Annotated in this window: 54 protein-coding genes (2 of these 54 cut by a window edge); 25 read left to right on the top strand and 29 right to left on the bottom strand. The window is 69.2% G+C overall.

Features of this window, described 5'->3' with window-relative positions; all coding sequences use genetic code 11:
* On the top strand, positions 1-1,006 hold the 3' portion of the coding sequence (gene glgB, locus DFR72_RS07155) for a 1,4-alpha-glucan branching protein GlgB (protein ID WP_090066551.1). Its footprint begins 1,169 nt before the window's first position; the window shows 1,006 of its 2,175 coding nt (coding positions 1,170-2,175); its start codon lies beyond the left edge, outside the window; the stop codon is at positions 1,004-1,006.
* On the opposite strand, the gene DFR72_RS07160 is transcribed toward glgB, so the two are convergent.
* Complete coding sequence (locus DFR72_RS07160) at positions 929-1,624, bottom strand: DUF7850 domain-containing protein (RefSeq protein WP_090066552.1); 696 nt, start codon at positions 1,622-1,624, stop codon at positions 929-931. The genes glgB and DFR72_RS07160 overlap by 78 nt on opposite strands.
* 133 nt (positions 1,625-1,757) lie before the next feature.
* Between DFR72_RS07160 and DFR72_RS07165 the strand changes: the two genes are divergently transcribed.
* The gene (locus DFR72_RS07165) at positions 1,758-3,128 is read left to right on the top strand and encodes a neutral zinc metallopeptidase (RefSeq protein ID WP_090066553.1); all 1,371 of its coding nucleotides are present in this window, start codon (positions 1,758-1,760) and stop codon (positions 3,126-3,128) included.
* A gap of 52 nt (positions 3,129-3,180) precedes the next feature.
* On the opposite strand, the gene DFR72_RS07170 is transcribed toward DFR72_RS07165, so the two are convergent.
* From DFR72_RS07170 to DFR72_RS07180, 3 genes are read right to left on the bottom strand one after another with little or no spacing between them, the layout of a single operon-like run.
* Positions 3,181-3,879: a hypothetical protein gene (locus tag DFR72_RS07170; protein WP_090066554.1), complete on the bottom strand. Its 699-nt coding sequence runs from the start codon at positions 3,877-3,879 to the stop codon at positions 3,181-3,183.
* Positions 3,879-4,298: a DUF6114 domain-containing protein gene (locus tag DFR72_RS07175; protein ID WP_090066555.1), complete on the bottom strand. Its 420-nt coding sequence runs from the start codon at positions 4,296-4,298 to the stop codon at positions 3,879-3,881. Before DFR72_RS07175 ends, DFR72_RS07170 begins: the two co-directional genes overlap by 1 nt.
* Positions 4,289-4,879: a DUF6230 family protein gene (locus DFR72_RS07180; protein ID WP_090066556.1), complete on the bottom strand. Its 591-nt coding sequence runs from the start codon at positions 4,877-4,879 to the stop codon at positions 4,289-4,291. Before DFR72_RS07180 ends, DFR72_RS07175 begins: the two co-directional genes overlap by 10 nt.
* A gap of 181 nt (positions 4,880-5,060) precedes the next feature.
* Here DFR72_RS07180 and DFR72_RS07185 point away from each other — a divergent pair, with 181 nt between their 5' ends.
* Positions 5,061-6,503, top strand: coding sequence for a neutral zinc metallopeptidase (locus DFR72_RS07185; protein WP_090066557.1), 1,443 nt, complete (start codon positions 5,061-5,063; stop codon positions 6,501-6,503).
* Positions 6,504-6,535: 32 nt separating this feature from the next.
* Positions 6,536-7,330 (top strand): helix-turn-helix domain-containing GNAT family N-acetyltransferase, encoded by a 795-nt coding sequence (locus DFR72_RS07190; RefSeq protein ID WP_090066558.1) that lies wholly within the window; start codon positions 6,536-6,538, stop codon positions 7,328-7,330.
* Positions 7,331-7,759: 429 nt separating this feature from the next.
* On the opposite strand, the gene DFR72_RS07195 is transcribed toward DFR72_RS07190, so the two are convergent.
* The 3 genes from DFR72_RS07195 to DFR72_RS07205 form a co-directional block, all read right to left on the bottom strand.
* Positions 7,760-8,734: a tetratricopeptide repeat protein gene (locus DFR72_RS07195; RefSeq protein ID WP_211335354.1), complete on the bottom strand. Its 975-nt coding sequence runs from the start codon at positions 8,732-8,734 to the stop codon at positions 7,760-7,762.
* Positions 8,731-9,555 carry an SCO6745 family protein gene (locus tag DFR72_RS07200; RefSeq protein ID WP_090066775.1) on the bottom strand — a complete coding sequence of 275 codons (825 nt, stop codon included), beginning with the start codon at positions 9,553-9,555 and terminating at the stop codon, positions 8,731-8,733. Before DFR72_RS07200 ends, DFR72_RS07195 begins: the two co-directional genes overlap by 4 nt.
* Positions 9,556-9,711: 156 nt before the next feature.
* Positions 9,712-10,017, bottom strand: a complete 306-nt coding sequence (locus DFR72_RS07205; RefSeq protein ID WP_090066776.1) for an MTH1187 family thiamine-binding protein — start codon at positions 10,015-10,017, stop codon at positions 9,712-9,714.
* A gap of 51 nt (positions 10,018-10,068) precedes the next feature.
* Here DFR72_RS07205 and DFR72_RS07210 point away from each other — a divergent pair, with 51 nt between their 5' ends.
* Genes DFR72_RS07210 through DFR72_RS07220 form a run of 3 tightly spaced genes read left to right on the top strand, consistent with a single transcriptional unit; the run spans position 10,069 to position 12,706 of the window.
* The gene (locus DFR72_RS07210; RefSeq protein WP_090008643.1) at positions 10,069-10,566 is read left to right on the top strand and encodes a MarR family winged helix-turn-helix transcriptional regulator; all 498 of its coding nucleotides are present in this window, start codon (positions 10,069-10,071) and stop codon (positions 10,564-10,566) included.
* Positions 10,567-10,607: 41 nt separating this feature from the next.
* A complete protein-coding gene (locus DFR72_RS07215) occupies positions 10,608-11,663 on the top strand; it encodes a phosphotransferase (RefSeq protein ID WP_090066560.1) in 1,056 nt (351 codons plus the stop codon).
* Positions 11,660-12,706 carry a phosphotransferase family protein gene (locus tag DFR72_RS07220; RefSeq protein WP_090066561.1) on the top strand — a complete coding sequence of 349 codons (1,047 nt, stop codon included), beginning with the start codon at positions 11,660-11,662 and terminating at the stop codon, positions 12,704-12,706. Before DFR72_RS07215 ends, DFR72_RS07220 begins: the two co-directional genes overlap by 4 nt.
* Positions 12,707-12,967: 261 nt before the next feature.
* Here the strand turns inward: DFR72_RS07220 and DFR72_RS07225 are convergent, their stop codons facing one another.
* From DFR72_RS07225 to DFR72_RS07255, 7 genes are all read right to left on the bottom strand, one after another.
* Positions 12,968-13,291 (bottom strand): DUF3817 domain-containing protein, encoded by a 324-nt coding sequence (locus DFR72_RS07225; RefSeq protein ID WP_090066562.1) that lies wholly within the window; start codon positions 13,289-13,291, stop codon positions 12,968-12,970.
* A 60-nt stretch (positions 13,292-13,351) separates the two neighbouring features.
* Positions 13,352-14,395, bottom strand: a complete 1,044-nt coding sequence (locus tag DFR72_RS07230; protein WP_090066563.1) for an ABC transporter permease — start codon at positions 14,393-14,395, stop codon at positions 13,352-13,354.
* Positions 14,392-15,303: an ABC transporter ATP-binding protein gene (locus DFR72_RS07235; RefSeq protein WP_090066564.1), complete on the bottom strand. Its 912-nt coding sequence runs from the start codon at positions 15,301-15,303 to the stop codon at positions 14,392-14,394. Before DFR72_RS07235 ends, DFR72_RS07230 begins: the two co-directional genes overlap by 4 nt.
* A 78-nt stretch (positions 15,304-15,381) precedes the next feature.
* Positions 15,382-16,176, bottom strand: coding sequence for a hypothetical protein (locus DFR72_RS07240; RefSeq protein WP_090066565.1), 795 nt, complete (start codon positions 16,174-16,176; stop codon positions 15,382-15,384).
* A gap of 91 nt (positions 16,177-16,267) precedes the next feature.
* Positions 16,268-18,487: a helix-turn-helix transcriptional regulator gene (locus DFR72_RS07245; RefSeq protein WP_090066566.1), complete on the bottom strand. Its 2,220-nt coding sequence runs from the start codon at positions 18,485-18,487 to the stop codon at positions 16,268-16,270.
* A 28-nt stretch (positions 18,488-18,515) separates the two neighbouring features.
* Positions 18,516-20,879 (bottom strand): GH92 family glycosyl hydrolase, encoded by a 2,364-nt coding sequence (locus DFR72_RS07250; protein ID WP_090066567.1) that lies wholly within the window; start codon positions 20,877-20,879, stop codon positions 18,516-18,518.
* Between the two features lie 76 nt (positions 20,880-20,955).
* Positions 20,956-21,888, bottom strand: coding sequence for a hypothetical protein (locus DFR72_RS07255; protein WP_143086742.1), 933 nt, complete (start codon positions 21,886-21,888; stop codon positions 20,956-20,958).
* Between the two features lie 352 nt (positions 21,889-22,240).
* Between DFR72_RS07255 and DFR72_RS07260 the strand changes: the two genes are divergently transcribed.
* From DFR72_RS07260 to DFR72_RS07300, 9 genes are all read left to right on the top strand, one after another.
* Complete coding sequence (locus tag DFR72_RS07260) at positions 22,241-22,954, top strand: AfsR/SARP family transcriptional regulator (protein WP_170176165.1); 714 nt, start codon at positions 22,241-22,243, stop codon at positions 22,952-22,954.
* A 145-nt stretch (positions 22,955-23,099) separates the two neighbouring features.
* Entirely contained in the window at positions 23,100-24,083 is a 984-nt protein-coding gene (locus DFR72_RS07265; protein WP_090066570.1) for a LacI family DNA-binding transcriptional regulator, read from the top strand.
* A 29-nt stretch (positions 24,084-24,112) separates the two neighbouring features.
* On the top strand, positions 24,113-25,111 hold the full coding sequence (locus DFR72_RS07270; RefSeq protein WP_245982622.1) for a class I mannose-6-phosphate isomerase: 999 nt from the start codon (positions 24,113-24,115) through the stop codon (positions 25,109-25,111).
* Positions 25,108-25,872, top strand: a complete 765-nt coding sequence (locus DFR72_RS07275) for an ATP-binding cassette domain-containing protein (RefSeq protein ID WP_090066572.1) — start codon at positions 25,108-25,110, stop codon at positions 25,870-25,872. The genes DFR72_RS07270 and DFR72_RS07275 overlap by 4 nt, the downstream gene beginning before the upstream one ends.
* Positions 25,873-25,892: 20 nt before the next feature.
* Entirely contained in the window at positions 25,893-26,906 is a 1,014-nt protein-coding gene (locus DFR72_RS07280) for an ABC transporter permease (RefSeq protein WP_245982625.1), read from the top strand.
* A gap of 15 nt (positions 26,907-26,921) precedes the next feature.
* Positions 26,922-27,896, top strand: coding sequence for an ABC transporter substrate-binding protein (locus DFR72_RS07285; RefSeq protein WP_090066574.1), 975 nt, complete (start codon positions 26,922-26,924; stop codon positions 27,894-27,896).
* Between the two features lie 186 nt (positions 27,897-28,082).
* Entirely contained in the window at positions 28,083-29,612 is a 1,530-nt protein-coding gene (locus DFR72_RS07290) for an alpha/beta hydrolase (protein WP_090066575.1), read from the top strand.
* Between the two features lie 13 nt (positions 29,613-29,625).
* Positions 29,626-31,140 (top strand): alpha/beta hydrolase, encoded by a 1,515-nt coding sequence (locus DFR72_RS07295; RefSeq protein WP_090066576.1) that lies wholly within the window; start codon positions 29,626-29,628, stop codon positions 31,138-31,140.
* Positions 31,141-31,154: 14 nt separating this feature from the next.
* Positions 31,155-32,669 carry an alpha/beta hydrolase gene (locus DFR72_RS07300; protein WP_090066577.1) on the top strand — a complete coding sequence of 505 codons (1,515 nt, stop codon included), beginning with the start codon at positions 31,155-31,157 and terminating at the stop codon, positions 32,667-32,669.
* Here the strand turns inward: DFR72_RS07300 and DFR72_RS07305 are convergent.
* The 3 genes from DFR72_RS07305 to wecB are packed head-to-tail and all read right to left on the bottom strand — an operon-like array spanning position 32,654 to position 36,318.
* A complete protein-coding gene (locus tag DFR72_RS07305; protein ID WP_090066578.1) occupies positions 32,654-33,268 on the bottom strand; it encodes a hypothetical protein in 615 nt (204 codons plus the stop codon). The two genes, DFR72_RS07300 and DFR72_RS07305, sit on opposite strands and share 16 nt — an antisense overlap.
* Before the next feature lie 12 nt (positions 33,269-33,280).
* Complete coding sequence (locus tag DFR72_RS07310; RefSeq protein ID WP_245982628.1) at positions 33,281-35,065, bottom strand: DUF2334 domain-containing protein; 1,785 nt, start codon at positions 35,063-35,065, stop codon at positions 33,281-33,283.
* Positions 35,062-36,318, bottom strand: coding sequence for a non-hydrolyzing UDP-N-acetylglucosamine 2-epimerase (wecB, locus tag DFR72_RS07315; RefSeq protein ID WP_090066579.1), 1,257 nt, complete (start codon positions 36,316-36,318; stop codon positions 35,062-35,064). The genes DFR72_RS07310 and wecB overlap by 4 nt, the downstream gene beginning before the upstream one ends.
* A gap of 341 nt (positions 36,319-36,659) precedes the next feature.
* On the opposite strand from wecB, the gene DFR72_RS07320 reads away from it, so the two are divergent.
* Positions 36,660-37,982, top strand: a complete 1,323-nt coding sequence (locus DFR72_RS07320) for a glycosyltransferase family 2 protein (RefSeq protein WP_090066580.1) — start codon at positions 36,660-36,662, stop codon at positions 37,980-37,982.
* Here DFR72_RS07320 and DFR72_RS07325 read toward each other — a convergent pair.
* From DFR72_RS07325 to DFR72_RS07345, 5 genes are all read right to left on the bottom strand, one after another.
* A complete protein-coding gene (locus DFR72_RS07325) occupies positions 37,979-38,632 on the bottom strand; it encodes a response regulator (protein WP_090066581.1) in 654 nt (217 codons plus the stop codon). The two genes, DFR72_RS07320 and DFR72_RS07325, sit on opposite strands and share 4 nt — an antisense overlap.
* Complete coding sequence (locus tag DFR72_RS07330) at positions 38,623-40,131, bottom strand: GAF domain-containing sensor histidine kinase (RefSeq protein WP_090066582.1); 1,509 nt, start codon at positions 40,129-40,131, stop codon at positions 38,623-38,625. The genes DFR72_RS07325 and DFR72_RS07330 overlap by 10 nt, the downstream gene beginning before the upstream one ends.
* 205 nt (positions 40,132-40,336) lie before the next feature.
* Positions 40,337-40,945 (bottom strand): hypothetical protein, encoded by a 609-nt coding sequence (locus DFR72_RS07335; protein WP_090066583.1) that lies wholly within the window; start codon positions 40,943-40,945, stop codon positions 40,337-40,339.
* Positions 40,942-41,892 (bottom strand): methylmalonyl Co-A mutase-associated GTPase MeaB, encoded by a 951-nt coding sequence (gene meaB / locus DFR72_RS07340; protein ID WP_090066778.1) that lies wholly within the window; start codon positions 41,890-41,892, stop codon positions 40,942-40,944. The genes DFR72_RS07335 and meaB overlap by 4 nt, the downstream gene beginning before the upstream one ends.
* A gap of 11 nt (positions 41,893-41,903) precedes the next feature.
* Positions 41,904-43,094: an acetyl-CoA C-acetyltransferase gene (locus tag DFR72_RS07345; RefSeq protein ID WP_090066584.1), complete on the bottom strand. Its 1,191-nt coding sequence runs from the start codon at positions 43,092-43,094 to the stop codon at positions 41,904-41,906.
* 125 nt (positions 43,095-43,219) lie between these two features.
* Here DFR72_RS07345 and mce point away from each other — a divergent pair, with 125 nt between their 5' ends.
* The 5 genes from mce (at position 43,220) to DFR72_RS07375 (ending at position 48,233) form a co-directional block, all read left to right on the top strand.
* On the top strand, positions 43,220-43,660 hold the full coding sequence (gene mce / locus DFR72_RS07350) for a methylmalonyl-CoA epimerase (protein ID WP_090066585.1): 441 nt from the start codon (positions 43,220-43,222) through the stop codon (positions 43,658-43,660).
* Between the two features lie 162 nt (positions 43,661-43,822).
* On the top strand, positions 43,823-45,136 hold the full coding sequence (gene ccrA, locus DFR72_RS07355; protein ID WP_090066586.1) for a crotonyl-CoA carboxylase/reductase: 1,314 nt from the start codon (positions 43,823-43,825) through the stop codon (positions 45,134-45,136).
* Positions 45,137-45,172: 36 nt separating this feature from the next.
* On the top strand, positions 45,173-46,645 hold the full coding sequence (locus DFR72_RS47685) for a coiled-coil domain-containing protein (protein ID WP_090066587.1): 1,473 nt from the start codon (positions 45,173-45,175) through the stop codon (positions 46,643-46,645).
* 350 nt (positions 46,646-46,995) lie between these two features.
* Positions 46,996-47,541, top strand: a complete 546-nt coding sequence (locus DFR72_RS07370; RefSeq protein ID WP_090066588.1) for a GNAT family N-acetyltransferase — start codon at positions 46,996-46,998, stop codon at positions 47,539-47,541.
* On the top strand, positions 47,541-48,233 hold the full coding sequence (locus DFR72_RS07375) for an alpha/beta fold hydrolase (RefSeq protein ID WP_090066779.1): 693 nt from the start codon (positions 47,541-47,543) through the stop codon (positions 48,231-48,233). Before DFR72_RS07370 ends, DFR72_RS07375 begins: the two co-directional genes overlap by 1 nt.
* A gap of 3 nt (positions 48,234-48,236) precedes the next feature.
* Here DFR72_RS07375 and DFR72_RS07380 read toward each other — a convergent pair whose 3' ends face one another.
* Positions 48,237-48,530: a hypothetical protein gene (locus tag DFR72_RS07380; RefSeq protein WP_090066589.1), complete on the bottom strand. Its 294-nt coding sequence runs from the start codon at positions 48,528-48,530 to the stop codon at positions 48,237-48,239.
* A 32-nt stretch (positions 48,531-48,562) separates the two neighbouring features.
* Between DFR72_RS07380 and DFR72_RS07385 the strand changes: the two genes are divergently transcribed.
* A complete protein-coding gene (locus DFR72_RS07385; protein ID WP_090066590.1) occupies positions 48,563-48,775 on the top strand; it encodes an FmdB family zinc ribbon protein in 213 nt (70 codons plus the stop codon).
* On the opposite strand, the gene DFR72_RS07390 is transcribed toward DFR72_RS07385, so the two are convergent.
* Positions 48,772-49,143 carry a hypothetical protein gene (locus tag DFR72_RS07390; RefSeq protein WP_090066591.1) on the bottom strand — a complete coding sequence of 124 codons (372 nt, stop codon included), beginning with the start codon at positions 49,141-49,143 and terminating at the stop codon, positions 48,772-48,774. The genes DFR72_RS07385 and DFR72_RS07390 overlap by 4 nt on opposite strands.
* Positions 49,144-49,188: 45 nt before the next feature.
* Here DFR72_RS07390 and sigJ point away from each other — a divergent pair, with 45 nt between their 5' ends.
* Entirely contained in the window at positions 49,189-50,085 is an 897-nt protein-coding gene (sigJ, locus tag DFR72_RS07395; protein WP_090066592.1) for an RNA polymerase sigma factor SigJ, read from the top strand.
* On the opposite strand, the gene DFR72_RS07400 is transcribed toward sigJ, so the two are convergent.
* The 5 genes from DFR72_RS07400 to dhaK all read right to left on the bottom strand — a co-directional run bounded on the left by DFR72_RS07400 (position 50,082) and on the right by dhaK (position 55,806).
* Entirely contained in the window at positions 50,082-50,675 is a 594-nt protein-coding gene (locus DFR72_RS07400) for a DUF3558 family protein (protein WP_170176166.1), read from the bottom strand. The genes sigJ and DFR72_RS07400 overlap by 4 nt on opposite strands.
* Positions 50,676-50,719: 44 nt before the next feature.
* Positions 50,720-52,495, bottom strand: a complete 1,776-nt coding sequence (locus DFR72_RS07405; RefSeq protein ID WP_090066594.1) for a 3-hydroxyacyl-CoA dehydrogenase family protein — start codon at positions 52,493-52,495, stop codon at positions 50,720-50,722.
* A gap of 986 nt (positions 52,496-53,481) precedes the next feature.
* Positions 53,482-54,171 (bottom strand): dihydroxyacetone kinase phosphoryl donor subunit DhaM, encoded by a 690-nt coding sequence (gene dhaM, locus DFR72_RS07415; protein WP_281273313.1) that lies wholly within the window; start codon positions 54,169-54,171, stop codon positions 53,482-53,484.
* Between the two features lie 14 nt (positions 54,172-54,185).
* On the bottom strand, positions 54,186-54,812 hold the full coding sequence (gene dhaL / locus DFR72_RS07420) for a dihydroxyacetone kinase subunit DhaL (protein WP_090066596.1): 627 nt from the start codon (positions 54,810-54,812) through the stop codon (positions 54,186-54,188).
* A gap of 1 nt (position 54,813) precedes the next feature.
* Positions 54,814-55,806 carry a dihydroxyacetone kinase subunit DhaK gene (gene dhaK, locus DFR72_RS07425; protein WP_090066597.1) on the bottom strand — a complete coding sequence of 331 codons (993 nt, stop codon included), beginning with the start codon at positions 55,804-55,806 and terminating at the stop codon, positions 54,814-54,816.
* A 144-nt stretch (positions 55,807-55,950) separates the two neighbouring features.
* On the opposite strand from dhaK, the gene DFR72_RS07430 reads away from it, so the two are divergent.
* Positions 55,951-56,940, top strand: the 5' portion of a protein-coding gene (locus tag DFR72_RS07430) for an ABC transporter substrate-binding protein (protein WP_090066598.1). The gene runs 3 nt beyond the window's last position; only the first 990 of its 993 coding nucleotides appear in the window; its start codon is at positions 55,951-55,953; its stop codon lies beyond the right edge, outside the window.

Raw genomic sequence — 56,940 nt, forward strand, 5'->3', positions numbered from 1 at the left:
CGACGGCCTGCGCGTGGACGCCGTCGCGTCGATGCTCTACCTCGACTACTCGCGGCCGGCGGACCAGTGGCTGCCCAACGAGTTCGGCGGCCGGGAGAACCTCGACGCGGTGCGGTTCCTGCAGGAGCTGAACGCGACCGTCTACAAGCGGCACCCCGGCGTGGTCATGATCGCCGAGGAGTCGACGGCGTGGCCGGGCGTCACGCGGCCGACGCACCTGGGCGGGCTCGGGTTCGGCTTCAAGTGGAACATGGGCTGGATGCACGACACGCTGCACTACCTGTCGCGTGAGCCGGTGCACCGCTCGTTCCACCACAACGAGATGACGTTCTCGCTGGTGTACGCGTGGAGCGAGAACTTCGTGCTGCCGCTCTCGCACGACGAGGTGGTGCACGGCAAGGGTTCGCTGTGGACCCGGATGCCGGGCGACGACTGGAACAAGGCCGCCGGCGTGCGGTCGCTGCTGGCGTTCATGTGGGCACATCCGGGCAAGCAGCTGCTGTTCATGGGCGGCGAGTTCGGGCAGCGGCAGGAGTGGTCGGAGTCGCGGTCGCTCGACTGGCACCTCGTCGAGCAGGAGCCGCTGCACCAGGGCATCCAGTCGCTGACGCGCGACCTGAACTCGGTGTACAAGACCGCCGCGGCGTTGTTCTCGAACGACGTCACGCCGGAGGGGTTCCAGTGGATCGACGCGAACGACTCGGGCGGCAACGTCCTGTCGTTCCTGCGGATCGGTGAGGACGGCTCGACGCTCGCCTGCGTGGCGAACTTCTCCGGGTCGCCGCACCACGACTACCGCGTCGGCCTGCCGTCGTCCGGGCGCTGGAAGGAGCTCGTGAACACCGACGCCGCGCACTACGGCGGTTCGGGCGTGGGCAACCTCGGTGGCGTCGAGGCCGAGGCCAGGCCGTGGCACGGGCGGCCGTACTCAGCCATCCTGCAGCTGCCGCCGTCCGGCGTGCTGTGGCTGGTCCCCGATCCGGTGACCGAGATCGAGACTCTCTGAGACGTCCGGCAGCGCTCCGTTCCAGTAGAGCGCACCGGACACCTGCGCGGGACCGGTGCCCGCGCAGGTGCGGACGACCTGGTCCTCCAGGTCGAACGGCGGGAAGTCCGCGCAGCCGGTGACGGCGAGCTTCAGACCGGTCAGCGGTTCGCTGCCGGTGTTGGTGACGGTGATCTTCAGGGTGTCCTGCCCGGCTTCGAGCGCGACGTCGTAGGCGGACACCCTGAGGAACACGCAGTCCCAGTGGACCTCGGTGCTCGTGGTGGCGAAGAACCGGACGGTGGCGGCGTCACGCGGTGCGACCATGCCGTAACTGTTCTGGCGCTTCGTCTCGCGGCCCGGCCGGAGCGCGTAGGTGCGTCCGGTCTGGACGCCGTCGCGGTCGTGGAACCGCAGCCCGGTCGCCGTCGCGGGTCCGGGCGCCCGGCTGCCTGCCCAGACCGACAGGTCGTAGACACCTCCCGGCACCACGGCCAGCACCGACTGGGCGGTGCCGGACCCGATGAGCACGCCCGCGCGCGGCTCCGGCGCGATTCCGCCGGTGCAACCGGGCATGGTCGGATCGGCCCCCGGCGGAGGGCCCAGGAGCAGCAACACGGCGCACAACACTTCGCGCACGAATGGAAATGTAAGTCGATCGGGCGACTCCGGCCCGGTGAACCTGATCAGTCCGCCGCACGTTGCCCCTTGTATGCGCCTGACTTGGACGACTAGGACGCCCCGGGAGCCGGCCGGCAGGCACAATGGTTCCATGCGGCACCGGAGCATCGCGCTGATCGTCGTCACCGCCCTGCTTGCCGCAGGGTGCACAGCCCAGATCCCAGGGACGCCCCGCGCCGCCAAGGTGGTGAAGAAGGAGGCGTCCACCACCACCGTCCAGGTGCGCGGCTCGGACAACGGCCCGATCGACAAGCTGGCCGCCACCGCGCTCACGGACATCGAGGAGTTCTGGACCGAGTCGTTCCAGACGACCTTCAACAAGCCGTGGAAGCCGCTGGGCGGCGGTTACTTCTCGGTCGACACGGCCGACGCCACCGCGAAGCCGCCGCCGTGCACGCAGAAGGCCGCGGACGTGGAGGGCAACGCGTTCTACTGCCCGGCCGCCGACGCCATCGCCTGGGACCGCGCGTCCCTGCTGCCGGTGCTGCAGGACCGCTTCGGCGAGGCGGCCGTGGTCGTCGTCCTCGCGCACGAGATCGGCCACGCCGTGCAGAACCGCATGGGCATCACGCCCGAGGCCGAGCGCCGCGAGCCGGAGAAGTACCCGACGATCCTCACCGAGGCCCAGGCCGACTGCTTCGCGGGCGCGTTCGTGCGCAACGTGGCGGACGGCAAGTCGCAGCGCCTCGACATCAACGCCGACGCCCTGGACAAGGCGCTGGGCGCCCTGATCACGTTCCGCGACCCGGTCGGCACCTCCCCGGAGGACGAGCAGGCGCACGGCAGCGCGTTCGACCGCGTGGCGGCCTTCCAGGACGGCTACGAGCAGGGCACGAAGTTCTGCGGCGCGATGACGGTCCAGAACCGCCAGTTCACGCAGCGCGCGTTCACCAGCGTCAAGGACCGCGCGAACGGCGGCAACCTGCCGTTCGACGACATGCTCGAAGCCGTCACGCCCGACCTCGACGGTTTCTTCAAGAACCTCGCCACGACCGCGGGCAAGACCTGGCCCTCGCCGCGCGCGGAGGCCTCCCAGACCGAGCCGGACTGCTCCGGTGACCAGGGCCCCGTCGCGTACTGCCCGGCGGACAAGACCATCAAGATCGACACCAAGGACGAGCTACCGGCCCTGCACAAGGAGTTCGGCGACTACGCGACGGGCACGCTGATCGCGACCAGGTACGCGATGGCCGAGCTGGCCGTGCTCGGCAAGCCGACCGAAGGTGAGGGCGCCTCCGCGGCGGCGTTGTGCCTGGCCGGCGCGTACACGGGTGCGGTGTTCCAGCGGCAGGACGGGTTCGGCCTCTCGCCGGGCGACTTCGACGAGGCCGTGACGGTGCTGCTGCAGTTCGACTACGCGGCCCGCGACACCAAGGGCTCGAACCCCGTGGATCCCGGGTTCGAGCGGGTGAAGAAGTTCCGCGAGGGCGTGTTCGAGGGCGCGAAGAAGTGCGGCGTCTGAGGACCTGAGAAGAAGCGGAAGCCCGCACCGGCTCGAGGGCCTGGTGCGGGCTTCAGCGTCGGGCGACCGGAGCCTGGTCGGACACCACGGAGATCCGCGCGCCCGGGATCTTCAGCGTTCCGCCGATCAGGTCCGTGTTGCGCACCGTGACCTCGGTGAAGGTCACGAACGGCACGTTCAGCGGCGGTGGGTGTGCCGCGGTGTAGTCCACCGGGATCTTGATCCCGAGGATGTCCAGGTTGCCCTTGAGCTGCACGGTGAACAGCTCGATCCGGCCTGGCGAGACCGTGGACGTGCTGCCGGGCCGTGCGGCCGTGATCAGCTTGACGCCCGGTGAGACCTCGGCGGTCTGCACCAGGTCCTTGATCTTCATGTCCGACGCGGTGAACTTCAGGACCTTGACGACCTGCCCGTTCAGCAGCGTGTCGACGATCCCGACGAAGTTGAGGCCACCCAGGTCGAGCCTGGACGCCGTCAACGTCCACTCCCGCCCTCCCGCCGCCACCGGTGCAGGGGCCGGTGGCGGGGGCGGCGGCGGGTCCGCACTGGGCGGCGGCGTCGGCGCGGTGGACGACACCGGCGGCGGGGTGGTGCTGGTGCTCGACACGGGCGGTGGTTCCGACGTCGTGGTGCTGGTCGGGGCCGGGGAACTGCTGCCGGGGTCCGACGACGGTGGTGGCTCGGTGCTCGATGGCGGTTGCAGCGCCAGCACCGCGACCATCGTGACGGCGGCGAGCGACTGCGCCCGCATCATGTGGGCTGAACCCCCTGGGTCGTCTCCGGTTCCTTCGCCTTCTTCGGTTTCTTCGGCTCGTCCGTCCACGCCAGGGCGAGCGCACCGCCGAGCAGGCTCGAGAGGGTGCCGATGATGAAGCCGCCGAAGTTGGTCACGACGACGGCGACCAGCGACAGCAGCACCGTGACGATGCCCGACGCCAGCCGGAACCTCGGCTGCGCCCACAGCGCGACCGCGCACATCCCCAGCAACGTCCCGATCAGCAGCGCGGACACGCCACCGAGCGTCTGCATCGAGATCATCAGGTCGCCGAACTTCAGCCCGGCGAACGGCGGGAACAGGATGAGGAGCGCGCCCACGGCCACGAAGAGACCGGCCCAGAAGGGCCGGCCGCGTCGCCACGCCGTGAACCGGCGCCAGGTCGTCAGAAGCACTCTTGCTTCCCCTGGCGGATGGTCAGGTTCATGCCCTTGAACCTGATGGTCTGGGCGGTGGTGGCCCAGGCGGTCTGCTGCAACGACGTGATGTTGGCCGAGTCGGCCTGCAGGCCGAACGAGCCCGGCAAGCCGCGGAGGTTCTGCGGTCCCTTGGTCACCTTGTTGGCGTCGATGCCGATCTCGGGGTTGCCGAGGACGAGGTCGCCGTTGAGGTCGGTGAGGTTGACGACGAGGTTCTCCGCCGACATGCCGCCCACGCCGTCCGCGGTGATGCGCATCGTGACGTCCCCGACGATCGGCATGTTGGCGACGAACACCGACTGGCAGAACTTGTCCAGCCTCGCCGTCTTGAAGCCGCTGACCGCGACCACGTGGGTCTTGCCCGCACCCGCGTCGACACCGCCGAACTGGACGAATCCCTGGCCCGTCAAGTTGTCGGCGGAGACCTTGAAATTGGTGCCGGACACCGCGAACGAGGCGGCCAGCGCTCCCTGGGACATGCCGAACAGGAGGGCACCGGCACCCACGGCACCGATACCCAGCACCCCGGCGAACCGTGCCCAGCGCGTTCTACCCATACCCCGAAACTCCTTCCACGCTGAAGGCTTGCGGAAGGGACTGTGCGCCCCCAAACGTCAGCCGTACAACGAAAACGAGTCCGCGCAGTCTTGAAATCACCCCGAGGGGTGAGGAGTTTTCACGTTTGGCCGAAGGTACGTGCCGAATGGCCTCAGAACGCGCTTAGTAGTGTCTGACCTCATGGGATTCGGACGAATCGCCGTCGCGCTGGCCGTGACCGCCGCCTTGACCGCCTGCGCTTCCGTGGTCGACGGCGAACCGAAGGGCGAGCGCCCCGACCCCACGAAGGTCGCGGGCCTGGAGATCTCCAACGGCCCGTCCGGCCCGAAGAAGGGTGTGCCGGACGCGGACCTGAGCGTGGAGAACGGCGACGGCGGCGACATGGACCGCCTGGCCATCAACACCCTCGCCGACGTGCAGGAGTTCTGGAAGGCGGAGTTCCCCGCCTCGTTCGCGGGCAAGGCGTTCGAGCCGGTGAAGCGCTTCATCTCCTACGACTCCAACGGCAAGGGCGTCGAGGTCTGCAAGCTCGACACCACCGGCATCGCGAACGCGTTCTACTGCGCCCTCGACGACAGCATCACCTGGGACCGCGGCGAGCTCCTGCCGATGCTCAAGGACTCCTTCGGCCCGATGGCCGTCGTCACGGTCCTGGCCCACGAGATGGGCCACGCCGTGCAGTACAAGCTCGGCCCGGCCTCCAACATCGGCGCCAACACCCCGTCGATCGTCAAGGAGCAGCAGGCCGACTGCTACACGGGCGTCTTCATGCGCTGGATCGCCGAGAACAAGTCGAAGCACTTCGAACTCTCCACCGGCGAGGGCCTCAACCAGGTCCTGCAGACGATGTTCTTCATCCGCGACAGCGCCGGCACGTCCTTCGAGAAGCAGGGAGCCCACGGCAGCGCGTTCGACCGCGTCTCCGCCTTCCAGTTCGGCTTCACCCGAGGCGCCGCCCGCTGCGCGGAGATCAACGAGGCCGAGATCGGCAAGCGCATCACCGAGCGCCCGTTCGACCTCTCCGACACCGACCAGGGCCAGGGCCGCGGCAACGCCCAGGTGAACGAGGACAAGTACCTCAGGGCCCTGGAGGAGTCACTCCGCGACGCCTACAAGTCGAGCGGCGCGGCCTTCCCCGCCTTCGACAAGGCGGGCATCAAGTCCTGCGCCAACGCCCAGACCACGTCCCCTGCCTCCTACTGCCCGGCGGTCAACCAGCTGCAGCTGGACCTCCCGCAACTGGTCAAGATCGGCACGCCCCCGAAGAAGGGTTCGAAGGGCGGCATCGGCGACTTCGCCGCGTTCGCGGTCATCGCCTCCCGCTTCTCCCTCTCCATCCAGCACGCGACGGGCTTCAAACTCGACGACGACGCGGCAGGCCAGCGCACCGCCTGCCTGACAGGAGCCTGGGCGGGCCTCACCAACCGCCCCAACGCGGCAGCGGGCCTGCGCCTCTCCCCAGGCGACCTGGACGAGGCAGTGGCAGAACTCCTGGCAGACGACAGCCTCATCGCGGCAGACGTCAACGGCAAAGCAGTCCCCTCGGGCTTCGCCCGCGTGGAAGCGTTCGGCGACGGCTTCTTCCGAGGCCTCTCGTTCTGCGTGAAGAAGTACTCGGTTTGACCCTTTAATCGACCAATGTCGATACTTGTCCCGTGCTGACCGACGAAGCCACGACCTACGCCTCCTGGTTCGCGACGCTCTCCGACCCCACGAGAGTCCGCCTGCTCCACCACGTGGCCTCGTCCCCGACCCCGGTCACCGTGGGCGAACTGACCACCCTGCTGGGCGTGAGCCAGTCCACCTGCTCCCACCACGTCCGCAAACTGGCGGAGGTCGGCTTCCTCCACATCCAGCGCGAGGGCACGACCACCCTCGTCACGGTCAACCCGGCCTGCTGCACGGGCCTCCCCCACGCAGCAGACGCGGTGATGGGCGCCCTCTCCACAGGCACCGTGAACCCAGTACCAGGCGTCACGATCCGCACCATGACGGCAGCAGACTGGCCAGACGTCCGCCGCATCTACGGCGAAGGCATAGCCTCGGGCAACGCCACGTTCGAAACCGAAGTCCCATCCCGCAGAACCCTGGAATCCAAGTGGCTGCCAGACCACCGCTGGATAGCCGTGGTGGACGGCAAAACCGCAGGCTGGGCAGCAGCCACCCCAGTCTCACCCCGCGAGTGCTACGCCGGAGTGGTGGAGACCTCGATCTACGTGGCCGACGCCTCCCAGGGCAGGGGCGTGGGCAAAACCCTGCTGCACCACCAGGTCACAGCCGCAGACGCCGACGACATGTGGACCCTGCAAGCAGTCATCTTCCCGGAGAACCGAGCCAGCATCGCCCTGCACCACAAAGCGGGCTTCCGCACAGTGGGCCTACGCGAACGAATCGCCAAGCACCACGGCGAATGGCGAGACACAGTCCTTTTGGAACGCAGACGCCCTTAGTAGCCACCCACCCGCGAAGCCGAAGGCGAGCCGTCCCTCGCCCGCGAAGCCGAAGGCGAGCCGTCTCCCGCACGCGATGCCGCAGGCGAGCCGTCCTTACCGCAAGGCAAGGGCGGTGGGGTCCCGTCACGAGTCGCGCCACAGCTCTTGCTGCATGCAGGTAGGGGTGTCAAGCGGACACGCTTTTCGTCCGCTTGACACCCCTACCTGCATGTGGCCCGCTCTTGGCGTGGCTCGTGACGGGACCCCACCGCCACAACGCACCCTCAACGCAACCGGCGGCCGCCCAACGCAACAGGCGTGCCATCAACCCACCCACGGCGCCACCTCCCGATCAGATTGCCGGGGGTCTGGGGGCAGAGCCCCCAGGAAAACGCACGCAACCGCAAGCCCGCCGCCCGCAAGGTGACCACCCACCCGGTAGCGACCTCAGTACAAAGCAGAAGCCAGCTTCCGCCGAGCCGCAGCAACCCGAGGATCATCAGCCGGGAACAACTCGAACAGCCCAACCAAGTGCTGCCGAACCCGATCCCGATCCTCCCCAAAAACTCGCCGAACAGTCTCAACCAACCGAGAAAACGCCTCATCAACCATCTGCCCGGCAACCTGAGCATCAGCAGCAGCAAGCTGGGCGTCGATGTCCTCAGGCGCCGAATCAGCCTTGGCGATCACAGCAGGATCAACAGCCTCGGCCCGCTCAGCGAACCGAGCCTGCGCAAGACCTTCCTTGGCCAACTCGTTCCCAGGCTCAGAGGCGAGGATCTCCGAGTAGAACCCCTGAGCAGCAACATAATCGCCCCGCTCAAAGGCTTCCTCGGCAGCAACGATCCGAGGATCCTCGACAACCTCTTCCTCAACCACAGGAACAGACCCGGCCCGAGCCTCACCGGCCCGAATCCCGGGCAACCGCTCCCGCAAGGCGTCCAGCAACCGAGCGATCCACTGCGACAACTCGGCGTCCGCGATGGGCCCGGCAAAAGCATCGATGGGCTGACCGGCAGCAACGGCGATCGTCGTCGGCACGGACTGCACCCCGAACGCCTGCCCGATCCGGGGCGAGGCCTCCAGGTCGACCCTGGCGAGGATCCAGGCCCCGCCGGAAGCCGTGGCGAAGCGGGTCAGCGAAGCAGCGAGCTGCTGCGACTCGGGGCTGTAGGAGGCACCCAGCAGCACCACGACGGGCACCTGCAGGGACTGCTCGACCACGGCCTGGAAGGAGGCCTCGGTGACGTCCACGATCCACGGCGCGGAACCGTTGTCGGGTGCGGGGGCACCACCGGCGGGGGCCGGCGTGGCAGCGGCGGTGCGGGCAGCGTCGGCTCGGGCCCTCAGGGCGCCCAGGTCGACGGCGCCGGAGAGTGCGGCGGACAGTGCGGCGGTCTTGCGAGGATCAGGCCTTGTCACGTGTTCCATCCTGGCACGGCTAGTTCCCGGACCGGGTCCAGGGCCATCGGGTTGACGCGCATCGCCTCGTTCGCTGAGGCGATCCGTAGAGCGAGCGGTGTCATCAGGTCGATGAACCGCTTTGTACCAACTGCACCCAGCGCTTCCCACGGTGCGAGAGCGGCCATGTCGGTCGCCCGCTCGACTGCGGCAAGATCGCCGGGCAGATCAGAAACTGCTTCCCATTCTTCGACAGTCCAACCACGCGCGGTGCGCATGTATGCCGCATCGAGGGAATGCTCACGCGCGTAGAGCGCAAGCGCTTGGCACGGGCCTATGCCCGCGGCGACGAGGGCTGCGATGTGGCCGTCCCCGCGTGCCTCGCGCAAGATCGTGCAGGCGTGCCACAGGGCGAGATGAGGCTCGATGGGCCACGGCAGCGAACGGTTCGCGGCGGCCAGCGGACGCCCGGCGATGGGAGCGGCCAGAGCCGCCCTCCTGGCCAGCGACGCCGCCTCGGCGATCTCGGCCGTGTCGACCGAGCCCAGCAGGCGCCGCAACGCCCCGTCCGCACCTTCCAGGCGCACCCGCAGGTACGTGGAGGGTGAGGCGACAGCCCACGCGTCCGGCAGCGCGCGGGAGACCATGCGCGGTGCGAAGTTGTAGAAGACCGCCGTCACCAGTTCCGGCGACGCGGCGCCCAGCGGTGCGGCGCGCATGCCGAAGTAGCCCATCCAGCCGCCCTTGCAGCCCAGCGCGTCCGTCGCCGCGCGGGATTCGGGCGTGAAGTACGTGACGTCGTGGTAGGGCTCGAACCTCAACCACAGCTGCCTCGCGTCCACGACCGACACGCTAACCCAGTGAACGGCGGCGCACGGGTGCACTCACCGTCACGGCGTAGAGCGTTCGGCCATCCGAGGAGACGCCCGAAGCCTCCCGGTCACACACGCCTCCCGGCCCGCCGACCGCGAACCACGAACGGTGCCCCGCGCGCCGGCTCACGGGGTGCCGGAGAGGTGCTCCTCGACGCGTTCGACCTTGGCCCTCAGTTGACCGGAGTAGCCGGGCCGGATGTCCGCCTTGAGCACGAGCGACACGCGTGAGGCACTGGCCTGCACGGCTTCCGTCGCGCGCTTGACCACGTCCATCACCTCGTCCCACTCCCCCTCGACCAAGGTGAACATCGCATTCGTCTCGTTGGGCAGGCCGGACTCCCGCACGATCCGGACCGCCTCAGCGACCGCTTTCGCGACGCTTCCTGATTCGTCCGAACCGGACGGAGCAACGCTGAACGCGACAAGCACACGTGCCTCCTGCTGATCCACGAGTGGTACTGACTGGTAGCTTCCGTGCCCATGACACCGCTGCCGTTCGATCCGATCGCCCGCGCGGCCGAACTGTGGGACGACCGGGTGGGTTCCGCCACGGCGATGGCCGCCGTCACAAGCGTCATGCGTGTCCAGCAAATCATCCAGTCCGCGGTGGACGCAGCCCTCAAGCCGCACGGGCTCACGTTCGCGCGCTACGAGGCGTTGGTGCTGCTCTACTTCTCCCGCAAGGGCGCGCTGCCGATGCGGGTCATGGGCGAGCGCCTGCAGCTGCACCCGACGAGCGTCACCAACATCGTCGACCGGCTGGAGAGCGACGGCCTCGTCCGCCGCACGCCGCACCCGACCGACCGCCGCACCACGCTGGTCGAGATCACCGACGCCGGCCTGCAGCGCCGTGAGAGCGCGACCGCGGCCGTCGTCGACGTCAACCTGGGCCTCAAGGGCCTCACCGACCGCCAGACCGAGCAGCTCACGGACCTGCTCGCGAAGGTCCGCCGGGCCAGCGGCGACTTCGAGGATTAATTCGGTTGGGCGGTCTGGCCGGCCTGTGGCCTGATGGACCCATGTGGGATCGACCGGACCGCTCCATCGTCGCGCTCGTCAGCACCCCCAGCGGGTTCACCGGGAGAACGCCGACGATCCCGGTCGAGACACCGAACTGGAACCACGTCGAGCCGGTCAACACGGCCCTGCGCGACCTGCTCGGCGTGGAGACCAGCGTGCTGCGCCTGATCTCGGTCGAGGGCGGCGAGGTGCCGTTCGGCGGGGTCGTCACGTACCACGTCGAGGCGCACGGCGAACCCGATCGAACCCACCTCGAACCCGCCGACGCGCCTGAACCGGACGCCGAGCACAGGCTGCCGTGGGCACGGCTCGGCGGACCGTCCGAACTCGTCGCGTGGGCGGACTCGATGATCACCCGCACCGGTCCGGCGGTCCAGGGGCGGACGTGGAACCTCTCCAGCGTGCACCGGCTTCCCACCACGCGGGGGCCGGTCTGGCTCAAGGCCGTGCCGCCGTTCTTCGCCGACGAGGGCACGGTGATCAAGATGGTCGCCGCCCACGACCCCACACTGGTGCCCGAGGTGCTGGCCAGCGCACCGAACCGCGTGCTGCTCAGCCAGGCCGAGGGCGCCAACTGCTGGAGGGTGACCCCTGAGCAGATCGAGGACGTCGTACCGCGCTGGGTCGCCGTCCAGCACGCACTGGCGGGTAAGGCGCAGCTGCGGCCGTCCGCCGTGCCGATGCCGGACTTCGGCCTGCCCGACACGCTCACGCACGGCGACTTCCACCCCGGCAACTGGCGCAGCAGCGGAGTCGTCATCGACTGGTCCGACGCGGTCTGGGGCCACCCGGCGCTCGACGCGTGCCGGCTCATGGAGTACGCCAAGCCCGAACTGCACGACCTGATCCGCCGCGTGTGGAGCGAGGCGTGGCTCTCGCACCGCCCCGACAGCCGGCCACTGGAAGCCCTGAAGGTGGCACCTCGCGCATCTCGGCTGCACAACGCGGTGAAGTGCCAGCAGTTCCTCGACAACATCGAGGCCTCCGAACGGATCTACCACGAGGGCGACCCGCAGACCGAGCTCCGCGAGGCCCTGCGCCTGGTGACGCCGTGAGCGAACGGTCGATCATCGCCCTGGTCAGCGCCCCGGACGGGTTCGCGGGCCGGACGGACGCGATCGAGGTCGCGTCGCGCTGGTGGGCGGACGTCGAACCCGTCAACGAGGTGCTGGAACAGCTGCTGGGCGTCCGGACGAGCGTGCTCAGGCTGGTCTCGGTGGAGGGCGGCGCCTCACCGGGCGGCGGCGTGGTCACCTACCACGTCGAGGCGCACGGCGAGCCCGACCGAACGCACCTCCACCCAGCGGAGGAACCCGCCGCGAACGCTCCCCACAGGCTGCCGTGGGCACGGCCGGGCGGTCCGTCCGACCTGGTCGCCTGGGCCGACGAGCACGTCGAACGCACCGGCCCGCCCGTCCAGGTGAAGTCGTGGAACCTGTCGAGCGTCCACCGCCTGCCCACCGCGCACGGCTCCGCGTGGCTGAAGGCCGTCCCCCCGTTCTTCGCGAACGAGGGCGAGGTGATCGAGATGGTCGCCGCCCACGACCCCGGCCTGGTGCCTGAAGTGCTCGCCAGCGCACCGTTGCGCGTCCTGCTCGGCGAGGCGCCCGGCGAGGACTGCTGGGACACGAAACCCGAGCACATCGAGGAGATCGTGCCGCGCTGGGTCGCGGTGCAGCACGCGCTGGCGGGTGAGCCCCGAGCACGGCCCTGCGTCGTGCCGATGCCGTCGTTCGGACTGCCGGACACGGTGGTGCACGGCGACTTCCACCCCGGCAACTGGTTCAGCAGCGGCGTGATCATCGACTGGTCCGACGTGGTGTGGGGCCATCCCGCGCTGGACGCGGGAAGGCTCATCGAGTTCTGCCGCCCCGAACTGCACGACGTGATCCGCCGCGTGTGGAGCGAGGCCTGGCTGCGGCACCGCCCGGACAGCCGCCCGCTGGAAGCCCTCGACACCGCCCGCCGTGCCGCGCACCTGTTGCTCGCGGTGCAGTACCAGCAGTTCCTGGACAACATCGAGGAGTCGGAGCGGATCTACCACCGCGGAGACCCCGAGAAGCAGCTCCGGGCCGCCCTGCGCCTGGTGACCGGATGACAGGTCGGACGATCGTCGCCCTGGTCAGCGCGCCCAGCGGGTTCGCGGGCCGCACGGACGCGCTCGACGTCCCCACTCTGGAGTGTGACTGAAGGCGATCCCGCCGTTCTTAGCCGACGAGGGCGCGGTGATCGAGATGGTGGCGGCCGTCGACCCGGACCTGGTCCCGAGGCTGATCGCCAGCAAGCCGCAACGGGCCGCTCGACGCCACGTCGAGGAGTCGGAGCGGATCTACCACCGCGGAGAACCCCGAGGGACAGCTCAGAGCTGTTCTGCGGCCGGCTCGCTGAGGCGGCCGGTCCTCGAGGCCCAGCGCTCGAAGATCACCGTGCCGAACGGCGGGATGCTCGACAGCAGGCCGAGGACCAGCGTACGGGCGTTCCACTTCAGCGGTTCCTTCGTCATCAGCGTGACGAGGATGAAGGCGACGAAGACGAAGCCGTGGATCGGGCCGAAGACCTTGACGCCGATCTCGTTCTGCACGACGACGTACTTGAAGAACATCCCGAGCAGCAGGCCCGCCCAGGAGATGGCCTCGGCCAGGGCGAGGATGCGGAACCGTCCGACCACGCTGGAGAACGTCATGGCTCCCCATCATGAACCGTGACGGGGAGCACACGAGCACCGGGCCTGTCCTGGTCTGTCCTATTCCTCCCATTTGAAGACGCGAGAGGCGACGAACCCGACCACCAGCGAGAACCCGACCAGGATCGCCCCCGGCACCACCAGCGCCTCGATCCCCTTGCCCCGCACCAGCACGTCGAGCATGCCGTCGTTCATGTGGCGCAACGGGAAGATCTTCGAGACGGTCTGCAGCCACGCGGGCGCCTGGTCGACGGGGAAGAACGTGCCGGACAGGAACGCCATCGGCAGCACCACGATGTTCGCGGCCGCCGACGCCGCCTCCTCGGTCTTGGCGAACGCGCCGACCAGCATGCCGAGCGCGAAGAACGCGATGGTTCCCAGCAGCAGCAACGGAATCGCGAGCCACCACTGCCCGGAGAGCTGGAGCCCGAACACCGGCAGCGAGGCGATGCCGATGAAGGTCGCGCCCTGCACCAGCGCGACGCCGGTGCTGACCAGGATCCGCGACGACAGCACGGAGGCCGTCGAGATCGGGGCGAGCCGGATGCGCCGCAGCACCTGCTTGCGCCGCCACGACACGAGAGTCAGCGCCGAACCGAACACCGCCGACACCGCCACACCCCACGACAGGATGCCCGGCGTCAGGAACTGGATCGGCTTGAGCGAGGCGTCCTCGACCTTCTCCGCGGCGAACGTGAAGGTCGGCGGCTGACCGGTCGCGGCGAGGTTCGCCCTGTCCACGAACCCGTTGATGATCCCGAGCACGGTCGCCGACTGCACCTGGTCGCTCTGTGCGAACCGCACGTCGACCTGCTGACCGCGGATGATCAGTGCGGCAGGGAGGTCGCCGTCCTTCACCTTCTGCACAGCGGCGTCGACTTCGTTGTACGACTCGAACTCCAGCGCGCCGCTGTCGCGCAGAGCGCTGACGATCGGGCCGTCGCCGACGAGCGCGATCCTGGTCTTGTCCGCGCCGGCGTCGCGCAGGAGCAGGCCGAAGATGACGAGGAACATCAGCGGGAACAGGAAGGTGAAGAACAGCGTCACCTTGTCCCGGACGAAGCCCTTGAGCATCGCCACCGAAAGCGTCTTGAACGCGGTCATGCGCGGTACTCCCGGCCTGTCAGGTTGAGGAAGACGTCTTCGAGGGTGGCCGTGCGGACCTGCAGGCCGTCGAGTGCGCCGCGTTCGGCCAGCGCCGACAGCACGGGAGCGGGACGGCGCGTGGAGAGCGTCAGCGACACCTCGTCCTCGTGGGCCTCGTCGACGCCGTCGAGCGCCGAAGCGTCCACAACGGACAGAACGCCCTTCTGCAGCGTCACGTGGGTCGGTGCGTCGAGGCCGCGCACCAGCACCGCCGGCCGGTCGAGCGCGAGGATCCTGCCGGTGTCCATGATGGCCACCCGGTCGCAGAGGATCTCGGCCTCGTCGAGGTAGTGCGTGGTGTAGACGATGGTCTTGCCGCGTCCCTTGATGGCGCGCAGCACGTCCCAGAGGTTGCGGCGGGCCTGCGGGTCCAGAGCGGCGGTCGGTTCGTCGAGGAACACGATGTCCGGGTCGTGCACCAGCGCGCACGCGATCGAGAGCCGCTGGCGCTGCCCACCGGAGAGCTTGCTCTCCTGCTCGTTCGCCTTGTCCGCGAGGCCGACCAGCTCCAGCATGTCCGCGGCCGTGCCGGCGCTCACGCCGTAGAGCGCGCCGAACGTCTGCAGCTGTTCCTTCGCCGTCAGCTTGTCGAAGAACGCCGTCGCCTGCAGCTGGACACCGATGCGCGGCAACAACTTCACGTTGCGCGGCCACGGGCTCTCACCGAGCAGCCGCACCTCGCCGCTGTCGGGCTTGCGCAGGCCCTCGACGATCTCCAGCGTGGTGGTCTTCCCGGCGCCGTTGGGCCCCAGGATGCCGAAGAACTCGCCCTCCGCCACGGTGAACGAGATCCCGTCCACCGCTTTCAGGTCGCCGTAGCTCTTGCGGACGTCCCGCACCACGACCGCCGACCGTTCCTCCGTCATGGGCGAGACGCTAGGTCAGCACCTGTGGCACCACGTCACGAAACGACGAAAGTCGCCGCGAAGTCGAGACGAACGAGGTCAGCCGCCCGAAACGAGCAACGGGCAAGCGGTGTAGACCTCGTTCAACCCTCGTAGCGCCGCGGCGAACTGCTCGAAGCGGGCACGAGGAACGGCCGCGCGGACCTCGCCGATCACCTGCCACAGGTAGCGGTGCTCGGCGGTCTCCACGACGGGCTGCGGCGCGTGGCCGGGAACGTCGGCGGCGAACGCGAGCGCCACCGCCGCGGCACGCAGGCACGCGGTCGCGAGCGTCACGCAGTCCTCGACCAGCGGGCCGTCGTCCTGCGCGCGCACGACGCCGCTGACGGCGAACCGGACGGCCTGCATCAGCGCGAGGTAGAGGCGCTGGCCGGCCTGGGTGCGTTCGAACGGGAGGGTCTCGGTGCCGCAGCCGGGCGTCACGACGGTCATGCCGACCTGGGGGCGGCGCAGCACGTGGTCGAAGAGCGCGGTCGGCGCCCAGAGCAGGGTGCGCCAGGAGTCCTCGGGGACCGAGGTGCCCATCCTGGCCGCGTTCTCCAGCACGTCGAGGTAGGCGATGAGGACGCCGGAGAGGAAGACGCCGCCGCGGTCGCCGCCGACCCGCACGACGCCGAAGCGTTCGTCGAGTTCGGGGTCCCGGACCCAGTAGCCGGGCGTCCACTCGATGACGCCGCTGCTCGCGAGGACCACGCGCGCGAGACGCTGGTGCACGGGCGAGGCCGAGAGCACCGTGTCGTCCAGCCCCATCTGGACGAGCATGGACGCGGCGTGCTGCAGCGACTCGCGCCGCTGCGGCACGAGGTCGGGGTGCAGCAGGCGGAACGGTTCCACGTCGCCCCCCTCCGTTGTCGTACACACGATGAACGGGAGGGGGCCGGAAGTCATCCGGATGAACCGCAGCGTTACGTCTCAGTTGGACCCGTCAGTGCGACCGGGCCCAGGCCGCGAGCTGCGCGCGAGTCGAAAGATCGAGCGTGGTCTTCACGTTGTGCACATGGGATTCCACGGTGCGGTGCGAAATGCCGAGCTTGGCCGCGACCTGCGCGTTCGTCAAACCCCGCGCCACCAGTTCGACGACCATCCGCTGCCGGTCGCTGAGCACCGGGTGCCGCACCATCTCCTTGTCCAGCGCGGTTTCCAGGGCGTGCCGGGCGTCCATCGCCCTGCCCGCGCCGAGCGCTCGCTGAAATGCCGCAGGAGAAAGGGATTCCCGCGCGAGGTCCAGTGCGGCGGCCGTCTTCCGCCGCCACCACCCTTCCGGCGCAACAACCCACGTCGTGCGCATCTGCTGACACGCGACCAGAAGCCGCACGCCGAGCTCGTGCCGTCCGGATGCCATCGCGACCAGGCCGCGGCCCTCGACCGACTCCAGCGCGGCCCGCGGGCTGTCCGCAGTCATGCGCGCACCCTCCGCGAACCGGGCGCCCGCCGTCACCAAGTCCCCGCGCTCCAACGCGATGCAGCCCGCCGTGTGCACCGCGATGGCCACGACGTCCTGCCGTGCATGGACTCTGAGCACGGGCAACGCGGCCTCGACCAGCTCGGCGGCCGCGTCGACGGCACCGTCGGCGAGCAGCCGCCAGCCGAGGTTGTGGCTTGACACAGCGACACTCACGTCGTTGCCGTTGCGTACGCCGTACTCGATCGATCGACGCAACGCCTCCGCGGCATTCGACACGTCACCCTTGCCGTCGTGAGCGCCCGCTAACGTCCGGAACAGACGGCACATGATCAGGTCCTGCCCACCGGACTCGGCCGTCTCGATCGCCTCGGCGGCGTACCGCACCGCCTCGTCGTGCCGTTCCTCGTGGCTCGCCAGCAGAGACGCGTACTCCAGCGCGAGGATGCGGTAACGGGCGTCGGCGGGCGACTGGTGCAGCACCTGCATCAGCACCGCGCCGGCCTGGGCGAAGTACCCGCGGTCGAAGCACACCTTGAGCAGCATCGTGGCGAGCATCAGCCGCCTGTCGTCCTGCGGCGCGACCAGATGGGCGAAGGCGTACGCCACGTTGTCGTACTCCCGGTGCTGCGTCCTCACCTGCTCCGGTGTGAGGATCGACGACGAGACACCGGGTTCGCCCTTCTCGCACAGCCACGCGATGATCCGTTCCGCCGTCACCCGGTGCTCTCCGTGCTCCTCCAGCCGTTCCCCGGCGTAGAGGCGAACGGATTCGAGCATCCGGAACCGGCCGTCGGACTCCCGCACCACCAACGACTTCGCCTGCAACGCCGTGAGCAGGCCGATCACCTCGCCGCCGTGGACGACCTGGGCGATGTCCAGCCCGAACCCGCCGGGCAGCAGCGCGAGCCGCCGGAACAGCTCCTGCTCACCCGCGGTCAGCAGGTCGTGGCTCCACGCGATGGCCGCACGCAGGCCGCCGAGCAGGTCGAGCCGGTGGTCGAGGCGGTCCGCGAGCTCGGGCAGCGGCACGGACGTGGAGAGCTTCGCGGCCAGTTCCACGGCCAGCGGCACGCCGTCCAGCCGCGCGCAGATCGCCGCGATCACGGCGGGATCGCCGCTGGTCCCGGCGCGTTCGACGAACAACTTCGCCGCGTCGGCCTCCATGCCGTGCAACGGGTAGACGATCTCACCGACGGATCTCAACGCCTCCCGGCTGGTCGCGAGGACCTGCACGTGCGGACAGCGCGCCAGCAGCGCGTCCACGACGGCACAACACTCCTCGACGAGGTGCTCGCAGTTGTCGACGAGCAACAGGATCCGCCGGTTGTCCAGTTCCTGGAACAACGTCGTGCGCAACGCGACACCCACGCGCTGGTACACGCCAACGGCTTCCGCGAACGCTTCCACCACCTGCTCGGGCCGGGTCAGCCTGCCCAGCTCGACCGTGCGGACCTCGACACGTCTGGCCCGCCGGGCGAGCTCGACCGCGAGCCGGGTCTTCCCGATCCCGGCCGAGCCGACGAGCGTGAGCATCCTGTGCTTGCGCAGCAACGGAAGCAGCTCCGCCAGCTCGCGCTCCCTGCCGACGAACGCGTCGTCGTGGCCGGGCAGCTCGGCGACCACTGTGGACGTCCCCGCGGAACGCTGACGGTAGGCGCGCTGACGGCACGCGTTGGAGCAGTACCGCGCCCGCGACGGCAGAGGCGCGAACGCTGTGCCACAGCTCGCGCAGACGCCCATCGCATGAGCGTACGACCGTATCGGCGTCTCAGTTGGAAAGGGTGCGCAGGTCGACCACGAGCGTGGTGCCCGAGAACAGTTCCGCGAGCTCGATCCGATCTTTCGCCTTCGACCGCCAGCCGCTCCGGATGCGCTGCACCACCTGCGTCTTCGCGACGTCCGCCGCCTCCGCCTCGATCACGACGTCCTTGCCGTTCTCCAGGTGGATCACGGCCCTCGTGAACTTCGGGGCGTGCGGCACGAACTCACCGGTTCCGGGCACCGCCGGGTACATCCCGAGCGCGCTGAACACGTACCAGGCCGACATCGTGCCGAGGTCGTCGTTGCCCGTCACGCCCGCCGGCCCGTTGACGAACAACGTCTGCGCCGCCCGCACGACCACCGACGTCTTCTCCGGCTTGCCGATGAGCGCGTACATCCACGGCGCGTGCAGATCTGGTTCGTTGTTCGGGTTGTACCTGAACTGGTTGTAGTAGTCGTACGGCCCGACCACCCACTTCTCGCGGACCGTCCGCTTCGGGTCGACGAGCAGGTCCTCGTACGCGAAGAAGTCGTCCAGCCGCGCCTCGGCCGCCGCCCTGCCCCCGAGCGCCGTGATCAGCCCGGTGATGTCGTGCTGGCACAGCCACTGGTACTGCCACGCCGTGCCCTCGTGGAACCCCTCCGGCCCCTGCGGGGTGAACGGGGTGAGCCATGAGCCGTTCTGCAGCTTGGGCCGCGGGAACCCGGTGAAGCCCCGGTCCGTGACGCTGTTGTCCCAGAGGGCGCGGTGGTTGAGGCCCCGCGCGCGCAGTCGTTCCGCGTCCTCGGTGTGGCCCAGCGCCTCGGCCATGATCGCGAGCGTGGCGTCGGCCAGCGCGTACTCCAGGGTCGCCGACGCGCCGTGGTGCGGATCGGTGTCCTGCCCCTTCTTCGGGAAGCGCTTGTCGTACTGGACGAACCCCCTGGCGAGGTAGTTCGGGTTGCCGGACCTGCCCTGGAAGCGGGAGCTCTGCGGTGGGACACCGTCGGCGTTCTGCAACAACGCCCGGTAGGCCTGCTCCTCGAAGCCCGCGAGGTGCCCGAAGCGCCACAGGTCGACCAGGAACGGCGTGACCGGGTCGCCGGTCATGCAGTTGGTCTCCTGGTTCGCGTACGCCCACCGCGGCAGCCAGTCGCCCTGCTCGTGGATCGCCAGGACGCTCCGCGCGATGTCCTTGCTCCTGGTCGTGCGGATCAGCGCGAGGAGCTGGTTGTGGGCCCGGTAGGTGTCCCACAGCGAGTAGTACTCGTAGTAGGTCCAGCCGTCGGTCTGGTGGATCCCGTCGTCGAAGCCGCGGTACCGGCCGTCCGCGTCGCTGCCGGTCAGCGGCTGGAGCAGCACGTGGTAGAGCGCGGTGTAGAAGACGGCGCGCTCGTCCCAGTCCTCGGTCTCGATCTCGATGCACCCGAGCTCCGCGCGCCAGGCGTCCTGCGCCTCGTTGCGGACGTCGTCGAAGGTCTTGCCGGCGGTCTCGGTCTCCAGGTTGTTCGTGGCACCGTGCGCGTCCACTTGGGACAGTGCGGTCGTGGCCGTCACCGGGCCCGGCCCGAACGTGACCCAGGCGCCCCGCAGTCCGGCGCCTCCCGCGGACTCCCGCCGCCCCGGCCTGGACCCGGACGGGCCCCAGGTGCCGAACTCCTCGAACGGCCGGTCGAACCTGGTGGTGAAGTACGTGACGTACGGACGGCCGCCGCAGAACGCCTGAGTCTCCACGGTTCCGGTGATCGTGCGGTCGTCCAGGACCCTGACGGAGCTGGCGCTGACGGGTTCCTTGTCGTTGGCCTGCCCAACGTTGACGAGCAGTGTGCCCCGGACGCCACCGGGGAACGTGTACCGCTCGACGCCGGCCCTCGTGGTGGCGGTGCACTCGACGGTGATGTCGCGGTCCAGCTTCACCTTGTAGTAGCCGGGTTTGCCGATCTCGCCGTCGTGCGTGTACGCGCTGGCGTACCGCTTGTGGTCGAAGCTCTGCGGCAGCGCGGTGACCGGCAGGATCGGGACCAGCCCGCCCTGCTCCCAGCACCCCGCGCCGGACAGGAAGAAGTGCCCGAAGCCGCGGATCTGCTGGTCGTCGTAGCGGTAGCCCGCGTAGTGGGAGCCGATCGGGCTGGAGTGGGCCTTGCCGAACGGCATGGACGCGCCGGGGAAGGTGTTTCCCTCGTCCTTCGTGCCGATGAAGGTGTTGACCGACTCGATGGGATCCAGTGCGTCCACGAGATTCACCCTAGTTGCGATTCCGGCGCCGGGCGGGACGGCGGAGTGGTCCGGTCGGGTGGCAAGGGCCGGGCAAGGGACCGGGCCGGGGTGCGCCGCCGCCGCACGCGCATCCCGGCCCGGGGGCCTTCTCGCCGGACAAGCGCTGTCCGTCATCGCATCATCGCTGAGCGCACACGGTCCAGGTCAACACAATGACGATCACTTGTCTGGTTTCGGACAACACGAGTCGTCAGGCCGGAATGGCCATCAGCGACGTGTAGCCCACACCACTCTGTGCGAACGCCTCCAGGGCGTACGCGGTGAGCTGGTCGTTCATGACGGGGTTCTGCGACAACGCCCGCGTCTGGGCCAACTCGGCCCCGGTGATGCCGGGCCGCTGGCTGTACTTGATCGTGACGGACCAGCCGTCCGGCGAGGTGACGTCGACCTTGAGGCCGGAGTAGACCTCGGCCACCTTCGCGCTGATCTTCGACGCGAGTTCGACGATGCTGACGGCCGCGGTCAGGGTCGCGGCGATCGTCAGGATCGTCACGACGTCGACACCGGGAGCACCGGCCTTCGGCGTCGACCACCTGGTGCCGTCGTAGCTCCTGGTCGCGGAGTGGGCGGTGGTCAGATCGATCTCCACCGACCTGGTCTTGTCGTCGCTGAACACGGTCCCCGTGGTGATGTCCTGCTCGAACCAGACCTGAACCACCTCCACCGGTGTGAGGAGGAGGTGATCGCCTCCGAGGATCGGCTTGTCGGCGAAGTAGATGGGGGTCAGCGTCGTCTTGCCGTCGATGTCCGTCGAGTACGCGGACAGCCCGGGGTGGATCGGGCCGTACTCGTTGTACATCGTGATTCCCGTGTCCGGGCCGCCGGTGGAGGCGTCGCTCAGGACGCCCGCCTTGTCGAGGGTCGCCTCCTCACCAAGGCCGATCGGCACCTGCCTGGTCTGGACGTGCACCCTCGGCGTGCCCTCCACGATCTTGCCGCCGTAGAGCCGGTACTGCGGCTGCCACGAGAAGGTGTTCTCCGTGAGGTAGTCGTCGGCCGACTTCCACACGACGTTGTAGTGGTCGTTCACCTTCTTCGCGAAGCAGAGCTTGTACTCGGCGTCCTTCAGCTCTTCGAGCTTCGCGTCGGGGATGCGGATGGTGACGCTCTTGGTGTCCGTCATGATCACTCCTGCGCTGGATGTCGTCGGGGCCGGTGCGACCCCGGTGGCACACGCTCCGGTGCCCGCATCTCACCGGCGTCGCCGCAGCGCACGACGTCCTGTCGCCGCCACATCGACGTCACTCGATGGGCTGGACCGGAACAGGCGCGTCCGTTGGGCCATTGGCGTTATGGCTGCCGGGTGATCGGCGACGCGCTGTCGCCGCGGACTCCCTACCGGGTGGCGGTCAAGTGCGCGCACGACTGAGGGGCCACCACCGGACGGCCGAGAGGCGGACGCCGCCGCAGGCGGACGAGAGATGCCCCGGAGACGCCGCCGGGCGATGCTCGGAACGGCCGACGGAAGGATCACGATGAGAGACGCCGATGGCGCGCACCTGGTGTTGCTGGGCCGGTTCGAGCTGCTCACTGGCCGCGGGGACGTCGTGCTGCCCAAGGGCGCCCAGCGGTTGCTGGCCTTCCTCGCGATCCACCACGGCGACGCGGTGAGCCGGCAGGCCGCCGCCGAGCAGCTGTGGCCCGAGTGCCGCAGGCAGCGCGCGACCGCCAACGTGCGGCAGGCGTTGTGGCATCTGCGCCGTGCGACGGACCAGCCCGTCGTCGACCTCTCGGTGGACCGGTTGCGACTGTCCCCCGCGGTGACGATCGACTTCTGCCGTGCGGTGGAAGCGGCGCACCACGTCGTCAGCGCCACGGCTTCGGCGGGCGTGGCCGAGCTCGTCGGCGCGTTGTCGAGGGATCTGCTGCCGTACTGGCCGGAGGAGTGGCTGACCTCGGAACGGCGGCGCTGGGAACAGGTCAGGCTGCACGCGCTGGAGGCGATCGCCCAGCACTTCATCTCGGCCGGCGCACACCTCGCCGCGCTGGAGGCCGCGTTCACCGCGATCTCCATCGATCCGGTGCGCGAAACCGCGCACCGGTCGGTGATCGCGGCACACCTCGCCCAGGGCAACTGCGGGTCGGCATTGCGGCACTACCAGCACTACCGCGCCCTTCTGCACCGCGAACTGGGCGTCACACCGTCATCGCACATGACCCGGCTCGTCGCGTCCCAGGCAGCGTTGTGAGCCATGGGCGTCGACCCGCGGCAGCCCCTTGACCGGGCAGGAAACTGTTGACAAGGCCGTAAAGCCGGGGTGAGATACGCCCACTATGACAACGTTGTCCCCCAGCGGGCCCGTAGCCGGTCAGCGCAAGGTACGTCGTGCGACGATGAACGACGTCGCGCGGCTCGCGGGCGTGAGCATCAAGACCGTCTCACGCGTGGTCAACGACGAGCCGGGCGTGCACCCGTCCACCGCCGAGCGCGTGCTCGCGGCCATCGACCAGCTCGGGTTCCGGCGGAACCTGAGTGCCCGCAACCTGCGCCGGGGTTCGTCCACCGGCACGATCGGGCTGGTGCTGGAGGACGTCGGCAACCCGTTCTACTCCGGCGTGACCCGCGCTGTCGAGGAAATCGCCCGGCTGCGCGGCAGACAGGTGATCTCGGGGTCGTCCGACGAGGATCCCGGGCGTGAACGCGAGCTGGCGCTGGAGTTCTGCAGCAGGCGCGTCGACGGGCTGCTGATCGTGCCCGCCGGCCTGCAGCACAGCTACCTGGTGCCGGAGATGCGCGCGGGCACGCCCGTGGTGTTCCTGGACCGGCCCGCGGGTGACGTCGTCGCCGACACCGTGCTGGTGGACAACATCGGCGGCACCGTCGAGGCGGTCACGCACCTGGCCTCGCACGGGCACCGGCGCATCGCGTTCCTCGGGGACGCGCCGGACATCTTCACGGCCAACGAGCGCCTGCGCGGTTATCGCGAAGGGTGCGTGCGGGCGGGCATCGGCTACCACGAGGAACTCGTGGCGATGGGACCGCACGACGAAAGCAGCGTCAGGACCACGTTGCAGCGCCTGCACAGCATGCGGGAGCCCGCGACGGCGATCGTGGCCGGCAACAACCGCATCACCGTATACATCCTGCGCGCGCTCGCGGGCGTCGCCGAAAGGCCCGCGCTGGTGGGCTTCGACGACTTCGAACTCGCTGACCTGTTGTCGCCGCCGGTGACCGTGATCGCGCACGACGCGAGCGCGCTCGGTAAGGCGGCCACCGATTTGTTGTTCGCCCGACTGGATGGCGACAACTCACCACCGCGCCGCGTCGTGCTGCCGGTGCGCTTGGTGCCACGAGGATCCGGGGAGGTCCACGCGTGAGTTCTGGTGTTCTCCACCAGCCTGTCAACTTGCCCGCCAACCAGCCGAAGCAGTTCTACCGCGGCGGTGAGGCGATCGCCGCGTTGCGCGGCGGGACCAGCGGCGACTTCGGCCCCGAGGACTGGGTGGCGTCGACGACGACGCTCTACGGCCGCGACGACGCAGGTTTGACAACGTTGCCAGACGGCGTTCTCCTGCGCGACGCGGTGAAAGCGGACCCGACCGGCTGGCTCGGCGCGGACCACGCGGCGAAGTTCGGCGGCGACACGGCGTTGCTGGTGAAGCTGCTCGACGCGGGTCAGCGCCTGCCGGTGCACTGCCACCCGTCGAACGGTTTCGCGTCCTCGCACCTGAACTGCCGCCACGGCAAGACGGAGGCGTGGATCGTCGTCGGCACCACCGGCACGAACCCGACCGTCTACATCGGATTCCGTGACGACGTGCCCGCGGACACGGTCGCCGACTGGGTCGCCACGCAGGACACGAAGGCGATGCTCGACGCGCTGAACCCGGTCTGCGTCCGGCCCGGCGACACGGTGTTCGTGCCCGCCGGCGTGCCGCACGCGATCGGCGAGGGCGTGTTCATCGTCGAACTGCAGCAGCCCACGGACTTCTCGGTCACGCTGGAGTGGCAGGGCTTCCTCGCCAACGCCGACGTCGGCCACCTCGGCCTCGGCTACGACGTCGCGCTCGACTGCGTCGACCGCCGGGGCTGGAGCGGGAAGCTCGAGGAGCTGGTCCACCAGACGTCCGACAAGTGGGCGCCGTCGGTCGACCTGCTCGGCCACGACGCGGACCCGTTCTTCCAGGCCGACCGCCTGCACGTCGAGGGTTCCTTCACGCTGGAGCCGTCGTTCGCCGTGCTGGTGGTGCTGGAGGGCGCGGGCAAGCTCGGTGAGCTGGAGGTGCACAAGGGCAGCACGCTCGTCGTGCCGCACGCGGCGGGTGAGCTCGGCCTGACCGGTGACCTGGTGGCGATCCGCTGCCGCCCACCCGTTCTGTCCACAGTGGAGGATGTGATGCCGTGAGCCAGCCATTGCTGGAGGCTCGTGATCTCACGAAGAACTACGGCACCGTGGAGGCGCTCCGCGGTGCCGCGTTCACCGCCCATCCCGGTGAGGTCGTGTCGCTGATCGGCGACAACGGCGCGGGCAAGTCCACCCTGGTGAAGTGCCTGTCCGGGGTGGAGCAGCCGACCGGCGGCACGCTGCTGTTCGACGGGAAGCCACTCGTGCTGGGCTCCCCCAACGACGCCCGCGACCTGGGCATCGAGACGGTGTTCCAGGACCTCGCGGTCGCGCCGGACCTCGACCCGGCCGCGAACATGTTCCTGGGCAGGGAGATCCTCAAACCCGGCCTGCTCGGGTTCCTCGGCGTGCTCGACAAGAAGGCCATGCGCAAGCAGGCCACCGAGCACTTCACCCGGTTCGGCGCGACGCTGCAGAGCATCGACGTGCCGATCGCGGCGCTCTCCGGTGGCCAGCGCCAGTCCGTCGCCGTCGCGCGTTCGGTGGCCTGGGCGTCGAAGCTCGTGTTCATGGACGAGCCGACGGCCGCACTCGGCGTGGTGCAACGGGAACGCGTGCTCGACGTGATCAAGCGCGTGCGCGACGAGGGTGTCGCCGTCGTGCTGATCTCGCACAACATGCCCGAGGTGCTGTCGGTCTCCGACCGCGTCGAGGTGCTGCGCCTCGGCCGTCGCGTGGCCCGTTTCAAGGCTTCCGAGACCAGCGTGGAAGAGCTCGTCGGCGCGATGACCGGCGCGCTGACCCAGGAGGACGCGGCCTGATGACTGATGAGAAGACAACGATGTCATCTCTGTCGGACGAGCACCGCACGTCGTTGCTCAAACGGCTGACCAGTGCGAACACGCTCTGGATCGGCCTGGTGCTGCTCGTCCTGGTCGCCACGTTCGGCGCGATCCGGCCGGACGCGGTCTTCCAGGTGACCACGCTGCAGTTCCTGCTCGCGGAAACGGCCGTGCTGCTGGTGCTCTCGGTCGGCATGACGTTCGTGATCATCACGTCCGGCATCGACCTGTCCGTCGGTTCGGTGCTGGTGTTCGCGTCGGTGGCCTCCGCCATGGCGATGAACGCGGTGTCCGGCGGTGACGCGACGAACGCCGGCTGGGGCGTGATCGCGTTCGGACTGCTCGTCGCGGTGGTCAGCGGCGCGGTCTGGGGGCTGCTCAACGGCCTGCTGATCTCACGCGCGAAGATCCCCGCGCTGATCGTGACGCTGGGGTCGTTCGGCGCGGCGCAGGGCGCGGCCCTGTTGCTGAACAACGGTTCCAACGTGTCCGGCATCCCGGACAGGCTGAACCGCACCTTCGGTTCCGGCACGTACCTCGGCATCCCGAACATCGTGATCGTGGCCGCGGTCGTCACCGCTATCGGCGCGCTGCTGCTGTCGACCACGCGGTTCGGCCGCTACACGTACGCGGTCGGCTCGAACGAGGAGGCGGCACGGCGCGTGGGCATCTCGGTGCGCGGCCACCTGACGAAGGTGTACCTGCTCGCGGGCACCCTGGCCGGTCTCGCCGGGTTCATGGGCAACGCGTTCTTCCGCGTCGCGGTCGTCACCGGCCACGAGACGGACAACCTGAACGCGATCGCCGCCGTCGTCCTGGGTGGCACCAGCATCTTCGGCGGCATGGGTTCGGTGCTGGGCACGGTGTTCGGCGTGTTCATCCCCGCGGTGCTGGAGAAGGGCCTCGTGATCATCGGGGTCAAGGAGTTCTGGCAGCCGATCGCCGTGGCGATCGTGCTGGTGGCCGCCGTGTGGCTGGACCAGACACGGCGCCGGGCGCGCAACCAACGTTAGGAAGGTGCTGGACCAATGAAGATCCGCTCCGCTCTGGCAGTCTCAGCCGCTTTCCTGCTCGCCGCGTGTGGCGGGGGCGGGCAGATCGGCGACTCGAACTCGGGCGACGCCGCCACGAACAAGAAGCTGGTGCTGATCCCCGGCATCACGGCGGAACCGTTCTACATCTCGATGCAGTGCGGTTTCGAGGAGGCGGCGAAGGCCGCGGGCTACGAGTTCGACACGCAGGCCCCCGCGAAGTTCGACGCGGCCCAGCAGACCCCGATCGTCACGGGCATCCTCGCGTCGAAGCCCGCCGCCGTCCTGATCGCGCCGACCGACGACAAGGCCATGGCCGGCCCGATGAAGCAGCTCAAGGACGCGGGCATCAAGGTCGTCGAGGTCGACACCAAGCTGCAGGACACCTCGATCGGCGTCTCCTCCATCTCGTCCAACAACGAGCAGGGCGGCAAGCTCGCCGCCGAGACGCTGAACAAGCTCTCCGCCGGCAAGTCCGGCTCGGTGCTCGTGCTCAACACCAAGGCCGGCACGTCCACCACGGACGCGCGCGCCAAGGGCTTCGAGGAGGCCGTCAAGGCCTTCCCGAACCTCAAGTACATCGGCCAGCAGTACACCGACAACGAGCCCGCCACCGCGGCCTCGAAGGTGACCGCGACCCTGGCCGCGAACCCGGACCTCATCGGGGTGTTCGCGACCAACCTCAACACCGGCGAGGGCGCGGCGACCGGCCTGCGCAACGCGGGCAAGACCGGCACGGTGAACCTCGTCGGCTTCGACGCCTCGCCGAACCAGGTGAAGGACCTGCAGGGCGGCACCGTGCAGGCCCTGATCGCCCAGGACCCCGCCACGATCGGCAGGCAGGGCGTCGAGCAGGCCCTGGCCGCGATCGACGGCAAGGAGAACAAGCGCGACATCGAGACGGACCTCGTCGCCATCACGAAGGACGACGCGTCGGCCAACTCGAAGTACTTCTACAAGGAGTCCTGCTGAGTTCTGCGTCCCGGAGGGCCGTTCCCAGCCAGGGGACGGCCCTTCGGCCTGTCAGGGCCTGATGACGCATGTCATGGTTGTTTGGCCGGGTGGGCTAAGACCCAAGTCGTACGAACCCGTCATCCTTCAGCCGATGCTCAGCACCCCCGGAACCGATGTGCTGGAAGCACATTGGAGGGGGCTCGAATGCTACGAAGGAAAACCGCGGCGGCGCTGGCCGTCGTGACCGCGACATCCCTGCTCATAGCACCGCAGGCGCAGGCGGCACCGACGCAGGAGATCGAGTGGCAGAAGTGCTTCGACACGCCACCGCCGGGACTGCCACCGGGTGGCGAACGGCTGGAGTGCGGCAGCTTCACCGCGCCGATGGACTGGAACAACCAGCACAACGGCAAGACCATCACCATCGCGGTCAGCCGTCTCACGCCGAAGAACGGCAAGGCGAAGTCCACGGTCTTCACCAACCCCGGCGGACCCGGCGGACCCGGCCGCACGATCCCGCTGCTCTACCTCGAGCGGCCCAAGCTCAGCGAGAACGCCGAGATCATCGGCATCGACGTGCGCGGCACCGGCGCGAGCAGCAACGTCACCTGCGGGAGCTTCAACGCCGACGGGCTGGCTGATCCGCGCGATCGCAGCAGGGCGAACCTCGACCTGATCTACGGCGGCATGGAGCTGCTGGCGAAGTTCTGCCAGACCAAGTCGGGCGAGTTCGGCCGGTACGTCTCGACCGACCAGACGGTGAAGGACCTCGACCTGCTGCGCCAGGTGCTCGGCAAGAAGAAGGTGAGCTGGCTCGGGTACTCCGGCGGCAGCTGGATGGGCGCCTACTACGCCACCTACTTCCCCAAGACGCTCGACCGGATCGTCCTCGACTCCAACGTCGACTTCACCCTGCCGTGGCAGCCGATCTTCGACGACTGGGGCATGGCCTTCGAACGCCGGTTCCGCGTCGACTTCCTGCCGTGGGTGGCGAAGTACGACGAGGTCTACCACCTCGGCAAGACAGGCGAGGAAGTTCGCCGGTCCTACGAGCGCACCCGCGCCCAGTTGAACGCTCAGCCCGTCACGCGCCCGGAAGGCGTGTACAACGGCGTGACGCTCGACTACTTGCTGCGAGGCACGCTGTACAACAAGAACAGCTTCGCCGACGGTGCGCGGACGTTCGCCGAACTGGCCGGTGCGGTGCCCGCGCGGATGAGCGGGCTGGCCAGTTATCCGGATGCTCAGCTCGGCACCGCCTACTCGATCCTCTGCAACGACACGCCGTTCCACGGCGGCAGGAAGTACCTGGAGCGGGACGGGGCGCGGGACGGCGCGAAGTGGCCGCTCGTCGGCTACACCCAGATCGCCGGCCCGTGCGCGTTCTGGGACAGGCCGGACGTGAAGCTCAAGCAACCGAACGGGATCGGCGTCGCACCGACGTTGATGGTGCAGTCGGTGCGCGACCCGGCCACGCCGGTCGAACAGGCACAACGGGCACACCGGAACTTCAAGGGTTCCGTGCTCCTCACCGTCGAGGACGAGGGCGACCACGGCATCTACGGGTTCGGGAACGGGTGCGTGGACGACGTCGTCGAGCGCTACCTCGTGGACGGCGTCACTCCCGCCAAGGACCTGAAGTGCCCCGGCGTCCCGCTGCCCGCTCCCGATGGACAGGCCGGGCAGAACTCGCTGGAGAACGTGCGCCGGCTCGCCACCCACCTCGACAAGTAGAAGGGGGAAACGCATGCACCGCAGGAAGATCGCGGCGGCACTAGCCGCCGTCACCGCGACATCGCTCCTGATCGCCCCGCAGGCCCACGCGGCCGGCCTGGCCGACCAGCGGATCAAGTGGCAGAAGTGCAGTGACGAGCCGGGCTTCGAACGGCTGGAGTGCGGCAGCTTCACCGCGCCGATGGACTGGAACAACCCGCGCGACGGCAGGACCATCACCATCGCGGTCAGCCGCACCGTTCCGTTGAACGGCAAGGCGAAGACCGCCGTCTTCACCAACCCCGGCGGGCCCGGCGGTGAGGGCCGCACGCTGCCGCTGGTCTACCTGAACCGGCCGAAGCTCAGCGAGAACGCCGAGATCTACGGCATCGACGTGCGCGGCACCGGTGCCAGCAGCAACGTCACCTGCGGCGGGTTCGACACCCTCGGCTCGACGGACCCGCGCGACCGCAGCAGGGCCAACCTCGACCTGCTCTACAGCGGCATGGAGCTGCAGGCGAAGTTCTGCCAGACCAAGTCCGGCGAGCTCGGCCGCTACATCACCACCGACCAGACCGTCCGCGACCTCGACCTGCTCCGCCAGGTGCTGGGCCGCAAGAAGGTCGACTGGCTCGGTTACTCCGGCGGCAGCTGGATGGGCGCGTACTACGCCACGTACTTCCCGAAGACGCTCGACAAGATCGTCCTCGACTCGAACACCGAGTTCACCGCACCGTGGCAGACGGTGTTCGGCGACTTCGGCATGGGCTTCGAGCGGCGGTTCCGCGTCGACTTCGCACCGTGGGTCGCCCGGCACGACGACGCCTACCACCTCGGCAAGACCGGTGAGGAGGTGCGCCAGGCCTACGAGCGGACGCGCGCGAAGCTCGCCCAGCAGCCCGTCACCCTGCCCGAGGGCACGTACTACCCGGTCACGCTGGACCTGGTGCTCGTCCAGGGCCAGTACAGCAAGTACGCGTTCGACGGTGCCGCGCGCAAGCTGGCCGAACTGGCCGGCACGGTGCCGGCGCCGCTGACGGCGCAGGCGAGCTACCCGGACGCGGCGAACGCCACGCTGCACTCGATCGTCTGCAACGACACGAAGTTCCGCGGTGACCGCAGGTTCCTGGAGCGCGACGCGGCGCAGGACGGCGCGAAGTGGCCGCTGCTGGGCTACTACCAGATCATGGGCCCCTGCGCGTACTGGGACCGGCCGGACGTCGACCTGAAGCGCCCCAACGGGATCGGCGTCACGCCGACGCTGATGGTGCAGTCCGAACGCGACGCGCCGACACCCATCGAGGGTGCCCGCAAGGCGCACGCCGGGTTCGCCGGATCGCGGATGCTGACCGTGGAGGACGAGGGTGACCACGGCATCTACGGCTTCGACAACGGCTGCGTGAACGACGTCGTCGAGCGCTACCTCGTCGACCGCGTGACGCCGTCCGGAGACCTGTCCTGCCCCGGTGTGCCGCTGCCCGAACCGGGTCAGCAGCAGGCCGGTCCGCTGGAGCAGGCCCGCGAGCTCGCAGTCCGGCTCGGCTGGTGAAGGGGCGACGATCGATGAGAAGGCAACTGGCGGCCCTGGCCGCCGCGACCATGGTCACGACGCTGTTCGTGGTGCCGCAGGCGTCCGCGAGCACGACGTTCGCGAACCAGGAGATCGCGTGGGAGCGGTGTTCTGGCGCCCCGGGGTTCGAACGGCTGCAGTGCGGCTGGTTCACCGCTCCGATGGACTGGAACAACGCTGACAACGGCAAGACCATCACCATCGCGATCAGCCGCACCGTTCCGTTGAACGGCAAGGCGAAGACCACCGTCTTCACCAACCCCGGCGGACCGGGCGGCGCGGGCCGCACCCTGCCGCTCGTCTACCTGAACCGGCCGAAGCTCAGCGAGAACGCCGAGATCTACGGCATCGACGTGCGTGGCACGGGTGGCAGCGACAACGTCACGTGCGGCAACTACCAGCACCGGCTCGCCACCGACTGGCGCGACCGGAGCAAGCCGAACCTCGACCTGACCTACGGCGGCATGGAGCTGCAGGCGAAGTTCTGCCAGACCAAGTCCGGCGAGCTCGGCCGGTACATCACGACCGAGCAGACGGTGCGCGACCTGGACCTGCTCCGGCAGGTGCTGGGCCGCAAGAAGGTCAGCTGGCTCGGCTACTCCGGCGGCAGCTGGATGGGCGCCTACTACGCCACCTACTTCCCCAAGACGCTCGACAAGATCGTCCTCGACTCCAACACCGAGTTCACCGAGTCGTGGCAGGAGGTCTTCGACAACCTCCCGGCGGGTGCCGAGCTCCGGTTCCGCGTCGACTTCCTGCCGTGGGTGGCGAAGTACGACACCGTGTTCCACCTCGGCAAGACCGCCGAGGAGGTGCGCCAGACCTACGAGACCACGCGCGCAAGGCTGGCCGAGCAGCCCGTCACGTTGCCGGACGGCACCGTCGTCACGCCGGTCCTGCTGGACGCCCTGATCTTCACGGGCCTGTACAGCAAGGACTCGTTCGAGGGCACCGCCCGGTTGTTCGCACAGCTCGCGCAGCCCGTCTCGCTGGCGCAGGCTCCGAAGCAGTACCCGGACGCGCTGATGGGCACGCAGATGTCGATCCTGTGCAACGACACCCCGTTCCGCGGTGACCGGAAGTCGCTGGAGCGCGAGGGGAACAAGAGCGTCAAGCGGTACTCGCTCGTCGGCGGTTACCAGGTGACCGGCCCGTGCGCGTGGTGGGACCGCCCGAACGTGAACCTCAAGCGCCCCAACGGCAAGGGCATGGACTCCGCGTTGATGGTGCAGTCGGTGCGTGACCCCGCGACACCGCTGGCAGGCGCGCAGCGGGCTCACGCGAAGTTCGCCAACTCGCGCCTGCTGACGGTGCGGGACGAGGGTGACCACGGCATCTACGGGTTCGGCAACGACTGCGTCGGCGACGTGGTGGAGAGCTACCTCGTCGACGGCGTGGTGCCGAAGAAGGACCTGAGCTGTCCGGGGGTGCCGCTGCCGGCGCCCGGCGAGAGCACGGGCAACCCGCTCACCGAGGCGCAGCGGCTGGCGGCTCAGCTCGGCTGGTGAACCTCCAGCACGGCCTGGGAGAACGTCGTGTACCAGGAGCTCTCGGTGAACCCCGGACCGGTCTCCTCGCCGAGGTAGAGGTCGATGTGCCTCTCCCCGCCGAGGCCGGGGGTGAACTCGTCGGTGATCTGCCACGACGAGGACGCGAGCTTCTGGCACACGACGGCGTCGACGTTGCCGCCCTCGGGGGTCTGTCCACACGAGACGAGCTTGATCCGTGAGCCCGTCCTCACCCCGTCCGCGGCAGCCGAGACGAAGGGCTGCAACGGCTTGCCGAACGAGTCACGCGGCGCGGTGTCGAGCCAGTAGCCCTTGTCGTAGGACCAGTTGAGGTACCGGCCGTCCGCCGTGCGGCCGGTACCTTCGTCCTCCACCGCCTTCGCGAACGACCGCGGGAAGGTGCCGAGCACGTCGTCACCGTGCTCGCAGTCGATGTCCGGGCACCCCCGCACGGGCACCGCCGGTCCACTGTGGAACGACTCGACGGCGGTGTAGTAGACGGTGACCTCCCAGCCCTCGTCGACGGCGCCGGCCGAGGGCGGCCCGGCCTGGCCGGCAGAGCACCCGGCCAGCACCAGAACCGCCCACAGCCAACGCACCCAGACCTCCTGTCACCCCGCCATGACGGTGCCGACGGACACGAACTGGTAGCCCGCGTTCTTCAGCCCCGAGACGGTCTGCTGCAGGTACCCGGTACCGAGGTACGGGTGGTAGAAGAAGCTCGCGACACCATCATCGACCACCTTGAGCTGGTTCGCCGTCTTGACCAGGTCGGCCGGCAGGCGAGCCGGGTGGTTGTTGAACGGCTCGGGCTCGACGTTGCCCACCGCCTCCGGCGCCACGACCGAGCCGTAGACGTCGCGGACCAGGTACGGGAAGTACTGGCCGTAGATCTTGTCGTACTGCGGCGTACCGGTGCCGCACGCGCCGCCGGGGCAGTACCCGCCGAAGTACAGGCCGCGGTCGTAGCGCTTGCCGAAGTTCTGCTGGATGACCTGGTAGTCCACTGCGGACGCGGCGTAGTGCGGCGGTTCGAAGATGGCCGGCTTCGGGAAACCCGCCAGCGCGAGCGCGGTCGTCGCCGAGTTGATCCGGCCCTGCATCCACGCCGCCGAGTCACCGGGGACCGGGCCGTCGTAGATGACGCTGTCGTTCTCGTTGACGTGGGCCATGTAGAACTCGAAGTCGTTGCCGCTGCGGCCGTCGTACGGGTTGACCGCCTTGCCGAACTGGTGCGTGTAGCCGTGCATCAGGATCGTGCCGCCGCGCTGGGTCATGTACCGCAACGCGCTCATGACCTGCGGCTTCTGCGCGAGGTTCGCCGCCTCCGGCACGCCGTTGTTGTCGGCGCCCAGCGGGTTCTCGTAGCGCGGGTAGACCGCGATGGTGAACGGCACGTTCTGCGACTTCAGGTAGTCGGCGACCGCGCGCAGCTCGTTCGGGTCGGCGTCGGGACCGACGTCCTCGATGCGCACCAGGGCCCGTTTGCGGTCGGCCATGGTCGGGTTCGAGACCTTGCTGATCAGGTCCGCCGCGGCCAGGTAGCGGTCGCCGTGGTCGACGTAGCTGAACGGGACCTCGCCGATGTAGGTCAGGTTCTTGGCCTTGGTGGCCCAGTTGATCGGGCCCGCGGCCGAACCGGTCGCGACGGCGGGAGCCGACGCGATCGCCGGATCGGTGATCGACGTGATCATCAGGCCGGACGGGGTCGCGAGCGGGTTGCGGCCGAGGTCGGTGTTCTCGTAACGGACGGTGGTCGCGGCGCCGGTGTCGTACTGGACCCAGTTCCAGCCGTACGTGGTCTGGAAGCTCGGCGCACGGGCGGTGAGCTGCCAGATGTTGTGCGCCATCCACAGCACCGGCTTGCTGCCCGCGAGCACGTCGTCGAGGAACGCCACCGGGATCGGCTCGTCGTAGGTGGAGCCGATGTAGATCACGCCGGTGTAGCCGGACATCTCACCGGCGGCGTAAGAGCCGACCGGGTGCATGACGTACGCGCTGCCGTGCGACGCGAGGTTGCCCGCCTGCACCGCGTAGGCCTCACCCAGCCACGCCCAGGGACCCGTGTTGTCGTACAGGATCAGCGTCTTCTGCGACGCCTTCGCTCCGGGTGCCCCGCCGCCGTTCGTGCCGGCCGCGGCGGCCTGCGCGGAGGCCAGGCCGAGTGTTCCGAGAGCGGTCGAGATGACGCCGGGCTGCGTGGTGCGCTTGGCGATGCGCGTGCTGGTCGTGGACGGCTTCGTGGTCGTCAGGGGCGGCGCGGGCAGCGCGTTCTCGACGAGCTCGCCGACGGCGTCCAGCTTGAGCGGGAGGGGCGCGGCCTGAACGGTGGGCGCGGGCACCATGGCGACCGCGAGCGCAACCCCGGCAGCGACCTTGAGCAGTCGGCTTCTCATGCCACATCAACCTCTCCGGACAAGCGCACGGTCGCGCTGCCCGCGTAAGGAGCGAACTCGGTGGGTCGCTGCTGTTGCAGGCCCAGCAGCCAGGCCAGGGCCTGTTCGGTGCGCACGGACGCGAGGCCGTCGCCGAACGGGTTGCCGTCGGCGGTCATCGCCTCGCGTGCCGAGGGACTGTCGAGCAGGTGGAACGTCAGCTCCGTGATGCGCTCGCGGTCGGTGCCGACGAGCACGGCACAGCCCGAGTTGACGGCCTCCATGCGTTCGGTCACGTCCCGCAGCACCAGCGCCGGGACGCCGAACGACGGCGCCTCCTCCTGGATGCCGCCCGAGTCGGACAGCACCAGCGTGCACTGCGCGAGCAGCCGGGCCATCTGCGCGTACGGCAGCGGATCGGTGATCGTGACGCGGGCGACGCCGCCCAGCACGTCCACCACCTGCTCGCGCACAGCGGGGTTCGGGTGCGCGGGCAGCACGACCTCGACGTCGGGCCGTTCCCGCACGATGTCCGCCACGGCATGCAGCACCTGGTCGAGGGGCTCGCCCCACGACTCGCGGCGGTGCGCGGTGACCAGCACGAGCCGCGACTGTCCGCTGTGGACCCGGTTCTCGAGCTCCTGAAGGCGGTGGTCGCCGTAGGGCGCGCGGCGGGCGGCGACGTCGAGCACGGCGTCCACCACGGTGTTGCCGATGGTCAGGACGTTGTTGCCCTGCAACGACTCCGCGGCGAGGTGCGCGGCCGAGTCGGCGGTCGGCGTGAGGTGCAGTGACGCGAGCTGGCCGACCATCTTGCGGTTCCCCTCCTCGGGGAACGGCGAGGTGAGGTCGTGCGAGCGAAGCCCGGCTTCCAGGTGCACGACGGGGATCTGCTGCCAGAACGCGGCGAGCGCGCCCGCCAGCGTCGTCGTCGTGTCGCCCTGCACGAGCACCGCGCCCGGCGTGCGTTCGGTGAACAGCCGGTCGAGCTCCTCGATCAGCTGACCGGTCAGCTCGGCCTGGCCGCCCGTGACGCGGTTCAGCTTGAGCCTGACGTCGGCCGTGAAGCCGAACGACTCCAGCGCCTGGTCGACCATCTCCGGGTGCTGCCCCGAGTTCACGAGCACGGGACGGATACGGCCGCACGCGAACATCGCGGCGGCCACGGGGGCCATCTTCACGGCTTCCGGGCGCGTTCCCGCGACCAGGAAAACCTCGGGAACCTCGCCCCGGTAGAACTGCCGAGGGCCGGGCACCAGGGCACTTAGTCCCATCTTCTACCTCTTTGTACATCCAGGCACGCGCGGCGAACGTGCGCCATCATCGCGGTGGTAGAGCACCGCTGACAATCAATTGGTACCCGTCTCGCGGGGTACCGCCATATCGGTGATCGACTTTGCGAACCTCGTGTAACGAAGGTCTATTCGTCCCCGATATGGCCGGTTGACGCTCTACTCTGCTAGCCATAGTCTCGCCACGAACACCTGCTCCTGGCCCTGCTGTCTGGTATCTCGCACCGGCCCAGCGCTTCGTTACCAGGAGCCAGAATGACTCAACTCCACATCTCGTTCGTTGTTGTTGTTCCTGCAACCGCTTTTGTAGACAGGTTTGTGTCATGACGGACACGGCACAATTCGCGACGTTCATGCTCGTCCTGCTGGTGTTTTGGCCCAGTTACAACCTGGTGCTCGCACTCTTTGTCTGGTGGCGCCCGAAACCGGGCGGACCGGAAGTTCCCTCACGGCACCCGTTGCAGTACTGGATCATCATTCCGGCGTTGAACGAGGAACGTGTGGTGGCGAACACCGTGCGTTCCGCACTCGCTTTGGACGGAGCACGCACACCGGTCCAGGTCGTGGTCGTGGACGACGGCTCGGACGACCGCACCCCGCACGTGCTGGCTGAGATCGACGACCACCGGCTGCACGTGCTCAGACGCAACGCGCCGGAAGCCCGGAAGGGCAAGGGCGAAGCGCTGAACCACGCCTTCGCCTACATCCGCGGCATCGCGGAGGAGGCCGGCACGGTCCACCGCACGATCGTCGGCGTGATCGACGGCGACGGCCGCGGTGAGCCCGGCATGCTGTCCGAGATCTCCGCGTACTTCGCGCATCGCGCCGTCGGTGCCGTGCAGTGCCGTGTCCGCATCCACAACCGCACCAACCTGCTGGCGTTCCTGCAGGACCTGGAGTTCAGCTGCGTGGTGGACGCCTCGCAGTCGTTGCGGGACGTCGTCGGCACGGTCGGACTCGGTGGCAACGGCCAGTTCGTGCGCCTCAGGACGTTGATGGACCTGGGCACGGCTCCGTGGTCGGCGTGCCTGGTCGAGGACCTGGAACTGGGTCTGCGCGTGCACCTGACCGGCCAGCGCGTCCGGTACGCCACGCACGCGACGATCACCCAGCAGGGCCTGGTCGACGTGCAACGGCTGCTGCGGCAGCGCACCCGGTGGGGGCAGGGCAACCTGCAGTGCCTCGGGTACGTGCCGAAGCTGATCAGGGCCAAGCACGTGGGTTCCGTCGCGCTGATGGAGTTCCTGCAGTACCTGCTGACGCCGTGGCTGGTCGCGCCGATGACTTTGCTCGTCACCGCGCTGGTGGGCGTCAACTTCTACGCCCAGTTCACCGGCCTGGAGATCGCCGGGTTCACCGCGAGCGGCTCGAACACCCTGCTGGCGCTGGGCATCTGGCTCGTCGCCCTGCTGTTGCCCGGCCTGATCTGGGGACTGGTGCACCGGCTCAAGCACGGTGACGAACCGTTGTGGAGATGCCTGCTCGTCAGCCTCGCCTATCCGCTGTTCCTGATCCTGGGCTCGGTGTCGACGTTGCGCGCGCTGTGGCGGCACTTCGCCGGGCGCAACACGTGGGCGAAGACGGAACGCCTGGCGGAGAAGGAAGTTCCGGTGGTGACGGCGAAGCCCGTACCGAAGATCGCCTAGAAGGTGCCGGGGTGGGCGCGTCTGCGCCGGGCCGCGTAGACGCCCGCCTCGGTACGGCGGTCGAAGCCGAGCTTGTGCAGGAGCGACGACACGTAGTTCTTCACGGTCTTCTCGGCGAGGAACAGGCGGTTCGCGATCTGCCGGTTCGTCATGCCCTCGGCGATGAGGTCGAGGATGCGGCGTTCCTGCGGGCTCAGCGCCGCGTAGCGCGGGTCTTCCTCAGGTCCACCGCGGAGCCGTTGCAGAACGGTGGCCGTGACGCCGGCGTGCAGGAGCGATCCGCCCGCGGCGAGCGTGCGGACGGCGGCCACGAGATCGTTGCCCGACACCTCTTTCAGCATGTAACCGGACGCGCCGGCCATGATCGCGCCGAACAGCGCCTCGTCGTCCGAATAGGACGTGAGCATCAGGCACGCGGGCGGCGGCTGCACGAGACTCCTGATCTCCCGGCACACCGTGACGCCGTCGCCGTCGGGCAACCGCACGTCGATGATCGCGACGTCGGGTCTGAGCCGCGTCGCCTGCGCGATCGCGGCCGTGGCGCTGTCCGCCTGGCCGACGACCTTGATGTCGTCCGCCTGCGCCAGCAACTGCACGAGCCCGCGCCGCACGATCTCGTGGTCGTCCACGAGCAGCACCGCTATCGCCATCTCGCCTCCTGCAACACCAGTGGAACGAACCAGGTGATGCTCACCCCAGCGCCGGGGATCGAGTCGACCGCGCAGTCGCCGTGGTGACGCCGCGCCCGAGCCGCCATGTTCGCCAGTCCGCCGGCGTGGTGGTGCACACCTCCGGAATCGTCAGCCAACGGCAAGCCTCTGCCGTCGTCCTTGACCATGAGCTCAAGACTCGTCACGGTGCGATCGACGCTCACGGCCACAGATACGTGCTTTGCTCTCGCGTGGCGCACCACGTTCGTTAGCGCTTCTCGGAGCGTTGCGAGCAAATCGGGCCGAACCTGGTCCGGCACAACGCTGTCCAACGGCCCTTCGAGCGACACGTCCGGCTCGAACCCGAGCAGCTGCGCGGACTCGTGCACCGCGTTGAGCAACTGACCGCGCAGGCTCGTCCCCCCGGACGGCGGCTCCTGCAGTGAGAAGATGGTGCGGCGGATCTCGCGGATCGTGCGGTCGACCTCCTCCACGAACCCGCTGATCCGCTCGACGACCTGAGGCTTGCTCGTCCCGGTCAGCCCCTGCAGCCCGAGCCCGAGCCCGAACAGCCGCTGGATGACCAGGTCGTGCAGGTCCCGCGCGATGCGGTCGCGATCCTCCAGCACCGCGAGCCGCTCGGTGTCACCGCGCGCCCGTGTGAACTCCAGCACCAACGCAGCCTGCGCGGCGAAGGCCTCGATGAGTTCGGGATCGTCAAAACTGGGCTCGCCCGGAGGCCGCGCGACGATGAGAACACCGATCGTCCGTTCCCCGACCCTGAGCGGCACGATCGCGGACGCCCCCGGCACCGCGGCCAGCCTGCCCTGGTCGTGGCACTCCCCCTGGCCCGACCCGTAGACCCGGTAGGTGGCGGTGCCCTCCTTCGGCACCCGCATGCCCTCCGCGTCGTACCGACCGCCGTCGGTCACCTCGATGACGAGATCACCGTTCTGGTCGGGAAGCACCACCGCCGCGAAGTCGGCGTTCGCCGTCCTGCGCGCGGTCCGCGCCACGAGGTAGAGCGCGTCACGGCCGTTCGTGCCCATCAGCAGGTCAGTGGTCACCTCGGCGGCGGCCCTGAGCCACACCTCACGCTTGCGCGCCTGTTCATAGCGGTCCAGATGCCCGACGGCGCTGCCCGCCGCCGTCGACAGCGCGGCGAGGATGTCGCGGTCCTGGGCGGTGAACTCCGCCTTCCCCGCCAGGAAGAGGTTGCCGAACGTCTCGTCGTGCACCTTGATCGGCGCACCCAGGAAGTCCGCTACGCCGATCGAGCGCGGGTCACCGGACGTGATCTGGACCTGGCCGTCGTGGTGGCTGCCGAACTCGGTGAGCTCCTTGTGGCCGTTGATCACCGCCAACGCGCCGTAGGGGGCCTCGATCAGCTCGCAGGCGGACTCGACGACGTGACGAAGCAGCTCGGGCAGGGTGTCGTCTTCGGCGAACGACAGCACGACATCCAGCACTCGCTGTTCCGTGCTCACGTTGACGCCCACGGCTTCACCCCTTGGGGGGATAGAAGTGCCACCGCACGAACGACTGAGGGTAACTCCCCAGCGTAGTCAAGGGGGAGACCATCACTGCAAACAGTGAACTTTGGGACTACTGAGAGTAGAGGTGCGTCTTGGTTGGCACAGGGGGTGACAGGCCGGGACCGGCTTGCGCGGGGCGGGTGGTCGGCTTGCGCGGGCGGGCGGTTGCTCAGTGCAGGCCGACGGTGAAGCCCTCGTCGATCACGCCGCGGTAGATCTGCGGCGCGAACGTCCGCAGCCCGTGGTCGATCGGCCCGATGAACCCGGCCGAATCGCCGAGCGGCAGCCGGTACCCGTTCTGCACCCGGTGGAACTCCCACAGGGGTTCCATCGTCGGGTGCGTGGGCCGGAACTGCTGCGGGTCGCGCGGGTGCAGGTCGACGCGCACCAGCGTTCGGGGCACCAGGGCGTCGGCTAGCTGCACGGCGCGTTCCTGGGTGCGGGAGATCGAGATCGCGCCCAGTTCCTGCCAGGCCACCGCCCACGGCATGCCCTGCGGGTCGTCGAGGCGGATGCCCTGCTGCTCGATGACGAGTTTGCGGGGGCGGGAGATGGTCTTCCACTTGACGACGGCCATGACACCGATGCCGGTGAAAGCGATGCCGATGACGGCCGCGATGCTGCCGCCCACCGGTTCGCCGTCCATGAAGGCGGTGACGGCACCCACCAGGGCGAGGACGCCCAGGATTCCGGCTACCGAGCCGCCGATCAGCACCTTGCGGGTGTCGCTCTTGCCGAGGTCGACGATGACGGGTGGAGGTGCTCCCCAAGCGGTCATTGCTGCAGATTACCGCTGATCAACAGCTCGGCCGCGGCGAACGGGTCCAGTTCGCCGGAAACCACGCGCTTCGCGAGCTGGTCCACCGGGCCGAAGCGGGTGCGGACTCGATCGACCGCGATCGCCTCGATCTCGGCGCCCGCCCTGCGGAGGCGGCGTTCCGCGAGTTCGCCGTGCTCGGCCATCCACGACTGGTGTTCGGTGATCGCCTCGACGACGCGGTCGAGGCCCTCCAAGCGGGCGGCCACCGTTTTCACGACCGGTGGGCGCCAGACCGGGCCGGAGCGGTCGCGGCGGCCCAGGGAGATCATGTACTTGAGGTCGCGCGCTGTCTGGTCGGCGCCGTCTCGGTCGGCCTTGTTGACGACGAAGACGTCCGCGATCTCCAGGATGCCCGCCTTCGCGGCCTGGATGCCGTCGCCCATGCCCGGTGCCAGCAGCACGATGGTCGTGTCGGCGAGGGCGACGACCTCCACCTCGGACTGACCGACGCCGACCGTTTCCACGAGGATCACGTCGAAGCCGGCGGCGTCGAGCACGCGCAACGCCTGCGGGGTGGCCCAGGACAGGCCGCCGAGGTGGCCTCGGGTGGCCATCGAGCGGATGAAGACGCCGGGATCGGTGGCGTGGTCGCCCATGCGCACGCGGTCTCCCAGCAGGGCGCCGCCGGAGAACGGGCTGGACGGGTCGACGGCGATCACGGCCACTCGTTTGCCCTCGGCACGGAAGGCGCGCACGAGGGCGTTCGTGGAGGTCGACTTGCCCACGCCGGGGGCGCCGGTCAGGCCGATGACCTGGGCTTTGCCGGTGTACGGGGCGAGCGCCGCAGCCACCTCCGGAAGGGCCGAGCTCGCCTGTTCCACCAGCGAGATCAGCCTGGCGACCGCGCGCGGCTCGCCGTCACGCGCGCGGTCGACCAGTCCTGCTACGTCAACAGCTGTGGCCACGGCCAAGGACACTAGGCCTTGGCGGGCACGCGGATGATCAGAGCGTCGCCCTGACCACCACCACCGCACAGCGCCGCCGCACCCACGCCGCCACCCCGACGCTGCAGCTCGAGCGCGAGGTGCAGGGCGATGCGGGCACCGGACATGCCGATCGGGTGGCCCAGCGCGATGGCGCCGCCGTTGACGTTGACCTTGTCCTCGGAGATCCCGAGCTGACGGGACGAGACGATGCCGACCGCCGCGAACGCCTCGTTGATCTCGATCAGGTCGAGGTCGGCGGGGTCGATGCCCTCCTTGGCGCACGCGGCCTTGATCGCGTTGGACGGCTGCTCGTGCAGCGAGGCGTCGGGACCCGCGACGACGCCGTGGGCGCCGATCTCCGCGATCCACTCCAGGCCCAGTTCCTCGGCCTTCGCCTTGCTCATCACGACCACGGCGGCCGCGCCGTCGGAGATCTGCGACGCCGAGCCCGCGGTGATGGTGCCGTCCGCGGCGAACGCCGGGCGCAGCTTGCCGAGCGAGTCGGCGGTCGTGTCGGCGCGGACGCCCTCGTCCGTGCTGAACAGGACCGGGTCGCCCTTGCGCTGCGGGATGGCGACCGGCGCGATCTCGGCGTCGAACACGCCGTTCCCGGCCGCCTTCGCGGCGAGCTGGTGCGAACGCGCGGAGAACGCGTCCTGCTCCTCCCGCGTGACGCCGTAGCGCTCGTTGTACTTCTCGGTCGAGACGCCCATCGCGACCTGGTCGAACGCGCAGAACAGACCGTCGTGCGCCATGTGGTCCTGCAGCGTCACGTCGCCGTACTTGAACCCGCCGCGCGACTTGGGCAGCAGGTGCGGCGCCTGCGTCATCGACTCCTGGCCACCGGCCACGACGACGTCGAACTCTCCGGCGCGGATCAGCTGGTCGGCCAGCGCGATCGCGTCGATGCCGGACAGGCACACCTTGTTGATGGTCAGCGCGGGCACGCTCATCGGGATGCCCGCGGCCACAGCGGCCTGGCGGGCGGGAATCTGGCCCGCGCCGGCGGTGAGCACCTGACCCATGATCACGTACTGCACCTGCTCGGGGGCCACGCCCGCGCGCTCCAGCGCCGCCTTGATCGCGACGCCACCCAGCTGGGCGCCCGAGAAGTCCTTGAGCGATCCCAGCAGTCGGCCCATCGGGGTACGAGCACCGGCGACGATCACGGAACCGGACACAACTGCCTCCATTGGAAGAGCGAACGGTCGTTAACTAGGCACCATACCTGGGGCTACTGGGCGGTAATCGTGTGAGACCTCGCACATGAGCACCTGCACCGATCAGGTGGATACCCTTCCCCGCTATGAACGCAGACCTCGCTCGATTCGTGACCGCGATCGACCACGTGGGCATCGCCGTGCCCGACCTCGACGCCGCCATCGCGTTCTACCGCGACAACTTCGGCCTCGAAGTCGCCCACGAGGAAGTCAACGAGGAGCAGGGCGTGCGCGAGGCCATGCTGCACGCGCCCGGCGACCACGCGGGCACCGCGATCCAGCTGCTGGCCCCGCTGAACGAGGACTCGACGATCGCCAAGTTCATCGGCCGCTCCGGCCCCGGCCTGCAGCAGCTCGCCTACCGGGTGTCCGATGTGGACGTCGCGGCGGACGCGCTGCGGGCGAAGGGCCTGCGCCTGCTCTACGACACGGCCAAGCGCGGCACGTCCGACAGCCGGGTCAACTTCGTGCACCCGAAGGACGCGGGCGGCGTGCTCATCGAACTCGTCGAGCCCGCGAAGCACTAACGACGCACGCCAGTTCGTGGCGGTGGCGCGCAGGCCCTCGAGCACGCCGACGACCGGCGGACATTTCGGGTGGGATCCCTCACACGCGTGATTCTGAATCGGTTACTCGTGAGTAACCTCCGGCAACCTGCGACTATCCCTCACTCGGGAAGGAATGCCGCCGTGCAGAAGATCCTTGACGCGATCCTGGCCGATGAGCTGGGCGCGATCGGTTCGTTGGACGTTCCGGAGAGCTATCGGGGCGTGACGGTGCACGCGGACGAGGCCGACATGTTCTCGGGCCTCGAGACGCGGGACAAGGACCCGCGCAAGTCGCTGCACGTCGACGAGGTCGCCACGCCGGAGCTCGGTCCGGGCGAGGCGCTGGTCGCCGTCATGGCGTCCGCGATCAACTACAACACCGTGTGGACCTCGATCTTCGAGCCGGTGTCCACGTTCGGCTTCCTGCGCAAGCTGGGCGGCCGCCACGACCTGCCGTACCACGTCGTGGGATCGGACCTGGCCGGCGTCGTCGTGCGCACCGGTCCCGGCGTCACCGCGTGGAAGCCGGGTGACCGCGTCGTGGCGCACTGCCTGGACGTGCCGCTGGAGGCGCCGGACGGCCACAACGACACGATGCTCGACCCGCAGCAGCGGATCTGGGGCTTCGAGACGAACTTCGGTGGCCTCGCGGACCTCGCGCTGGTGAAGTCGAACCAGCTGATGCCGATGCCGAAGCACCTCACGTGGGAAGAGGCGGCGTCACCGGGTCTGGTGAACTCCACCGCGTACCGCCAGCTCGTGTCGACCAACGGTGCGAACATGAAGCAGGGCGACACCGTGCTGATCTGGGGTGCGTCCGGCGGTCTGGGTTCGTACGCCACGCAGTTCGCGCTGAACGGTGGCGCCATGCCCATTTGCGTCGTCTCCTCGCCGGAGAAGGCGGAGATCGTTCGTTCCATGGGTGCCGAACTGATCATCGATCGTTCCGCCGAGGGCTACAAGTTCTGGAAGGACGAGCACGAGCAGGACCCGCGCGAGTGGAAGCGGTTCGGCGCTCGCATCCGTGAGCTGACGGGCGGCGAGGACCCGGACATCGTGTTCGAGCACCCCGGCCGCGAGACGTTCGGCGCGTCGGTGTTCGTGGCGCGCAAGGGCGGCAAGATCGTCACGTGCGCGTCGACCTCCGGGTACATGCACCAGTACGACAACCGCTACCTGTGGATGAACCTGAAGAGCATCATCTCCTCGCACTTCGCGAACTACCGCGAGGCGTGGGAGGCGAACCGGTTGATCGCAAAGGGAAAGATCCACCCGACGGTGTCCAAGGTGTACTCAATGGACGAAACGGGCCAGGCCGCACACGACGTGCACCGCAACGCGCACCAGGGCAAGGTCGGCGTGCTCTGCCTTGCGCCCGAAGAAGGTCTTGGTGTGCTGGATCACGAACTGCGCGCGAAGCACCTCACAGCTATCAATCGATTCCGGGGTGTATGACCTTCTGGGGTTACCCGAACGGGTAGCGTGAGGGGCATGGGCCTCGCCGACGACCGTGACCTCGTCCCACTGGGATCCGGCTTCGACATCGTCAAGCGCGGTTACGACCGCGCTCAGGTCGAGGATCATCTCGAACGCCTCGACTCGGACCTGCGGCTGCTCGCCGCGGACCGCGATGCCGCCGTCTCCCAGACGTCCGACCTGGCGCGCCAGCTGGAAGCCGCACGCTCGGAGATCACCGAGATGCGCAACCAGGTGGAGCGCCTGTCACTGCCGCCGACGACGCTGGAGGGGCTCTCCGAGCGCCTCCAGCGCATGCTGCGGCTGGCCCAGGACGAGGCCAACGAGATCAAGGCCCGCGCCGAAGCGGAAGGCGGGCACATCCGTGCCAAGGCGGAAGCCGACGCGGGTGTGCTGCGCCAGCGCTACGAAACGCTGATCGCCGAACTGGACGAACGCCGCGCGGCCATGGAGGCCGAGCACAAGAACGTGCTGGAGACGGCGCGCAACGAGGCCGAGAAGATCGTCTCCGAGGCCGAGAGCGCCGCCCGCAAGATCGCCGACGAGTCCGAGCAGCGCCGTGTGACCGTCGAAGAGGACTTCGAGATCGCGATGGCCGCCCGCCGCTCCGAGGCGATGGCGACGCTGGCAGCCCAGGAAGCCGCCTCCAAGAACGAGGCCGACCGCCGCATGCGCGAGGCCGCCGAGGAAGCCGCCCGCGTCCGCGCCGCGATCACACAGGAACAGACCACCTCGAAGGCCGACGCGGAACGCCGCGTCCGCGAAGCCACCGAAGAGGCGAACCGCCGCCGCCACGCAGCGGTCACCGAGGCCACCGCGCGCATCCAGGAAGCGACCGACGAGTCGAACCGCCGCGTGCGCGAGGCCACCGAGGAAGCCAACCGCCGCACCACCGCCGCCACCCAGCGCGTGGAGCAGCTCCGCAACCTCCGCAACCGCCTCTCGCACCAGCTCCACAACGTGCGGACGGCACTGCAGGAGGTCGTGCCGCTGCTCGACCCGGTGGACGAGGAGAAGCCGGCCGCGCCCGCTCCCGCTCCCGCTCCCGCGCCGCAGGGTCCGGGCACTCCGGCCCAGGTCCCCGGCGCACCCGCTCAGGGCCCGAGTGCTCCTGCGCAGGGGCAGAGTGGCCCGGCGGCTCAGGGGCCCAGCGCTCCGGCACAGGGTTCAGGCGCCCAGGCACAGGGTGCTTCCGCGCAGGGTTCAGGTGCTCCGGCACAGGGGGCGGGGGCTCCGGCACAGGCTGGTGCCGCGCAGGGTTCGGGTTCTCCGGCCCAGCCCGCCCAGACCCCGGCTGCCGCTCCTGCGAAGCAGGCCTCCCCTGCTCAGCAGGCCGCGCCCGCCGCGCCGAACAAGCCGGCTCAGGCTCCCCAGCCGAAGGCGCCGCAGTCCAAGGCACCGCAGCCGAAGGGACCTCAGGCTCAGTCACCTCAGCTCGACGGCCCCACGGCGCAGCTCGCACGTCCGCAGACCGCCAAGAAGTCCTGACGCCACAAGCTCGCGCGGCAGTCGGCCAGAGGCTCCTGCCGTCGCGAGCTCACGCGCGCGCAGCCGGCTGAAGTCCCCGCGACGCAAGCTCACGCAGAGGTTCCTGGCCCGGGAAGTCAGCGCGTCCAGGCTCTCCCCCGCCCCGGCGCACGGTTCCCGGGTGAGCCCGATCCTGGGCACACCCGGCCTCCCAGTCCGCGCGCGGCAGCCCCGACTCCCGCAGTTCGGGCCATGTCGTCACCGCGAGCCCCAGCGCGTCGGCCGGTGTGACGACTTCGCCGCTTCCACGCCAGCGGGTGGCGCACCAATACGATTCGCGTCGTCACAACACACCATCTTGGGGGAACAGGATGTTCGTGAAACCGCTGGGCACAGAGGGTGCCGAGCTCAGGCCGCTGGAACCGTGGCAGGCCGAGGAGTTCTTCGCGCACATGGAGCGCGGCCGGGAGTTCATCGGGCAGCACATCGGGTTCGCGGACAAGGCGAAGGACCTGGAGAGCACGCGCGAACTCCTGCAGGGCTACGCGGACAAGGCGGCGGCCGACACCGGGCGGATCTTCGGGATCTGGCTGGACGACAAGCTGGTCGGCGGCGTGCTGCTGCGGGTGATGGACGTCCCGCAGGGCCGTGCCGAGGTCGGGTGCTGGCTGGAGCCCTCCGCTACCGGCAAGGGGCTGGTCACGCGGGCGGCGACGATCCTGATCGACTGGGTGATTCGCGAGCGCGGCGTACATCGGGTTGAGTGGCTGGTGTCGTCGGCGAACGCGCCCAGCATCGCGGTCGCGCGGCGGCTCGGGATGAGCAGGGACGGCGTGCTGCGCTCGTACTTCCTGCACCACGGGGTTCGTCAGGACCTCGAGGTGTGGTCGGTGCTGGCGCCGGAGTGGGAGAGCTGATGGACGACCTGGTGCTGCTGCACGCCTTTCCGCTCGACGCGCGGATGTGGGACGTGCCGGGCGCGCTGACTCCGTCGTTGCGCGGCAGCGGTGAACCCGATCTCGGCACCGTCGCCGCCCAGGTGCTCGGCGTGCTCGACGAACGGAAGCTGGACAGCGTCGTGCTCGGCGGCTGCTCGATGGGCGGCTACGTGGCGATGGCGTTGCTCAGGCGTGCGCCGGAACGCGTCAAGGGCCTGGTCTTCATCGACACCAAGCACACCGCGGACGCGCCGGAGGCGGCCGCGAACCGGCACGCGATGGCGGACCGCGTCGAACGCGAGGGCGTCGGCGAGTGGCTGGCGGACGCGATGCTGCCGAACCTGCTCGGCCCGGACGCCTCGGACACGGCGCGGGCGTCGGTGCGCACCATGATCCTCGAGCAGCAGGCCGAGGACGTGGCGTGGTGGCAGCGCGCGATGGCGAAGCGGCCGGACTCGACGGACGTGCTGGAGTCGCTGAACGTCCCGTCCCTCGTGCTCGTGGGCGAACACGACAAGCTCACGCCGCCCGACGTGGCCGCGAAGCTCGCCGTGACGCTGATGCACTCCACGAGCGAACGCATCGAGGGCGCGGGCCACCTGCCGCCCGTCGAGCAGCCGGAGGAGTTCCGCTTCCGGCTCGAACGGTGGCGTGCGCAGGTCGGGATCTAACGACTACCAGCGGCGCGCGGCCGGCCAGCGCCGGCCGCGCGAGTCCCAGCACGCCTGGTGCCAGTGGCGGCGTTCCTCCACCGAGCCCGTCTCCTGGGCGGGCCACGCCACGACGTGTGCGACGCCGGGGCGGATCTCGTGGTCGCAGCCGGGGCAGCGGTAGGTCTTCTGCGCCTGCGCGCCCGAGATTGCGCGGACCAGCCAGTCCCCGTCCGGACCCGACTCGGTGCGCGCCCAGCCGACACCACCACCGAGGGGTCGGGGGTCGTGTGGCTTGGGGCTGTTGCGACGTGGCACGACAACACGTTAACCGCTCGTAGAATCAGGGCGTGCCGACCTACGAGTTCCGTTGCCGAACCTGCGACGACACCTTCGACGTGCAGCGCCCGATGAGCGAGTCGTCCTCGCCGGCGAGCTGTCCCGAAGGCCATCCCGACACGGTGAAGCTGCTGTCCATGGCCGGTATCGGCGGCACGCAGCAGGCCGCACCCGGTGGTGGCGGCGGCGGCGGTGGGTGCTGCGGCGGAGGTTGCTGCGGCTAGCGCCGGATCTTGAAGAGGTAGACCACGCTGGCGACGAGCAGCGCCGCGGCGAGGGGAACGTGCAGCGCCGTGAGGTGGAAGAGACCGCTGTAGACCTGAGCGGTGATCAGCGCCAGGAAACCCGCCGCGAACCAGATGGACTGAGGTGACCCGCCGCCCGGCCGCCACGCGAGAACCGCGGCGACGACGTGGACGACCGTGACGACCCACAACGTGTACGAGCCGGCGCTGTGCAGAACGTGCCCGTACGGGAGGGTCATCATCAACCCCGAGGTGACGGACTGGAGGAAGACGGCTGCGGTCTGCAGCGCGACGGAGGCGCGCAGGAGCTTGAGGTTGGCGGGTCTTGCCGTGGTCTGCGTGGTCATGACAGTCCGACGACGCAGCATCCGGAAATGTGAGGCGGGGGGACCTTGGCTGATTCTGGTGTGCACGCGATCGTGGGCGAACAGCGGCAACTGCTGAACCTCGCCTACCGCCTGCTGGGGTCGCTGACCGACGCCGAGGACGTGCTGCAGGAGACCTACGCGCGGTGGTACGCGCTGTCACCGGACCAGCGGGACACCATCGAGTCCCCCGGAGCGTGGCTGACGAGGGTGGCCGGGCGCATCTGCCTGGACGTGCTGGGGTCGGCCAGGGCCAGGCGGGAGCGCTACGTCGGTCAGTGGATCCCGGAGCCTCTCCCGGACCGGGACGAATGGGGCGGCGGGCCTGATCCGGCGGACCGCGTCACCCTCGACGAGTCGGTCACCATGGCGTTCCTGGTGGTGCTGGAGCAGATGACTCCGGCGGAACGGGTCAGCTTCGTGCTGCACGACGTCTACCGGTTCCCGTTCGCGGAGGTCGCGGACGTCGTCGGCAGGAGCCCCGCGGCGTGCCGGCAACTGGCCACGTCCGCGCGACGGCGGATTCGCGCGTCGCAGCGTGACGAGATCCCGGCTGCGCGGCAAGCGGATGTGGTGCGAGATTTCAGACAAGCCTGGGAAGCGCAGGACATCCAGGCCCTGATCGCCCTGCTGGACCCGGCAGCGATCATGACCGCCGACGGCGGCGGCCAGGTCGGCACGGTGCTGAAGCCGGTGGAAGGCCGCGAGCAGATCGCCCGCTACGTCATCGGCATCGCGAGGATCGCGCCGGATCTGACGATCCTCGCCAGGACGGTCAACGGCAGGCCGGGGCTGGTGGCGACTCGCGACGGTGTCGCGGTGACGGTGGCGGCCTTCGAGGTGGTGAACGCCCAGATCACCAGGATCTGGGCGATGCGGAACCCGGAGAAGCTGAAGCCGTGGCGCACCGCGGGACAGGACTAGGCGGTCTCGCGGTCGATCATGACCTCGGCGACCTTGCGGCCCTGCTCGCAGACGTCGCCGAACTTGCCGGTCGAGTCGATGACGATGATGCCGAGCCCGCCACCGTTGTAGGGCAGGGCGAGCACGCACGACGGTTCGACGTCCTGCTCGGCCGAGCGGTCGAGGTACGCGATCTTGTGGTCCTTCACGTCCCACTCGCCGGTGGTGCGCTCGATCTTGATCTGCTTGCCGTCGCGGTACCGCAGGGAGACACCGACTTCGACGTCGTCGATCTTCGTCGTCCACCGGCACGACTCCTCGAACGTCGAGTCGTAGTTGATCTGCGTCGGCGGCGTCTCGGCCTTGGCGCCGGGGTAGGGCAGGTCCGTCCACTTCAGCTTGGCGCAGTTGGGCGTGATCTCGCCGTCGATCGGCGCGCTCTCCGGGTCCTCGGACTCACTGGGCTCGGTGCTCGGGTCCGTGGACCCTTCCTTGTCGAACGGTGACGTCACGTCGAGAGGGGCCTGCGCGACCGGACTGCCCTCGACGATCGCACGCGCACAGCCGGACGCGAGCACGAGGACAGCCAACAGGAGCACCAGTCGCCGCATGGCTCCCACCATGCCAGACGCGACATGGTGCCCCTGTGAGCGGCTCACGAGTAGTCGCGGAACCCCTTGCCGGTCTTGCGGCCGAGACGACCGGCCGTGACCAGGTGCTCCAGCAGCGGCGCCGGCGCGAAGCCGGGCTCGCGGAACTCGTTGTAGAGCGTGCGCTGGATCGCCAGGGACACGTCCAGACCCACGACGTCGAGCAGCGCGAACGGTCCCATCGGCAGGCCGCAACCGACCTTCATCGCGTTGTCGATGTCGTCGGCCTCCGCGTAGTGGGCCTCCAGCATCCTCACCGCGTCGTTCAGATACGGGAAGAGCAGCGCGTTGACGATGAAGCCGGCCACGTCGCCGCAGTGCACCGGGTGCTTGCCGAGGTCGAGGCAGATCTTGCGGGCCGTCGCGACCACGTCGGCGCCCGTGGAGATCGTCTCCACGACCTCCACCAGCTTCATGACCTGCGCGGGGTTGAAGAAGTGCAGGCCCACGACGTCCGCCGGCCTGCCGGTGGCCGCCGCGATCTCGATGACCGGCAGCGACGACGTGGTCGTCGCGAGCACCGCGCCGGGCTTGCACACCTCGTCGAGCGCCGCGAAGACCTCCTTCTTGATCCCGATCTCCTCGGCCACCGCCTCGACGACCAGGTCGCAGTCCGCCAGTTCCACGAACTCCACGGCGGGCGAGATGCGGGCGAGCGCCGCGTCGCGGGCCTCTTCTGTCAGCTTGCCCTTGCTGACCGCGCGGTCGAGCGACTTGCGCACCGCGCCGATCGCCTTCTCCGCCTTGTCCAGGCCGCGCGCTCGCAGCACCACGTCGTACCCGCGCTTGGCGAACACCTCGGCGATGCCCGTGGCCATCGTGCCCGTGCCGATGACACCGACCCGCTGGACCTCACGCGCCTGCGTGGCGCTGTCCACTTCGGACGGTGTGTGCACGTCCTCGACGACGACCGGCGAATCGGGCCCGTCGTAGGTGTAGAAACCGCGCCCGGTCTTCCTGCCGAGCAGCCCGGCAGTGATCATCTGCTTCAGCAGCGGCGCCGGCGAGTGCAACCGGTTGCGCGACTGGTGGTACATCGTGTCGAGGATCTCGTACGCGGTGTCGAGACCGATGAGGTCCAGCAGCGCCAACGGTCCCATCGGGTAACCGCACCCGTACCGCATGGCCGCGTCGAGGTCCTCGCGCGTCGCGTACTTGGACTCCAGCATCTTGACCGCGTGGTTCAGGTACGGGAAGAGGAGGGCGTTCGCGATGAAGCCCGCCCGGTCCCCGATCACGACCGGCGACTTGCCCAGCCGCTCGGTGAACGCGACCACGTCGGTGATCACGTCCGGCTCCGTGACGACCGTGCGCACGACCTCGACCAGTTTGAGGACCTGCGTGGGGTTGAAGAAGTGCAGGCCGACGACCTTGCCGGGCCTCTTCGTGACGACACCGATCTCCGTGATCGACAGCGACGACGTGTTGGACGCGATGATCGCCTCGGGCTTCAGGACCGCGTCGAGCTCCTGGAAGATCCGCGACTTGAGCTCGATGCTCTCCGGCACCGCCTCGACGACGAGGTCGCAGTCCGCGAGGCTGCTCAGGTCGAGGCTCGTGGTGACCCTGCCGTGCAACGCCGCACTCTCGTCCGCGGTCAGCTTCTCGCGCTTCACGGCCCGCTGCGTCGAGTGCTCGAGGTGCCCGAGACCGCGCTCGACACCGGCGGCGTCGACTTCCACCACCTTCACCGCGAGCCCGGTGCGCGCGAGTACCTCCACGATGCCCGCGCCCATGGTTCCGAAGCCGACGACTCCGACGGTGTTGATTTCGCGCGCCACTGCAGACCTCCCAGCCGGGGTAAATCGTGGGCTACCAAGGAGTAACTTGCGGGCGACTATGCCACTCCCAGCGCCGGCGGGCGTCGTGAGCTTCGCCATCGGGATCGAAACAGTTATCGGTCTAGCGAACGCCTGCGGCAGGGCTTTTGCCTGATGAACCCGTGTGGGGGAACGGGGGCTTGCGCTATCTGAGGGGCGGTGGGTTGGTCGAGGGCTGCGTTGGAGCGGAGGCCGGGAAGGGCAGGGCGCGGGGCGCGGACCAGCGGGCTGCGGAAGGGCGCGGGGTGCGGGAGGCGTCGGGTGCAGGAGGGCAGGTCGCGGAAGAGCGGGCAGCGGAACGGCCGGTGCGGAAGGGCGGGGCGCGAACGAGCGGGGCGCGAACGAGCGGGGCGCGGAGGAAGGGCAGGGCTCCCACTGACGCGGGCCACGAAGGCGAGGGGCCTCGGCAAAGCTGGACCGCGGCAGGCTGAGGTGGCATGCCGCGATCTGAGGTCGCCTGCGGACTGAGGTGGCCGGGTCACGGTGCCCGATGTGGCGAGCTGGCCGCGGCGGCCGGACAGCAGCCGTGGGCTGCGACAGGCGGACCGCGGGCTAGGCGAATCGCGGTGGCAGCGGGTCGCGGGCACGACGGTCACAGTGCAGTGAGCCGCTCCCGGCGAGCCCACCGGCCACACCAACGCGCGCTGCGCATCGGGGACGGCAGTGACCGCCTACGGCTTCGTCGCGCGACTGCAGCACCGCGCGACGCGACGGGAACTTGCCACGCGACGGCCTCCCGCCGCGCAGACGCCCCACGGCGTCATCGACCGCAGCCAGGCCACCGACTACCGCGCACCCTGCCTCACCACGCCAGCCGCTACCGCGCAACCCGACTTCCACGCCAGCGCCCACCGCGCAACCCGACCGCCACGCCAGCGCCCACCGCGCAACCCGACCGCCACGCCAGCGCCCACCGTGCAACCAGACCTCTACGCCATCGCCCAACGTCAGTCGTCGAACCCCCTCTTCGCCAGCTCCTCGATGCGCCGCACCGCCTCCTCCGCGTCCTTGCCCGTGGCCACGACGGTGATCGACTTGCCGCCTGGCGCGCTCAGGCCCATCAGGGCCAGCACGCTTGCCGCGTTCGCCTCCTCGGCGCCGTAGCGGACCACCACGTCGGCGTCGAGTTCTGCGACGGTGCGGGCCAGCAGGGCCGCTGGGCGGGCGTGGAGGCCCACCTCGTTGGTCAGCAGCACTTCTGCCGACACCGCGTCCGGCACCAGGTGCAGTGCTGGGCGGGTGGGCGCGGACACCGGGGCCTCGCCCGAGGCGCCCTCGGCTGCGCTCGCCACGTCGGGCAGCGGGGCGCCTCCCTGGGCGGCCACGGCTGCCGCCACCGCGCCTTCCACCAAGGGGGCGTCCACCACGGCGTAGCGGGACGGGTCGTCCGCTGACTCGACGGCCATCTCCGCCGTCATCTTGGCGCTGCCCAGGTCGTAGAGCACGACCACGCCCGCGCCCGCGTCCGCGTCGGCCAGGGCTTCGACCACCGCGCCGTAGTCGGTGCCCAGGCCGCCTTCCTCGGTGCCGCCCACGGGGAGCACCGCGACGTCCGGGGCCATCTGGACGGCCAGTTCCGCCACGCCGTTGGCCAGCATGGCGCTGTGCGAGACGACCACCAGGCCCACTCGGCTCACCGACGCTGCCGCCGTCATGCCTTGGCCGCCGCGTCCGCGAAGGCGCGCAGCAGCAACGCCGTCGACCTCGCGCCCGGATCCATGTGGCCGGCGCTGCGCTCGCCGAGGTAGGAGGCACGGCCCTTGCGCGCCACCATGGGCACGGTCGAGGAAGCGCCTTCCTCCGCCGCATCGGCGGCTGCCGAGAGAGTGGCGGCCACCGTGCCTCCCGCGGACGCCGCCGCGGCCACGGCCGGGGTCAGGGCGTCGACCATCGTCTTGTCGCCCACCACGGCCTTGCCGCGCGCGAACACGCCTTCGAGCGCGGCCTGCAGAGCTCGGGCCACGGTGTCGCGGTCCAGCTCTGCCGTGTCGCCCACCGCGGCCGACGCGCGCAGGAAAGCGGTGCCGTACAACGGGCCCGCCGCACCGCCGACCGTCGAGATCAACGTCGTGGCGACCAGCTTCAGCACCTTGCCCGGTGTGTCGGGCGGCTCGGTGTCCAAACGGGACAGCACGGCGGTGAAGCCGCGCTTCATGTTCTCGCCGTGGTCGGCGTCGCCGATCGCCTGGTCCAGGCGCACCAGCTCGTCGCGGTGGTCCTGGACGACGACCGCGGCGGCTCGTACGGCCGCCACGACGTCCGCTGCCGTGCAGCCCACCTCAGACTCCCCACCGCAGCGCGGGCGTGTGGACCGGCGCGTCCCACAGCTCGACCATCTCGTCGTCGAGGCGGAGCAGCGTGAGACTCATGCCCTGCATCTCCAGGCTCGTGATGTACGGGCCGACCAACCGGCGTTCCACCGTGATCCCCCGATCAGCCAGCAGTTGCTCCGCGATGCCGTGCGCCAGGTACAGCTCGAGCAGAGGTGTCCCGCCCATCCCGTTCGTGAAGAGCAGCACCCGGTCGCCCGACGCGAACGGCAGGTCTTCCAGGATCGGTTCGAGCAACGCCGAGACCATCTCCGCGGCGGTGCCGGCGTGCACCTTCTGCCGGCCCGGTTCGCCGTGGATGCCGATGCCGATCTCCATCTCGTCGTCGGCCAGCTCGAACGACGGCGAACCCACGTGCGGCACCGTGCACGAGGTCAGCGCGAGGCCCATCGACCGCACCGACGCGATCACGCGCAACGACAGCGCTTCACAAGCAGCCAGATCCGCACCGCGCTCGGCGGCCGCACCCACGATCTTCTCCAGCAACACCGTGCCGCCGACACCTCGTCGGCCGGCCGTGTACAGCGAGTCCTTCACAGCCACGTCGTCGTCGATCACGACGGACCTGACCTCCGACTCCGCCAGCTCCGCGGCCATCTCGAAGTTCAGCACGTCGCCGGTGTAGTTCTTCACGATCAGCAACGCGCCCGCGCCACCGTCCGTCCGCGACACGGCGTCGACCACCTGGTCCGACGTCGGCGACGTGAACACCGGGCCAGGACAGGCCGCGTCGAGCATGCCGCGCCCGACGAAGCCGCCGTGCAACGGTTCGTGGCCCGACCCTCCACCCGAGATGATCGCGACCTTGCCCCGCACCGGCGCGTCGGCGCGGACGACGACGGCTGGGTCGTAGTGCACGGTCAGCAGATCGGAATGGGCTGCCTGCATTCCCCGCAGCGCGTCCTGCACCACGGTTTCCGGATCATTGATGATCTTCTTCATCGAACAGCCCTCCCGAGGAGTCGGTGCCGTGTTCCTTCTTACTCCGGGGGTCTGACACTCGGAACTGGCAAAGGACCCGCGTACCGTTAGGCCGCCCTAAGAAATGCAGGTCAACATCACGTTCCGTAGTGGAGGAACAACGTCGTGTCGAAGAGAGCAGCGCTGCTCGTCGCAGTCGCCCTGACCCTGACCGCCTGCTCCAGCACGCCGGACAAGCCGACCGTCGCCCAAGGTGGCGAGGACTTCGGCAAGGCGTTCGAACTGAGCGGCGGTTTCGGCACGACGCAGAAGCCCGGCGAGTTCCCCCGCACGGTCAAGCACGCGATGGGTGAGACCAAGCTCGAGAAGAAACCCGAACGGGTGATCGTGCTCGACACGGGCGAGCTGGACAACGTCGTCGCGCTGGGCATCAAGCCGGTCGGCATCGCCTACACCGACGGCTCGCCGACCATGCCGTCCTACATCGGCGACAAGGGCGGCACGCCGGAGAACGTCGGCACGACCAACAACCTCAACCTCGAAGCGATCACCAAGCTGAACCCGGACCTCATCCTGGGCTCGCAGCTGCGCGCGGAGGCCCTCTACCCGAAGCTCGCGGCGATCGCACCGACGGTGTTCAGCGTGCGCCCCGGCTACGTGTGGAAGGAGAACTTCCTGCTCAACGCGGCCGCGCTCGACCGCCAGGCCGACGCCGCGAAGATGCTCGAGGACTACACGAAGAAGGCCACCGAGACCGGTGACGCCATCGAGAAGAAGCTCGGCGTGCGCCCGACGGTCACGGCCCTGCGCTTCATGCCGGGCCGCATCCGCCTCTACGCCAAGAAGTCGTTCATCGGCACGATCCTGATCGACGCCAAGATCGGCCAGCCGACCTCGTCCCAGGTGGACGACCTGGCCGCCGAGGTCAGCGCGGAGCAGATCAGCAAGGCCGACGGCGACTTCATCCTCTACTCCACCTACGGCGACCCGGCCAAGACCGCGCAGGCGTCGGTGCTCGGCGGCCCGTTGTGGACCGGCCTGAACGCCGTCAAGGCGGGCAAGGCCAAGCCGGTCCTCGACGAGACCTACTTCCTCGGCCTCGGCGTGCTCGCCGCGGACGTCGTCCTGGACGACATGAAGAAGCAGCTCGGCGTC

The organism is Lentzea flaviverrucosa (assembly GCF_003350445.1).
Classification (GTDB): domain Bacteria; phylum Actinomycetota; class Actinomycetes; order Mycobacteriales; family Pseudonocardiaceae; genus Lentzea; species Lentzea californiensis.

What these genes read in the sequence shown, in the direction of transcription:
- DFR72_RS07165 (WP_090066553.1), top strand. Translation starts at nt 1,758, where the DNA reads ATGCGGCACCGGAGCATCGCGCTGATCGTCGTCACCGCCCTGCTTGCC.
- DFR72_RS07170 (WP_090066554.1), bottom strand. Translation starts at nt 3,879, where the DNA reads ATGCGGGCGCAGTCGCTCGCCGCCGTCACGATGGTCGCGGTGCTGGCG.
- DFR72_RS07180 (WP_090066556.1), bottom strand. Translation starts at nt 4,879, where the DNA reads ATGGGTAGAACGCGCTGGGCACGGTTCGCCGGGGTGCTGGGTATCGGT.
- DFR72_RS07185 (WP_090066557.1), top strand. Translation starts at nt 5,061, where the DNA reads ATGGGATTCGGACGAATCGCCGTCGCGCTGGCCGTGACCGCCGCCTTG.
- DFR72_RS07210 (WP_090008643.1), top strand. Translation starts at nt 10,069, where the DNA reads ATGACACCGCTGCCGTTCGATCCGATCGCCCGCGCGGCCGAACTGTGG.
- DFR72_RS07215 (WP_090066560.1), top strand. Translation starts at nt 10,608, where the DNA reads ATGTGGGATCGACCGGACCGCTCCATCGTCGCGCTCGTCAGCACCCCC.
- DFR72_RS07225 (WP_090066562.1), bottom strand. Translation starts at nt 13,291, where the DNA reads ATGACGTTCTCCAGCGTGGTCGGACGGTTCCGCATCCTCGCCCTGGCC.
- DFR72_RS07230 (WP_090066563.1), bottom strand. Translation starts at nt 14,395, where the DNA reads ATGACCGCGTTCAAGACGCTTTCGGTGGCGATGCTCAAGGGCTTCGTC.
- DFR72_RS07235 (WP_090066564.1), bottom strand. Translation starts at nt 15,303, where the DNA reads ATGACGGAGGAACGGTCGGCGGTCGTGGTGCGGGACGTCCGCAAGAGC.
- DFR72_RS07245 (WP_090066566.1), bottom strand. Translation starts at nt 18,487, where the DNA reads ATGGGCGTCTGCGCGAGCTGTGGCACAGCGTTCGCGCCTCTGCCGTCG.
- DFR72_RS07250 (WP_090066567.1), bottom strand. Translation starts at nt 20,879, where the DNA reads ATGACGGACAGCGCTTGTCCGGCGAGAAGGCCCCCGGGCCGGGATGCG.
- DFR72_RS07255 (WP_143086742.1), bottom strand. Translation starts at nt 21,888, where the DNA reads ATGACGGACACCAAGAGCGTCACCATCCGCATCCCCGACGCGAAGCTC.
- DFR72_RS07260 (WP_170176165.1), top strand. Translation starts at nt 22,241, where the DNA reads ATGAGAGACGCCGATGGCGCGCACCTGGTGTTGCTGGGCCGGTTCGAG.
- DFR72_RS07265 (WP_090066570.1), top strand. Translation starts at nt 23,100, where the DNA reads ATGAACGACGTCGCGCGGCTCGCGGGCGTGAGCATCAAGACCGTCTCA.
- DFR72_RS07280 (WP_245982625.1), top strand. Translation starts at nt 25,893, where the DNA reads ATGTCATCTCTGTCGGACGAGCACCGCACGTCGTTGCTCAAACGGCTG.
- DFR72_RS07285 (WP_090066574.1), top strand. Translation starts at nt 26,922, where the DNA reads ATGAAGATCCGCTCCGCTCTGGCAGTCTCAGCCGCTTTCCTGCTCGCC.
- DFR72_RS07290 (WP_090066575.1), top strand. Translation starts at nt 28,083, where the DNA reads ATGCTACGAAGGAAAACCGCGGCGGCGCTGGCCGTCGTGACCGCGACA.
- DFR72_RS07295 (WP_090066576.1), top strand. Translation starts at nt 29,626, where the DNA reads ATGCACCGCAGGAAGATCGCGGCGGCACTAGCCGCCGTCACCGCGACA.
- DFR72_RS07300 (WP_090066577.1), top strand. Translation starts at nt 31,155, where the DNA reads ATGAGAAGGCAACTGGCGGCCCTGGCCGCCGCGACCATGGTCACGACG.
- DFR72_RS07310 (WP_245982628.1), bottom strand. Translation starts at nt 35,065, where the DNA reads ATGAGAAGCCGACTGCTCAAGGTCGCTGCCGGGGTTGCGCTCGCGGTC.
- wecB (WP_090066579.1), bottom strand. Translation starts at nt 36,318, where the DNA reads ATGGGACTAAGTGCCCTGGTGCCCGGCCCTCGGCAGTTCTACCGGGGC.
- DFR72_RS07320 (WP_090066580.1), top strand. Translation starts at nt 36,660, where the DNA reads ATGACGGACACGGCACAATTCGCGACGTTCATGCTCGTCCTGCTGGTG.
- DFR72_RS07325 (WP_090066581.1), bottom strand. Translation starts at nt 38,632, where the DNA reads ATGGCGATAGCGGTGCTGCTCGTGGACGACCACGAGATCGTGCGGCGC.
- DFR72_RS07335 (WP_090066583.1), bottom strand. Translation starts at nt 40,945, where the DNA reads ATGACCGCTTGGGGAGCACCTCCACCCGTCATCGTCGACCTCGGCAAG.
- mce (WP_090066585.1), top strand. Translation starts at nt 43,220, where the DNA reads ATGAACGCAGACCTCGCTCGATTCGTGACCGCGATCGACCACGTGGGC.
- DFR72_RS47685 (WP_090066587.1), top strand. Translation starts at nt 45,173, where the DNA reads ATGGGCCTCGCCGACGACCGTGACCTCGTCCCACTGGGATCCGGCTTC.
- DFR72_RS07370 (WP_090066588.1), top strand. Translation starts at nt 46,996, where the DNA reads ATGTTCGTGAAACCGCTGGGCACAGAGGGTGCCGAGCTCAGGCCGCTG.
- DFR72_RS07375 (WP_090066779.1), top strand. Translation starts at nt 47,541, where the DNA reads ATGGACGACCTGGTGCTGCTGCACGCCTTTCCGCTCGACGCGCGGATG.
- DFR72_RS07390 (WP_090066591.1), bottom strand. Translation starts at nt 49,143, where the DNA reads ATGACCACGCAGACCACGGCAAGACCCGCCAACCTCAAGCTCCTGCGC.
- DFR72_RS07400 (WP_170176166.1), bottom strand. Translation starts at nt 50,675, where the DNA reads ATGCGGCGACTGGTGCTCCTGTTGGCTGTCCTCGTGCTCGCGTCCGGC.
- dhaK (WP_090066597.1), bottom strand. Translation starts at nt 55,806, where the DNA reads ATGAAGAAGATCATCAATGATCCGGAAACCGTGGTGCAGGACGCGCTG.